Origin of the sequence: Streptomyces sp. NPDC017520 (genome assembly GCF_044329855.1) — a bacterium.
Classification (GTDB): Bacteria; Actinomycetota; Actinomycetes; order Streptomycetales; family Streptomycetaceae; genus Streptomyces.
Map to the genome: position 1 here is coordinate 522,307 of NZ_JBIRKB010000002.1, position 55,016 is coordinate 577,322.

The 55,016-nt window shown below is 73.0% G+C and carries 50 protein-coding genes and 1 other RNA gene (2 of these 51 only partly in view); 25 read left to right on the forward strand and 26 right to left on the reverse strand.

Translation table 11 applies throughout. The features are described from left to right. Positions 1 to 259, forward strand: the final stretch of a protein-coding gene (gene ddaH, locus ACH4KB_RS06395; RefSeq protein WP_398064662.1) for a dimethylargininase. It extends 656 nt beyond the left edge of the window; the window shows 259 of its 915 coding nt (coding positions 657-915); the start codon falls outside the window, past its left edge; it ends in the stop codon at positions 257 to 259. Here the strand turns inward: ddaH and ACH4KB_RS06400 are convergent. Then, entirely contained in the window at positions 256 to 1,251 is a 996-nt protein-coding gene (locus tag ACH4KB_RS06400; RefSeq protein ID WP_398064143.1) for a small ribosomal subunit Rsm22 family protein, read from the reverse strand. The genes ddaH and ACH4KB_RS06400 overlap by 4 nt on opposite strands. A 231-nt stretch (positions 1,252 to 1,482) precedes the next feature. On the opposite strand from ACH4KB_RS06400, the gene ACH4KB_RS06405 reads away from it, so the two are divergent. Then, positions 1,483 to 2,805 (forward strand): hypothetical protein, encoded by a 1,323-nt coding sequence (locus ACH4KB_RS06405; protein WP_398064146.1) that lies wholly within the window; start codon positions 1,483 to 1,485, stop codon positions 2,803 to 2,805. A 94-nt stretch (positions 2,806 to 2,899) separates the two neighbouring features. Here the strand turns inward: ACH4KB_RS06405 and ACH4KB_RS06410 are convergent, their stop codons facing one another. After that, positions 2,900 to 4,321, reverse strand: coding sequence for a multidrug effflux MFS transporter (locus tag ACH4KB_RS06410; protein ID WP_398064148.1), 1,422 nt, complete (start codon positions 4,319 to 4,321; stop codon positions 2,900 to 2,902). Between the two features lie 89 nt (positions 4,322 to 4,410). Between ACH4KB_RS06410 and ACH4KB_RS06415 the strand changes: the two genes are divergently transcribed. Next, positions 4,411 to 5,406, forward strand: a complete 996-nt coding sequence (locus ACH4KB_RS06415; protein WP_398064151.1) for a Gfo/Idh/MocA family protein — start codon at positions 4,411 to 4,413, stop codon at positions 5,404 to 5,406. Positions 5,407 to 5,430: 24 nt separating this feature from the next. On the opposite strand, the gene ACH4KB_RS06420 is transcribed toward ACH4KB_RS06415, so the two are convergent. Continuing rightward, on the reverse strand, positions 5,431 to 7,098 hold the full coding sequence (locus tag ACH4KB_RS06420) for an alkaline phosphatase D family protein (protein WP_398064153.1): 1,668 nt from the start codon (positions 7,096 to 7,098) through the stop codon (positions 5,431 to 5,433). Between the two features lie 144 nt (positions 7,099 to 7,242). On the opposite strand from ACH4KB_RS06420, the gene ACH4KB_RS06425 reads away from it, so the two are divergent. The 3 genes from ACH4KB_RS06425 to ACH4KB_RS06435 all read left to right on the forward strand — a co-directional run bounded on the left by ACH4KB_RS06425 (position 7,243) and on the right by ACH4KB_RS06435 (position 9,623). Continuing rightward, positions 7,243 to 8,007 carry an SDR family oxidoreductase gene (locus ACH4KB_RS06425; RefSeq protein ID WP_398064155.1) on the forward strand — a complete coding sequence of 255 codons (765 nt, stop codon included), beginning with the start codon at positions 7,243 to 7,245 and terminating at the stop codon, positions 8,005 to 8,007. 144 nt (positions 8,008 to 8,151) lie between these two features. After that, complete coding sequence (locus ACH4KB_RS06430; protein WP_398064156.1) at positions 8,152 to 8,631, forward strand: lamin tail domain-containing protein; 480 nt, start codon at positions 8,152 to 8,154, stop codon at positions 8,629 to 8,631. A gap of 137 nt (positions 8,632 to 8,768) precedes the next feature. Next, positions 8,769 to 9,623, forward strand: a complete 855-nt coding sequence (locus ACH4KB_RS06435) for a PhzF family phenazine biosynthesis protein (RefSeq protein ID WP_398064159.1) — start codon at positions 8,769 to 8,771, stop codon at positions 9,621 to 9,623. Between the two features lie 121 nt (positions 9,624 to 9,744). Here ACH4KB_RS06435 and ACH4KB_RS06440 read toward each other — a convergent pair whose 3' ends face one another. Beyond that, entirely contained in the window at positions 9,745 to 10,767 is a 1,023-nt protein-coding gene (locus tag ACH4KB_RS06440; RefSeq protein ID WP_398064161.1) for a hypothetical protein, read from the reverse strand. Positions 10,768 to 10,835: 68 nt separating this feature from the next. Continuing rightward, positions 10,836 to 11,525, reverse strand: coding sequence for a TetR/AcrR family transcriptional regulator (locus ACH4KB_RS06445; RefSeq protein WP_398064164.1), 690 nt, complete (start codon positions 11,523 to 11,525; stop codon positions 10,836 to 10,838). 194 nt (positions 11,526 to 11,719) lie between these two features. Here ACH4KB_RS06445 and ACH4KB_RS06450 point away from each other — a divergent pair, with 194 nt between their 5' ends. Beyond that, the gene (locus ACH4KB_RS06450; protein WP_398064664.1) at positions 11,720 to 13,111 is read left to right on the forward strand and encodes an MFS transporter; all 1,392 of its coding nucleotides are present in this window, start codon (positions 11,720 to 11,722) and stop codon (positions 13,109 to 13,111) included. Between the two features lie 240 nt (positions 13,112 to 13,351). Then, on the forward strand, positions 13,352 to 14,254 hold the full coding sequence (locus ACH4KB_RS06455) for a glycosyltransferase family 2 protein (RefSeq protein WP_398064167.1): 903 nt from the start codon (positions 13,352 to 13,354) through the stop codon (positions 14,252 to 14,254). Positions 14,255 to 14,341: 87 nt separating this feature from the next. Here ACH4KB_RS06455 and ACH4KB_RS06460 read toward each other — a convergent pair whose 3' ends face one another. The 3 genes from ACH4KB_RS06460 to ACH4KB_RS06470 form a co-directional block, all read right to left on the reverse strand. Continuing rightward, positions 14,342 to 14,854, reverse strand: a complete 513-nt coding sequence (locus tag ACH4KB_RS06460) for a GNAT family N-acetyltransferase (RefSeq protein ID WP_398064169.1) — start codon at positions 14,852 to 14,854, stop codon at positions 14,342 to 14,344. A gap of 170 nt (positions 14,855 to 15,024) precedes the next feature. After that, positions 15,025 to 15,432, reverse strand: an RNA gene (gene rnpB / locus ACH4KB_RS06465) — RNase P RNA component class A. A 57-nt stretch (positions 15,433 to 15,489) separates the two neighbouring features. Continuing rightward, positions 15,490 to 16,059 (reverse strand): Uma2 family endonuclease, encoded by a 570-nt coding sequence (locus ACH4KB_RS06470; protein WP_398064666.1) that lies wholly within the window; start codon positions 16,057 to 16,059, stop codon positions 15,490 to 15,492. Between the two features lie 178 nt (positions 16,060 to 16,237). On the opposite strand from ACH4KB_RS06470, the gene ACH4KB_RS06475 reads away from it, so the two are divergent. Both ACH4KB_RS06475 and ACH4KB_RS06480 read left to right on the forward strand, forming a co-directional pair. Continuing rightward, positions 16,238 to 16,984: a MerR family transcriptional regulator gene (locus tag ACH4KB_RS06475; RefSeq protein WP_398064172.1), complete on the forward strand. Its 747-nt coding sequence runs from the start codon at positions 16,238 to 16,240 to the stop codon at positions 16,982 to 16,984. Positions 16,985 to 17,025: 41 nt separating this feature from the next. Continuing rightward, the gene (locus ACH4KB_RS06480; RefSeq protein ID WP_398064668.1) at positions 17,026 to 17,868 is read left to right on the forward strand and encodes a hypothetical protein; all 843 of its coding nucleotides are present in this window, start codon (positions 17,026 to 17,028) and stop codon (positions 17,866 to 17,868) included. On the opposite strand, the gene ACH4KB_RS06485 is transcribed toward ACH4KB_RS06480, so the two are convergent. Next, positions 17,819 to 19,261 carry an RNB domain-containing ribonuclease gene (locus ACH4KB_RS06485; protein WP_398064175.1) on the reverse strand — a complete coding sequence of 481 codons (1,443 nt, stop codon included), beginning with the start codon at positions 19,259 to 19,261 and terminating at the stop codon, positions 17,819 to 17,821. The two genes, ACH4KB_RS06480 and ACH4KB_RS06485, sit on opposite strands and share 50 nt — an antisense overlap. A gap of 232 nt (positions 19,262 to 19,493) precedes the next feature. Between ACH4KB_RS06485 and yaaA the strand changes: the two genes are divergently transcribed. Next, positions 19,494 to 20,294 (forward strand): peroxide stress protein YaaA, encoded by an 801-nt coding sequence (gene yaaA / locus ACH4KB_RS06490; protein WP_398064177.1) that lies wholly within the window; start codon positions 19,494 to 19,496, stop codon positions 20,292 to 20,294. A gap of 112 nt (positions 20,295 to 20,406) precedes the next feature. Then, positions 20,407 to 21,057 carry a bifunctional 4-hydroxy-2-oxoglutarate aldolase/2-dehydro-3-deoxy-phosphogluconate aldolase gene (gene eda, locus ACH4KB_RS06495; protein ID WP_398064180.1) on the forward strand — a complete coding sequence of 217 codons (651 nt, stop codon included), beginning with the start codon at positions 20,407 to 20,409 and terminating at the stop codon, positions 21,055 to 21,057. Between the two features lie 87 nt (positions 21,058 to 21,144). Here the strand turns inward: eda and ACH4KB_RS06500 are convergent, their stop codons facing one another. The 4 genes from ACH4KB_RS06500 to ACH4KB_RS06515 all read right to left on the reverse strand — a co-directional run bounded on the left by ACH4KB_RS06500 (position 21,145) and on the right by ACH4KB_RS06515 (position 25,281). Then, positions 21,145 to 22,539 (reverse strand): bifunctional RNase H/acid phosphatase, encoded by a 1,395-nt coding sequence (locus ACH4KB_RS06500; protein ID WP_398064182.1) that lies wholly within the window; start codon positions 22,537 to 22,539, stop codon positions 21,145 to 21,147. Then, on the reverse strand, positions 22,539 to 23,282 hold the full coding sequence (locus ACH4KB_RS06505) for a zinc ribbon domain-containing protein (RefSeq protein WP_398064670.1): 744 nt from the start codon (positions 23,280 to 23,282) through the stop codon (positions 22,539 to 22,541). Before ACH4KB_RS06505 ends, ACH4KB_RS06500 begins: the two co-directional genes overlap by 1 nt. Beyond that, positions 23,279 to 24,115 (reverse strand): Nif3-like dinuclear metal center hexameric protein, encoded by an 837-nt coding sequence (locus ACH4KB_RS06510; RefSeq protein WP_398064185.1) that lies wholly within the window; start codon positions 24,113 to 24,115, stop codon positions 23,279 to 23,281. Before ACH4KB_RS06510 ends, ACH4KB_RS06505 begins: the two co-directional genes overlap by 4 nt. Positions 24,116 to 24,243: 128 nt before the next feature. Next, positions 24,244 to 25,281 carry an ABC transporter substrate-binding protein gene (locus tag ACH4KB_RS06515; protein WP_398064188.1) on the reverse strand — a complete coding sequence of 346 codons (1,038 nt, stop codon included), beginning with the start codon at positions 25,279 to 25,281 and terminating at the stop codon, positions 24,244 to 24,246. A 210-nt stretch (positions 25,282 to 25,491) separates the two neighbouring features. Between ACH4KB_RS06515 and ACH4KB_RS06520 the strand changes: the two genes are divergently transcribed. Then, the gene (locus tag ACH4KB_RS06520) at positions 25,492 to 26,883 is read left to right on the forward strand and encodes a hypothetical protein (RefSeq protein ID WP_398064190.1); all 1,392 of its coding nucleotides are present in this window, start codon (positions 25,492 to 25,494) and stop codon (positions 26,881 to 26,883) included. Between the two features lie 427 nt (positions 26,884 to 27,310). On the opposite strand, the gene ACH4KB_RS06525 is transcribed toward ACH4KB_RS06520, so the two are convergent. The 4 genes from ACH4KB_RS06525 to ACH4KB_RS06540 all read right to left on the reverse strand — a co-directional run bounded on the left by ACH4KB_RS06525 (position 27,311) and on the right by ACH4KB_RS06540 (position 32,082). Then, positions 27,311 to 28,258 (reverse strand): 3-oxoacyl-ACP reductase, encoded by a 948-nt coding sequence (locus tag ACH4KB_RS06525; RefSeq protein ID WP_398064193.1) that lies wholly within the window; start codon positions 28,256 to 28,258, stop codon positions 27,311 to 27,313. 34 nt (positions 28,259 to 28,292) lie between these two features. Next, positions 28,293 to 29,369, reverse strand: a complete 1,077-nt coding sequence (locus ACH4KB_RS06530) for a Zn-dependent alcohol dehydrogenase (protein WP_398064195.1) — start codon at positions 29,367 to 29,369, stop codon at positions 28,293 to 28,295. Between the two features lie 152 nt (positions 29,370 to 29,521). Beyond that, positions 29,522 to 30,376 carry a MaoC/PaaZ C-terminal domain-containing protein gene (locus ACH4KB_RS06535; protein ID WP_398064197.1) on the reverse strand — a complete coding sequence of 285 codons (855 nt, stop codon included), beginning with the start codon at positions 30,374 to 30,376 and terminating at the stop codon, positions 29,522 to 29,524. Between the two features lie 230 nt (positions 30,377 to 30,606). Continuing rightward, positions 30,607 to 32,082 (reverse strand): DHA2 family efflux MFS transporter permease subunit, encoded by a 1,476-nt coding sequence (locus tag ACH4KB_RS06540; protein WP_398064199.1) that lies wholly within the window; start codon positions 32,080 to 32,082, stop codon positions 30,607 to 30,609. A 149-nt stretch (positions 32,083 to 32,231) separates the two neighbouring features. Between ACH4KB_RS06540 and ACH4KB_RS06545 the strand changes: the two genes are divergently transcribed. Next, positions 32,232 to 33,968 carry a BCCT family transporter gene (locus ACH4KB_RS06545; protein WP_398064202.1) on the forward strand — a complete coding sequence of 579 codons (1,737 nt, stop codon included), beginning with the start codon at positions 32,232 to 32,234 and terminating at the stop codon, positions 33,966 to 33,968. 27 nt (positions 33,969 to 33,995) lie between these two features. On the opposite strand, the gene ACH4KB_RS06550 is transcribed toward ACH4KB_RS06545, so the two are convergent. Both ACH4KB_RS06550 and ACH4KB_RS06555 read right to left on the reverse strand, forming a co-directional pair. Next, positions 33,996 to 35,189 (reverse strand): lipid-transfer protein, encoded by a 1,194-nt coding sequence (locus tag ACH4KB_RS06550; RefSeq protein WP_398064205.1) that lies wholly within the window; start codon positions 35,187 to 35,189, stop codon positions 33,996 to 33,998. Positions 35,190 to 35,217: 28 nt separating this feature from the next. After that, the gene (locus ACH4KB_RS06555; RefSeq protein WP_398064207.1) at positions 35,218 to 37,566 is read right to left on the reverse strand and encodes an acyl-CoA dehydrogenase; all 2,349 of its coding nucleotides are present in this window, start codon (positions 37,564 to 37,566) and stop codon (positions 35,218 to 35,220) included. A gap of 175 nt (positions 37,567 to 37,741) precedes the next feature. Here ACH4KB_RS06555 and ACH4KB_RS06560 point away from each other — a divergent pair, with 175 nt between their 5' ends. Continuing rightward, positions 37,742 to 39,328: an MFS transporter gene (locus tag ACH4KB_RS06560; protein WP_398064210.1), complete on the forward strand. Its 1,587-nt coding sequence runs from the start codon at positions 37,742 to 37,744 to the stop codon at positions 39,326 to 39,328. Here the strand turns inward: ACH4KB_RS06560 and pepE are convergent. Further along, positions 39,253 to 39,981, reverse strand: coding sequence for a dipeptidase PepE (gene pepE, locus ACH4KB_RS06565; protein WP_398064212.1), 729 nt, complete (start codon positions 39,979 to 39,981; stop codon positions 39,253 to 39,255). The genes ACH4KB_RS06560 and pepE overlap by 76 nt on opposite strands. Before the next feature lie 107 nt (positions 39,982 to 40,088). Next, positions 40,089 to 40,916: an IclR family transcriptional regulator gene (locus tag ACH4KB_RS06570; protein ID WP_003969470.1), complete on the reverse strand. Its 828-nt coding sequence runs from the start codon at positions 40,914 to 40,916 to the stop codon at positions 40,089 to 40,091. A gap of 148 nt (positions 40,917 to 41,064) precedes the next feature. Between ACH4KB_RS06570 and ACH4KB_RS06575 the strand changes: the two genes are divergently transcribed. The 7 genes from ACH4KB_RS06575 (at position 41,065) to ACH4KB_RS06605 (ending at position 48,748) form a co-directional block, all read left to right on the forward strand. After that, on the forward strand, positions 41,065 to 42,018 hold the full coding sequence (locus tag ACH4KB_RS06575; protein ID WP_398064215.1) for a DUF1177 domain-containing protein: 954 nt from the start codon (positions 41,065 to 41,067) through the stop codon (positions 42,016 to 42,018). Continuing rightward, positions 42,018 to 43,412, forward strand: a complete 1,395-nt coding sequence (locus ACH4KB_RS06580; protein WP_398064218.1) for a cytosine permease — start codon at positions 42,018 to 42,020, stop codon at positions 43,410 to 43,412. The genes ACH4KB_RS06575 and ACH4KB_RS06580 overlap by 1 nt, the downstream gene beginning before the upstream one ends. Further along, positions 43,409 to 44,716, forward strand: coding sequence for a M20/M25/M40 family metallo-hydrolase (locus ACH4KB_RS06585; protein ID WP_398064221.1), 1,308 nt, complete (start codon positions 43,409 to 43,411; stop codon positions 44,714 to 44,716). The genes ACH4KB_RS06580 and ACH4KB_RS06585 overlap by 4 nt, the downstream gene beginning before the upstream one ends. 270 nt (positions 44,717 to 44,986) lie before the next feature. Beyond that, on the forward strand, positions 44,987 to 45,574 hold the full coding sequence (locus ACH4KB_RS06590; RefSeq protein WP_398064672.1) for a class I SAM-dependent methyltransferase: 588 nt from the start codon (positions 44,987 to 44,989) through the stop codon (positions 45,572 to 45,574). An 89-nt stretch (positions 45,575 to 45,663) separates the two neighbouring features. Further along, complete coding sequence (locus tag ACH4KB_RS06595) at positions 45,664 to 46,584, forward strand: N-acetylmuramoyl-L-alanine amidase (protein WP_398064224.1); 921 nt, start codon at positions 45,664 to 45,666, stop codon at positions 46,582 to 46,584. Positions 46,585 to 46,751: 167 nt separating this feature from the next. Continuing rightward, on the forward strand, positions 46,752 to 47,615 hold the full coding sequence (locus ACH4KB_RS06600; RefSeq protein ID WP_398064226.1) for a hypothetical protein: 864 nt from the start codon (positions 46,752 to 46,754) through the stop codon (positions 47,613 to 47,615). A gap of 119 nt (positions 47,616 to 47,734) precedes the next feature. Next, entirely contained in the window at positions 47,735 to 48,748 is a 1,014-nt protein-coding gene (locus tag ACH4KB_RS06605) for an LLM class F420-dependent oxidoreductase (protein ID WP_398064228.1), read from the forward strand. A gap of 22 nt (positions 48,749 to 48,770) precedes the next feature. Here the strand turns inward: ACH4KB_RS06605 and ACH4KB_RS06610 are convergent, their stop codons facing one another. Then, a complete protein-coding gene (locus tag ACH4KB_RS06610) occupies positions 48,771 to 49,550 on the reverse strand; it encodes a maleylpyruvate isomerase family mycothiol-dependent enzyme (protein ID WP_398064230.1) in 780 nt (259 codons plus the stop codon). A gap of 158 nt (positions 49,551 to 49,708) precedes the next feature. On the opposite strand from ACH4KB_RS06610, the gene ACH4KB_RS06615 reads away from it, so the two are divergent. Both ACH4KB_RS06615 and ACH4KB_RS06620 read left to right on the forward strand, forming a co-directional pair. After that, a complete protein-coding gene (locus ACH4KB_RS06615) occupies positions 49,709 to 50,164 on the forward strand; it encodes a hypothetical protein (protein ID WP_398064232.1) in 456 nt (151 codons plus the stop codon). A gap of 227 nt (positions 50,165 to 50,391) precedes the next feature. Next, on the forward strand, positions 50,392 to 50,685 hold the full coding sequence (locus tag ACH4KB_RS06620) for a hypothetical protein (RefSeq protein WP_398064234.1): 294 nt from the start codon (positions 50,392 to 50,394) through the stop codon (positions 50,683 to 50,685). A gap of 43 nt (positions 50,686 to 50,728) precedes the next feature. Here the strand turns inward: ACH4KB_RS06620 and ACH4KB_RS06625 are convergent, their stop codons facing one another. From ACH4KB_RS06625 to ACH4KB_RS06635, 3 genes are all read right to left on the reverse strand, one after another. Continuing rightward, the gene (locus ACH4KB_RS06625) at positions 50,729 to 51,802 is read right to left on the reverse strand and encodes a prenyltransferase (RefSeq protein ID WP_398064236.1); all 1,074 of its coding nucleotides are present in this window, start codon (positions 51,800 to 51,802) and stop codon (positions 50,729 to 50,731) included. Further along, entirely contained in the window at positions 51,799 to 52,530 is a 732-nt protein-coding gene (locus tag ACH4KB_RS06630; protein WP_398064238.1) for a class I SAM-dependent methyltransferase, read from the reverse strand. The genes ACH4KB_RS06625 and ACH4KB_RS06630 overlap by 4 nt, the downstream gene beginning before the upstream one ends. 70 nt (positions 52,531 to 52,600) lie before the next feature. Beyond that, positions 52,601 to 53,914, reverse strand: a complete 1,314-nt coding sequence (locus ACH4KB_RS06635) for a glycosyltransferase family 4 protein (RefSeq protein ID WP_398064240.1) — start codon at positions 53,912 to 53,914, stop codon at positions 52,601 to 52,603. Positions 53,915 to 54,181: 267 nt separating this feature from the next. Between ACH4KB_RS06635 and ACH4KB_RS06640 the strand changes: the two genes are divergently transcribed. After that, the gene (locus tag ACH4KB_RS06640; RefSeq protein ID WP_398064674.1) at positions 54,182 to 54,793 is read left to right on the forward strand and encodes a TetR family transcriptional regulator; all 612 of its coding nucleotides are present in this window, start codon (positions 54,182 to 54,184) and stop codon (positions 54,791 to 54,793) included. Here ACH4KB_RS06640 and ACH4KB_RS06645 read toward each other — a convergent pair. Beyond that, on the reverse strand, positions 54,759 to 55,016 hold the final stretch of the coding sequence (locus ACH4KB_RS06645) for a 4'-phosphopantetheinyl transferase family protein (RefSeq protein ID WP_398064242.1). Its footprint extends 519 nt past the window's final position; the window shows 258 of its 777 coding nt (coding positions 520-777); its start codon lies off the right edge, out of view — the gene reads right to left on this strand; it ends in the stop codon at positions 54,759 to 54,761. The genes ACH4KB_RS06640 and ACH4KB_RS06645 overlap by 35 nt on opposite strands.

Genomic DNA, 55,016 nt, shown 5'->3' on the forward strand with positions numbered 1-55,016 from the left:
CCCGGACGCCTTCTCGTCCGGCAGCCGGGCGGTGCTGCGCCGGCTGTTCCCGGACGCGCTGCTCGCCCGGGAGGCGGACGCGGCGGCGTTTGGCCTCAACTCGGTCAGCGACGGGCGCCACGTCCTGCTGCCGCAGGGGGCGACAGGGCTCCTGGACCCGCTGCGGGACCGGGGCTTCGAGCCGGTCCCGATGGACCTGGGCGAGCTGCTCAAGGGCGGTGGCAGCGTGAAGTGCTGCACCCAGGAGCTGCGCGGCTAGGGCGTGTCCGCGGGCGGCCAGGGATCGCCCCAGGCGACGTCCCTGGCCGCCCGGTACAGGTCGCCGTGGCGCTTGGTGACCGTGGACCGGGCCAGACCGTCGTCGCGGGTGCACAGCTCCAGCAGTACCTGGCCCTTGCGGATCTGCGGCCTGCGGGTGATCCGGGCGGGCGCCGGGCCGGTGGGGAAGCGGGTGGCGACCACGTAACTGAACTTCTCGTCCTCGTGGCTCAGCGAGCCGCCCTTGACCTGCCGGTGGAGCGATGAGCGGCTGACCCGGGCCGAGAAGTGGCACCAGTCGGCCCCGGGGGTGATCGGGCAGGCGTCGCTGTGCGGGCAGGGGGCCGCGACGCCCATCCCAGCGGCGATCAGCCGGTCCCGGGCCTCGATGATCCGGGCGTAGCCGTCGGGGGTGCCGGGCTCCACGATCACCACCGCCTGTCCGGCCGCCGCCGCCGCGTCGACCAGTTCGGTCCTGGCCCCGGCGGTCAGCTCCTTGAGCACATAGCTGACGGTGACCAGGTCCACCGGGGCCAGCTCCAGCGCCGCTCCGATCCGCGCCTTCTCCCAGCGCGCGTCGCGGAGCCCCGGGACCCCGGACGCCTCGGCGAGTTCGCGGCCGAGTGAGAGGGCCGGTTCGGCCCAGTCCAGCACGGTCGTGGCCGGGCCCGCCCAGACGCCGGCCACCGCCCAGCTCGCCGCGCCCGTGCCGCCCCCGACGTCGGTGTGGGTGGCGGGCGTCCAGTCGGGGGCGGCCCCGGCCAGGGCGTCGAGGGCGGACCGTACGGCTTCGTAGGTGGCGGGCATCCGGTACGCGGCGTACGCGGCGACGTCGGAGCGGTCCCGCAGGATCGGGGCGTCCGTCGGGGTCTCCCCCCGGTAGCTGGCGATCAGCCGGTCGACGGCCTGCGCGGCCTGCTTGGGCGGCAGTCCGTCGAGCAGCCCGGCCAGCGCCGCGCGCAGGGACTGTGCGGTGGGGAGGGTGACGTTCACCGCCGAATTGTAGGCGGAGGCGACCCGGTGGACGCATTCCGCTTCGCCGGGGCCCGGAGGGGTACGGAGAGACGTGTGCGCGGGCGGCGCGGGACCGTGCCGGGTCCGCACCAGGACTTCACGTAACCGGTACGGAACGGGAATCCGGCGAACTCCACACCGCCCTGGGCCTGTTGCTACGCTGGCCCGCGCGTGGACGGCACCAGGGCAAGATGGTCCAGCAGGGGAGCCATGAGGCAGAAGATCGTGCGGTTGACGCTCGTCGGCGGGGTGCTCTTTCTCGCCCTGCTCCTGCTGCTGGCCACCTGTGGCGGCAGCCCCGACGAGGACGACCGGAAGAACGGCGCGGCCACCGGGGCGGCGAAACCGGTGCTGCCGAGCGCCGGGCCGGTGACCCGGCTGACCGTTCCGCCGCAGTACACGACGGACCGGGGCTGGGAGATCATCGGCTCCTCCCCCGACGTGGCCGTCTCCCACGCGACGGGCCTGCTGGCCTATCTGGAGCGGTCGAAGGACAACCGCTACCGGCTGCGCACCGTCGACACGGCCACCGGCGAGCTGGGCTGGCGCGGCAAGGCCTGGCGGCAGCCGGACCCGCTGCACTATCCGAGGCTCGCCACGGTCGCCAAGGGCGACCGGCAGTTCTTCGTGACCTGGTCCTACGGGAAGGTCGGCGACGGGCTGTCGCCGTCGAGCACCTTCCTCGCGCTCGATCTGTACGACGTGACGAACGGAAACCGGCAGCGCGTCGAGGTGCCGTGGTCCGGCGCCCCGGATGTCGACACGACCGGGCCGTCCATCGTGATCAGCGACGCCAAGGCGAACAGCACCCTGGTGGACCCGGTCACGGGTGAGGTGTCCGAGCTGGGCGCGGACAAGTTGAAGTACCCCAAGGGCTGCCCGGCCTGCAAACAGCTCACCGAGGTGCACGGGCAGACCGCCGAGGGCCTGCTGCTGGGCGGAGCACGGGAGTTCTGGGTGCGCGGCGGCTGGTTCAGCCGGAACGTCGCGCCCAAGGGCGCCGACAGGGGCAGCGGAGTGGTGACGTCGACGACCCCGGACCAGGTGCTGGCGAAGTGGGCGCCCGCGAAGAAGACCAAGCGGGCGGCGACCCACGAGCTGTGGGCGGTGCACGACGCGGCGACCGGCGAGGTCCTCACCTCGGTGGAGTGCCACAGGCCCGCCATAAAGCCGGGGCGTTTCCCGCAGGCGGTCCTCTCCCCCTCGGGCGACTACCTGATCGCCGGGAACCTGGCCTTCGATCTGGAGGCGAAGCAGGGCCGCTGCTTCGAGGACGAGGGCGGCGCCGCCCATCTGACGCTGGCCACGGTGACGGACGACGGCATCGCGTACGGGGCCGAGAACGCGCGCGACGCCTCGGAGGCGCTGTCCGGCGGCGGGCTCCCGGTCGCGATGGACTTCGCCACCTGGAGCACCGAGCGGCTGTCGCGCAACGCGCGGCTGCCGGGGACGGAGACGACCGGGGTCGGGGTGTTCCGCTGGACCGACCGGCAGGACCGTACGCATCTGATCGGCTACCCGCGCACCGGCTGAGCCCGCGCCGGACCTCGGGGCCGGGGCGGACCCAAGGGCCGGGGCGGGCAGCGGGGCCGGGGCGGACCCAAGGGCCTGGGCGGGCGGCGATGGCTCAGAGGCCGCCGGCCTCGCGGCCCGCCCGCTGCCAGGGGCGGCACAGGAGCAGGAAGCAGGCCACCGCCGCCACCGCGCACACGACCTGGACCACGGCCATCGGGACGGCCGTGTCCTCGCCGGCGATGCCGACCAGCGGGGAGGCGACCGCGCCGATGAGGAACGAGGACGTGCCGAGCAGCGCGGAGGCGGAGCCCGCCGCGTGCTTGGTGCGCATCAGGGCCTGGGCGTTGGTGTTCGGCATCGCGAGACCCATCGCCGACATCAGGACGAAGAGCCCGGCCGCGACCGGTACGAGGCCGACCTCGCCGAAGACGCCGGACGTCATCAGCAGCAGCGCGACGGCGGCCAGCACGATCACCGCGAGGCCGAAGCCGAGCACCTTGTCGAGGCTGACCCGGCCCACGAGCAGTTTGCCGTTGATCTGCCCGACGGTGATCAGACCGATCGAGTTGATCCCGAAGAGCAGGCTGAAGGTCTGGGGCGAGGCCCCGTAGATCTCCTGCACGACGAACGGGGAGGCGGCGATGTACGCGAACAGGACGGCGAAGGCGAGCCCGCCCGCGACCATGTAGCCGGTGAAGACGCGGTCGGCGAGGAGCCCGCGCATGGTGCGCAGGGCGTCGGCGACCCCGCCGGTGTGGCGGTCGGCGGGCGGCAGCGTCTCGTGCAGCCACTTCCAGACGACCAGGGTGAGGACGATGCCGACGGCGGTCAGCACGACGAAGATGCCCCGCCAGTCGGTGATCCGCAGGACCTGCCCGCCGATCACGGGGGCGATGACCGGGGCGACGCCGGAGATCAGCATCAGGGTGGAGAAGAACCGGGCCATCTCCACGCCGTCGTAGAGGTCGCGCACCACGGCCCGGGCGATGACGATGCCGGCCGCGCCCGCGAGCCCCTGGAGGAGGCGGAAGCCGATGAGGAGTTCGACGGTGGGGGCCAGGGCGCAGATGGCGGTGGCGAGGACGTAGACGACCATGCCGAGGAGCAGCGGTTTCCGGCGGCCCCAGCGGTCGCTCATGGGGCCGACGACGAGCTGGCCGAGCGCCATTCCGGCCAGGCACGCGGTCAGGGTGAGCTGGACGGTGGCGGCGGGGGCGCTCAGGGAGTCGGTGACGGCGGGGAGCGCGGGGAGGTACATGTCCATGGACAGCGGCGGCAGTGCGGTGAGTCCGCCGAGGACCATGGTGACCAGGAGGCCGGTGCGCCGGGCGGCCCTCGCCGCCGGGCCGGGCAGGCCGTGGGCTCCCGGCAGGCCGGGGGTTCCCGGCAGGCCGGCGGGGGCGGTGACCTGCGGGGCGGCGGGGTCGACGGAGAGGGCGCCCGCGTCGCCGTGCCGGATCGGCCGGTCGTCGGCCCCGGTCCCGGTGGTGGGTATGTGTGCTCGCTGGGCCCGGCTGCCGCCGCTGTCCGGCATTCTCTTCTCCACATCGTTGAATACGCATCTATGCTCTCAGCTCGGCCGGAGTGGTCGATACGTTTTTCGGGCGGGCTGGGGTGGCGTGCATGGGTGGGACAGTGCGTTGGGGTGTTCTGGCGACGGGCGGCATAGCCGCGAGGTTCACGGGGGACGTCCAGGGGCTCCCGGACGCCGAGGTGGTGGCGGTGGCCTCGCGCACGGAGGCCTCGGCGCGGGAGTTCGCCGAGCGGCACGCGATCGGGCGGGCCTACGGCAGCTGGGCGGAGCTGGTCGCCGACGACGAGGTCGACGTGGTGTACGTGGCGACGCCGCACTCGGCGCACCACGCGGCGGCCTCGCTCGCGCTGCGGGCCGGAAAGCACGTGCTGTGCGAGAAGGCGTTCACGCTCAACAGCCGGGAGGCCGAGGAGCTGGTGGCGCTGGCCCGGGAGCGAGGCCTCTTCCTGATGGAGGCCATGTGGACCTATCTCAACCCGGTGGTCCGCCGCCTCACCGAGCTGGTCCGGGACGGGGCGATCGGCGAGATCCGTACCGTACAGGCCGATTTCGGCTTCGCGGGCGACGTCGCTCCCGGGCACCGGCTGCGCGATCCGGACCTGGGCGGCGGGGCGCTGCTGGACCTCGGGGTCTACCCGGTGTCGTTCGCCCAGCTGCTGCTGGGCGAGCCCGACCGGATCCAGGCCGACGCACTGCTCTCCCCCGAGGGCGTCGACCTGAACACGGGGATGCTGCTCGGCTGGGACTCCGGTGCGACCGCGCTGCTGTCCTGCTCGATCGTCGGCCACCATCCGACGGCGGCCACCGTCATCGGCACGGCCGGGCGGATCGACCTCCCGCGCGACTTCTTCCACCCGGACCACTTCGTCCTGCGGCGGGCGGGCGCGGAACCGGAGACCATCACCTCGGGTCCGGGACCCCAGGGGCTCTCGGGCATGCAGTACGAGGCCGTCGAGGTGGGGCGGGCGGTGCGGGCGGGCGAGAGCGAGTCCCCACTCGTCCCGCTGGAGGGTTCGCTGGCGGTGATGCGGACGCTCGACGCGGTACGGGACCGTATCGGCGTCCGCTACCCGGCGGACCGCTGAGCCCGGTCGCCCGGGCGGGCGGCGTTACGCGGGGGTGAGCCCCGGGTTCCCGGCCTCGGTGACGAAGGAGGCCGCCGTGGCGAGGGGCGCGCCGGGGGTCGTGACGGCCGCCACCGTACGGAAGTCGGCGCGGGCCTCCTTCGTTCCGAGGGTGACGAGCGCGTAGCCGCGCCGCCCGTTGTAGTGCTTGAGGTGCGGGTTGGCGCGGGTCTGGTTCTCCCAGTTGGCGGGCCGGTCCGCGCCGTTCTTGCCGCTGCTGATGGACGTGGTGACGATCTCCGTGCCGACGGTCCGCGATGCGGGGTCGTCGAAGTCCTTCTTCAGATCGAAGGCGTAGGAGACGTGGACGTCGCCGGTGAGGACCATGAGGTTCTCCACCCCGGCGGCCTCGGCCCCGGCCAGCACTCGCTGCCGGGAGGCGGGATAGCCGTCCCAGGAGTCCATGGAGAGCTTGAAGGCGTCGGTGGGCACATCGCGCCGCCGCGCGAAGGTGACCTGCTGCGGGACGACGTTCCAGGTGGCCTTCGAGGCCCGCCAGCCGTCGGTCAGCCAGCGTTCCTGGGCGGCCCCGGTCATGGTGCGCGCGGGGTCCTCCGACTCGGGCCCCGGGGTCCGCCAGCCGTCGCCGTACGCCTGGTCGCTGCGGTACTGGCGGGTGTCGAGGATGTCGAACTGGGCGAGCCGCCCGAACTTCAGGCGGCGGTAGAGCCGCATGTCGGGTCCGGTGGGGCGCTGCGGGGTGCGCAGCGGCTGGTTCTCCCAGTACGCGCGGTACGCGGCGGCCCGGCGCAGCAGGAACTCCTCGGGAGGCACGTCGTTCTCGGGGGTGCCGCCCGCGTAGTTGTTCTCGGTCTCGTGGTCGTCCCAGGTGACGACGAAGGGGTGGGCGGCGTGGGCGGCGCGCAGGTCCGGGTCGGACTTGTAGAGGGCGTAGCGCAGCCGGTAGTCCTCCAGGGTGACCGTCTCGCGGTTGTAGTGCGCGGGGAGTCTGCGGTCGGTGTAGGCCCGGGCTCCGCCGGTGGCGGTGACGGCGTACTCGTAGAGGTAGTCGCCGAGGTGGAAGACGACGTCGACGTCCTCGGCGGCGAGGTGGCGGTAGGCGGTGAAGTAGCCGTCGTGGTACGCCTGGCAGGAGACGGCGGCCAGGGCCAGGGAGCTGTTGCGGGCTCCGGCGGCCGGGGCGGTGCGGGTGCGGCCGACCGGGCTGGTCCAGCTGCCGGTGCGGAAGCGGTAGTAGTAGACCCGTCCGGAGTCGAGGCCCTGGACCTCGGCGCGGACGCTGTGGGCGAACTCGGGGTGGGCGGTGGCCGAGCCGCGCCGCTCGACACGGCGGAAGCTCTCGTCGCGGGCCACCTCCCAGCGCACCTCGACCCGGCCGCGCGGCAGTCCGCCGCCCGGCTCGTAGGGGCGGGGCGCGAGGCGGGTCCAGATGAGGACGGACGCCGGGTGCGGGTCGCCGGAGGCGACGCCGAGGGTGAAGGGGTCCTCGGTGATCCGGCGGGCGTCGACCTCGGCGGCGCTCGCCGTGCCGGCGGCGGGCAGGTTCACGGCGAAGGCGAGCGCGGCGGCGGCTCCGGTGACGGTCAGGAAGCGTCTGCGTCCTACGCCCGGTCCGAGCAGCCGTGCGGCGGCGCGGAGTTCGGTGGCCCGTGTGCTCTGATCGGGCGTCATGATGGTCTCTGCGGCTGTCATATGCCCCTCCTCAGCCCGGATGCTGTCGGGGTTCATGGCAGCCGCACGCGACGACGCACCGTTGTCGCGTGCACAACATCCGCATGGCGGGTCGATGAGCACCGCGTGCGCCGCGCACCGAGCCGTCCCGTACGCTGCCGGGCCATGAACACTGAGCAGACCGGCCGGAAAGTCGCCGTCGTCACGGGTGCGGGGTCAGGGATCGGGCGGGCCGTCGCGCTCGCCCTCGCGAGCGCGGGCTGGTCGCTCGCGCTCGCCGGCCGGCGGGCCGAGCCGCTGGCGGAGACGGCGGCCGCCGCCGGGGACACCGAGGCGCTGTGCGTCACCACGGACGTGACCGACGCCGACGAGGTCGGCGCACTCTTCACCGCCGTACGGGAACGGTTCGGCCGGCTGGACCTCCTGTTCAACAACGCGGGCACCTTCGGCCCCGGCGGCGTACCGCTGGAGGAGCTGGCCGTCGAGGACTGGCGGGCGGTCGTCGAGGTGAACCTGACGGGCGCGTTCCTGTGCGCGCAGGCGGCGTACCGGCAGATGAAGGAGCAGGACCCGCAGGGTGGCCGGATCATCAACAACGGTTCGGTCTCCGCCCACGCGCCGCGCCCGCACTCGATCGCGTACACCGCGACGAAGCACGCGATGACCGGGCTGACGAAGTCGCTGTCTCTGGACGGCCGCCCCTACCGGATCGCCTGCGGGCAGATCGACATCGGCAACGCGGCGACGGAGATGACCGAGCGGATGTCGACCGGGATCCTCCAGGCCAACGGGGAGACGGCGGTGGAGCCGGTGATGGCCGCGTCCGACGTGGCGCGGACGGTGGTGCACATGGCTGAGCTGCCACTGGAGGCGAACGTTCAGTTCGCCACGGTCCTGGCGACGAACATGCCGTACATCGGTCGCGGTTGAGCCCGCAGGCGATCAGGCCCGTTCGAACTAGCCATTAAGTGGCCGGATTTGGGGACTTCTCCGCTCTGGACCGAGCAAGCGCGTGCTGTCCGTATGATCGCATCTCGTTACGCCTTCACCAGAACAACACAGAAGGAACACCGCATGCGCATACGTACCGCTGCGCCGATCGCCCTGGCCGCCGCCACCGCACTGGCCGGCTCGCTCCTCGCCACGGCGGGGCCGGCCTCGGCCGCCGCCCACCAGGGCGGGCTGCACTTCGGGACCGTGCAGTACGACGGTCCCGGCAAGGACAACCGGACCACGAAGTCGCTGAACGCCGAGTGGGTGAACATCCACAACAACGGCAAGAAGAAGGTCCAGCTCAAGGGCTTCAAGGTGAAGGACAACACCGGCTACACCTACACCTTCGGCAGCTACACGATCGGCGCGGGCAAGACGGTCAAGCTCCGCACCGGCAAGGGCAAAAACGTTTCGGGCACCGTGCACTGGAACCGGGGCTCGTACGTCTGGAACAACACCGGGGACAAGGCGCGGCTGATCAAGCCGAACGGGAAACTCCAGGACTCCTGCTCCTGGAAGAAGTCCACCAAGGCGAACAAGGGCGTCAAGAACTGCCACTGACCCGCCCCAGGAGGGCCGGTCGCGGAACGGGGGGCCGCGACCGGCCCTCCTGCACGCCGTACCGCCGCACCGCCGCACCGTCGCACCGTCGCACCGGGCGGGGAATGCCGGGAGCGGCGGCACGGTTGGACCCCTGCATGACACCTGATCCCCTGCCCGAGGTCCTGCGCTACACCGCCTTCTCCGCCGACCCCGCGGGCGGCAATCCCGCCGGCGTCGTCCTGGACGCCTCCGGGATGGACGAGGAGGCGATGCTCGCCGTCGCGGCGGAGCTGGGCTACAGCGAGTCGGCGTTCCTGACGGAGCGGACCGGCGAGGGCGCGTACACGATCCGCTACTTCAGCCCCAAGGCCGAGGTGCCCTTCTGCGGTCACGCCACGGTCGCCACGGCGCTCGCCCTGGCCGAACGGGACGGGCCGGGCGAGCTGGAGTTCGCCACGGCCGCGGGTCCGGTGCCGGTGACCGTGGTACGGGAGGGCGGCGAACTCCGCGCCACCCTCACCAGCGTGGCCCCCCGCGTCGAGGAGACCTCGGCGGCCGACCTGACGGAGGCGCTGGCGGCCCTGGACTGGGCGGCCGCCGACCTCGACCCGGCCCTGCCGCCCCGGATCGCCTACGCGGGAGCCCGGCACCTGGTGCTGGCCGCCGCCACCCGGGAGCGGCTGGCCGACCTGGAGTACGACTTCGCGCGCCTCGAAGCGCTGATGCGCCGGCTCGACCTGACCACGCTGCAACTGGTGTGGCGCGAGGGGCCCGGGGTCTTCCACGTCCGGGACCCGTTCCCGGTGGGCGGGGTCGTCGAGGATCCGGCGACGGGCGCGGCGGCGGCGGCCTTCGGCGCGTACGCACGGGAGCTGGGGCTCGTACCGGACGCGGCCGTGCTGACGCTGCACCAGGGGGCTGACATGGGCCGGCCCGGCACACTCACCGTCGAACTGCGCGCGGGAGACGCCAGGATCCGGGTGAGCGGAACGGGCGCCCGGATCGGCTGACCCGCGTCCCGGGGGGGGCGGCGATTCAGCCGGTGGCCCCTCCAGACGGCGGTCCAGACTGCGGTTCAGCCGAGGCCTCCTCCAGACGGCCGTCCAGCCGGTGCCTCCTCCAGACGGCGGTTCAGCCGGTGGCGTCCTTGGCCGGGGAGACCTGGGCGTACCACCGTTCCGTCTCCTCCGGGTCCAACGCGCGCTCCAGCAGGGCGTCGCCGCGCATGCCGGGGAAGAAGCGGCCCGCGGGCCAGGCCCGCCGGTAGGACGGCTCGTCCAGGACCAGCAGCCGGACGCCGTCGACGACGGGGATGTCGGCGGGGGCCCCCTCGTTCCAGATGAGTTCACCGCCCGGGGCCACCAGGTCGAAGGAGCCCACGGTGTCCACCTGGCCGGGGGTCTCCCGGCAGACGGCCGCCTCCTGCGCCGACGGCGCGTGGCCCTCCACATGGCCGCCGCCTATGAGCGCGTCGGCGAGCAGGGTGTGCAGCTGGAAGTTGTCCCCGATGCCGGAGACCCGCAGGAGGTAGCCGGTGCCGCTCGACCGGTGGAGGGCGACGAGCGGTTCGTCGTCCAGCACGAGGAGCGCGTAGGCGAGGGACTTCAGCTCCGTGCCGGAGGCCCGCTCCACCGCACCGAGCAGCCGCAGCGCCTCGCCCCGGAAGTCGGCCGCCCGTCGCACACCGGGGTGGTTCAGCAGCGCGACGGCGGCCATCTCCCACTGGCGAAGGGTCCACCAGCCGGCGGCCGCGTCGGCACCGGCGCGCTCCACCGCCTCCGGGCCCGGTTCGCCGCCGTCCGGAACGGGGAACGCGCCGCCCCCGGTCCCGATCCAGGCTTCGCAGAACACCAGAGCCTGCTCCAGCGCCCACCGCAGCCCGGCCAGCACTCCCGGCGCGCAGCGCTCGGCGTCCGCACCGCGCTCGACGCAGGCCCCGACGAGCACGGCGACGACGGCACGGGGGCCGGGTGGGACCTGCTCCAGCACGGCGGCGAGCCGCGGCCCGCCGTCCAGCAGCTCCGCCTCCCTGGCCTGCCCGAAGGTCTCCTGCAACCGGACGAACGCCTTGCCGGAGCGCTTGGCGTCCTGCGCGGTCACCGCCGCCTCGAAGTCGGCGACGGCTCCCCCGAACCCGGCTTTACCGAATATCATTCCAGCACTTTATCGACGTGCCGCCGGGCACCACGAAGCCGGTCGCCGTCAAGGACTTCCCACACCCCTCACCGCACGTAGACCCCTTCCCGCGCGGCGGCGACCGCGGCGGCGGCGGCCCGGTCGCCGGCCGCCTCGTCCAGCGGGGCGCCGCTGGCCAGCAGCCGGTAGTACAGGGGCGCCGACACCGCGGCGATCACCTCGCCCGGGTCCGTACCGGCGGGCAGTTCGCCGCGATCGACCGCCGCCTCGACACAGCCGGACCACTCCCCGATCCGCACCGCGTAGAAGCGGTGCAGTGCCTCGGCGGCCCGCGGATCGCAGGTGGCGGCGGCGATGACGGCCGCGAAGAGAGCGCCCTGCCGGGAATCGGTCAGCGTCCGGACCACGAGCCGGGCGTTGGCCCGGAGGTCCTCGGCCAGGGACCCGGTGTCGGCACGCGGCAGCGACTGCTCCGCCATGTCCGAGAGCAGATCGGCCACCAGCCCGGCGGGCGCGGCCCAGCGCCGGTAGACGGTCGTCTTGCCGACCCCGGCCCGCCGGGCGACATCGGCCAGGTCCAGCCCGTCGAAGCCGTGCTCGACCAGCGCGTCCCCGGCGGCACGCAGCACCGCGTCCCGGACCCGGGCGGTGCGACCGCCGCGACGCACGGTGCCCGGCTCGCCGCCGTCGACGTCGACACATCCGGAGCCTCCGGGACCACCGGAGCTTCCGGGACCACCGGAGCTTCCGGAGCCTTCAGCACTTTCAGAAGTCATAACGGGTCTCCAGTTCCATTAACAACACTCCCCCTGTTACGGTGACATCCACCTTAACGGAACCACAGAACCGTTAAGCGATTCGCCGCCCAGGAAGGCGCCCTGCCATGTCCCGTACCGCACCCACACCCGCACCCACACCCGCACCCGCACCCACCGGACCGACGACCGCCCCCCGCGCCGCCGGCCCCCGCATGACGAGACGCCAGAAGCTCGTGCTGGCTCTGCTGCTCGGATCCCAGTTCATGATCGCGGTGGACTTCTCGATCCTGAACGTGGCACTGCCCGTCGTCGGAGAGGGGCTCGGCTTCTCCCTCGCCCACCTCCAGTGGATCGCCACGTCGTTCGCGCTCGCCGCCGCCGGATTCACCCTGCTCTTCGGACGCGTCGCCGACCTCGTCGGCCGCAAGAACCTGTTCATCGGCGGCATGGTCGTCCTCGGCCTCTCCTCCGCGCTCGGCGGCCTCGCCACCTCGCCCGAGGTCCTCCTCACCGCCCGCGTGCTCCAGGGCCTGGCCACCGCGGCCGTCACCCCCGCCGGACTCGCGCTGCTGACCACCGCGTTCAAGGAGGGGCCGCTGCGCGAACGGGCGCTGGGACTCAACGGCGCCCTGATGTCCGCCGGGTTCACCGCCGGAGCGATCCTCGGCGGCCTCCTGACCGACCTGCTCTCCTGGCGCTGGGCCTTCTTCATCAACGTACCGGTGGCGGCCCTGGTCGTGATCCTGGCACCCTCCGTGATCACCGACTCCCGGCCGGAGCGGCGGCCCCGGCTGGACGTGCCCGGCGCGGTCACCGTCACCGGCGGGCTGCTGCTGCTCGTCCTCGGGCTCACCCAGGCCGGCGAGACCGGCTGGACCACCCCCACCACGCTGGCCTCCCTGGCCGCCGGCATCGCCCTCCTGATCGCGTTCGTCCGCATCGAGCGGCGGGCCGCCGCACCGCTCGTCCCGATGCACATCCTGAAGCGGCGGAGCGTCGTCTGGGGCAACGCCGCCGGGCTGATCGCCTTCGTCACCGAGACCTCGCTGGTGTTCCTGCTCACCCTCTACCTCCAGGAGGTCCTCGGCTACTCCGCGCTGGCCACCGGCCTCGCGTTCGGCGTGCTGGGCGTCGGCACGGTCGTCGGCGGGATGCTCGGCGGACGGGCGGTGGGCCGGTTCGGCAACCGGCGCGCCATCGTGCTGGGCGGAGTCGTCCAGGCCGCCGCCACGCTCTCCCTCGTCGCGCTCGGCACGTCCGGCTCCTGGATCTGGCTCCTGCTGGCGGCCACCTTCGTCGGCGGTGTGGGCAACATGCTGATGATCGTCGGCTTCATGGTCACGGCCACCTCCGGTCTGCCCGACGAGGAGCAGGGGCGGGCCACCGGACTGGCGACGATGACCCAGCAGGTGGGCATCACCCTCGGCATCCCGGTGATGAGCGCGATCGTCACCGCCCGGACGGGGGCCGCGACGGGGCCGGAGGCCGTACTGTCCGGCGTCTCCATCGCCATCCTCGTGAACTCCGCACTGGTCCTGGCCGGCGCCCTGCTCGCCGGGTATTTCCTGACCGGGAGGGACCGGGCGGCAGCGGCGGAGGGGTGAGCGGAGCGGGACCGCCCCGGGGGCCGCACCGGCCCCCGGGACGGAGCACGATCGACAGCGGAAGGACGCGGACATGCCCGAGTCCGAGCCGCTGACCGTGTACGCCCTGCTGAACCGCCGAACACCGACGGGCCCGTGGATGGCCGGGCGGTAACCGCACACTGAACACCGAGGCGTTACGATCGCGGGCACCGCAGCCGACCAGCAGCCGCACGGCAGCCGAGCCCAGGAGTACCGAACTTGTCCGCACCACGCATCGGCGTATCCATCGTGACCATGGGGGACCGCCCGCAAGCGGTCGAGGCGCTGCTGGCGTCGGTCGCCATGCAGGACGTCCGGCCCACCCGGCTCGTGATCATCGGCAACGGGACGGCGCTCCCGGACTTCACCGCGTTCCCCGGCCTGGCGGACCTCGACGGCGGGGTGACCGCCATCGAGCTGCCGGAGAACCTCGGCTGCCCGGGCGGCCGGAACGAAGGGCTGCGCAGGCTCGCCGAGATCGGCGACGTGGACGTGGTGATCGAGCTGGACGACGACGGGCTGCTGGTCGAGAAGGACGTCTTCCGCCGGGTACGGGACCACTTCGCGGCCGACGACCGGCTCGGCATCGTCGGCTTCCGGATCGCCGACGAGCACGGCGAGACCCAGCGGCGCCACGTGCCCCGGCTGCGGGCGGGCGACCCGATGCGCGGCGGCCCGGTCACGGCCTTCCTCGGCGGCGGCCACGCGTTCTCCATGAAGATGCTGGCCGAGACCGGCCTGTGGCCGGCGGAGTTCTTCTTCACCCACGAGGAGACCGACCTCGCCTGGCGCGCGCTCGACGCGGGCTGGAAGGTGCTGTACGAGCCCGAGCTGCTGCTCCAGCACCCCAAGACGTCCCCTGCCCGGCACGCGGTCTACTACCGGATGACGGCCCGCAACCGCGTCTGGCTGGCCCGCCGCAACCTGCCCCTCCCCCTGGTCCCCGCCTACCTCGGCACCTGGACCCTGCTCACCCTCGCCCGCACCCGCGACCCGAAGGGTCTGCGCGCCTGGGCGGGCGGCTTCGCCGAGGGCGTCCGCACCCCGTGCGGGGAGCGGCGCCCGATGCGCTGGTCCACGGTGTGGCAGATGACACGGCTGGGCCGGCCGCCGGTCATCTGACCTGCCGCCCGGGGGCCCGGCGGTCCCCGGGGCCCGGCGGTCCCCGCGAGCTCAGCGGTCTCCGGGGACACAGCGGTCCCCGCGAGCTCAGCGGCCCCCGGGGGCCCAGCGGTAGAGCACGTCCGGCTCGTTCTCCTCGTTGCGGGCACCGTCGTCGAACGCGACGGCGGTGAACCCGTGCCGCTCGTAGAAGGCGCGGGCGGCGGCGTTGCGCTGGAACACGTACAGCTCCAGGCCCCCCTGCGCCGCGCCGCGCACCTCCGCCAGCAGCCGGCTCCCGATCCCCCGCCGCAGCGCGTCGGGCCGCAGGTAGAGATGATCGAGCTCGTCGGCCCCGGCGAGCACGGCGAACCCGAGCAGTTCCCCGCCCTCCCCCTCCTCCTCGGCCACCCACACCGCGGTGCTGGTGGGCAGCACGACATGGGTGATCCACGCGAGGGTGTCCTCGTCGCTGTGGACCCGGGGCAGATACGGCATGGCGGCGGCGCGGGAGGCGAGGAAGACCCGGGTGACGGCCTCCGCGTCGTTCGGCGCGGCCGGGCGCAGCCGTATGCCCTGATGGCCCGGCCGCCCGGCTCCGGTGTTTTCCGCGACGCTCATCGCCCTGTCTCCCCGCATCCGTCGGCTCGGCGCCCGCCGGTTCCGGCCCGCGCCCGGGGGTGATCAGACCACGCCGGCAGCCTTCCGCGCAGGTGGAAATAGGACGCGGGCGAACAACGCGCCGCCGTGAGCGTGCTGGGGCACGCGGCGGCCAGGGACGGGTGAGACGGCAGACGAGTCGTGCTGTACGCCGGGTTCTGTCTCCCGGTCGCCTCGCGGCGGCCGGGGAGACGGCCATCCATCTAGGGCCGGCATTGCTGCCGGCCTCGTGCGGTCTACCCGTGAACTCGGGCGAGCCGCCCTCGAACGTTCACGCAGGGCCGTCCCATTTCTGGGGCGGCCCCTCTTGACCTTGCTCCGGGTGGGGTTTACCTAGCCGCCTGAGTCACCTCAGGCGCTGGTGGTCTCTTACACCACCGTTTCACCCTTACCCGGGACCGAGGTCCCGGGCGGTCTGTTTTCTGTGGCACTGTCCCGCGGGTCACCCCGGGTGGCCGTTAGCCACCACCCTGCCCTGTGGAGCCCGGACGTTCCTCGGGAGGATCCGAGGATCCTCACGCGGCCGTCCGCACGACTCGTCTGCCGTGATCGCCATCCTACCGGGCCGTACCGACGGACGGCCCTGTCGGTGTCCCTCAGCCGAAGTCGCCGGTCTCCAGATCGAAGGCGAAGGGCTCGGGCAGCGGCAGCGGTTTCCCGTACGGGATCGTGAGGAGCTGACGGTAGTCGTCGTTCTCCGGGTCGCTGAACAGCGTCACCGAGCTGTCGTCCCGGTCGATGAGCAGGTAGAGCGGGATGCCCCCGCGCGCGTAGCAGCGGCGCTTGGCCTCGCGGTCGGCCTGCGGCTTGGTGGAGGTCACCTCGACCACCAGAGCGACGCCTTCGGGGGCCATCCAGGATTCGGCGCCGCGGAAGAGGCGGAGTCCCGTCGGGGCGAACGTGCCGTCGGGAATCGCGTGGTTCTTCGGGCAGGCGCCGCCGCTTCTCAGCTTCAGGCCCTTGTTCCCGGAGTAGTCCATGTCGGTGCGGGACTTCCTCAGCACCTGCTTCAGGACCACGTTGATGTAGTCCTCGTGGTCCCCGTCCGGCGGCGGCGTCACGACAATCTCCCCCTCGATCAGTTCCGCCCGGAAGCCTTCCGGCGTGTCCAGGGCCAGGAAGCCCTCCAGAAGGACTTCTGCCTGCGTGAGCGGCTCGTGCGCCATGGCAGTCATGTCACGCTCCTTCCTCGGTCGCTCGCCAGACTGGGGCATCGGGGGACCAGCCGTCCGTGAGATCGGAGTTCTTCCCCCGATCGTGGCACAGGCCGGCACGGCGCGGACGGAAGCGGGAGAAGGAAACGGTGCTTGACCTTGTCGCGGCGTCAACGTTTCTACTGGCCGCATGCGTATCGGAGAGATCGCCGCACTCGTGGGAGTCACTTCCCGGGCCGTCCGGCACTACCACCACATCGGCCTCCTGCCCGAGCCCGCCCGGCAGGCCAACGGCTATCGGGCCTACACCGTCCGCGATGCCGTGCTGCTGGCCAGGATCAGGCGGCTGACGGAGATCGGGCTCTCCCTGGACGAGGTGCGGGACGTGCTCGCCGACGACGCGGGGCGGGAGCTGGCCGAGGTGCTCGGGGAACTCGACGCCGATCTGGCGCGGCAGGAACGGGAGATCCACGAGCGGCGGGAGGTGCTGGCCGAGCTCCTTCGGGCGCCGCTCACCTCGGACGGGCCGCTCTCCCCCGCCCTCGCCGCGCTGTTGGACCAGGCGCCCGCCACCACGTCCCCGGCCGCCGCGAAGGACCGCGAGCATCTGTCGTTGCTGGACGCGGCGGGCGACGGCGCCGGGGCCGAGGTGTTCGCCGCGCTGCGCCCGCTGGCCGAGGACCCGGGCGTTCTCGCGCTGTACGAGCGGCTCGACGAACTGGCCGGGGCCGGGGTGGACGACCCGCGCGTCGCGCCGCTGGCGGCCGAGCTGGTCGCCGCCGTACCGGACGAGGTCCTGACGGTGATTCCCGAGGGCGAGCCGTCGGCGACGGGGCTCGGGCGGGTGCTGCTCGACGACTACCCGCCCGCGCAGCGCGCGGTCGTGCGCCGGGTGATGGAGGGGCTGGCCGAGCGGGTGCGGGGGAGGAACGCGTGAGTACCGGGAGGACGAGGGGCCTGCGGGCGGCTCGGGCCGCGATGTGGGCGGTGCTGCCCGGGGAGGTCGCGCTGGCGGTCTGCCTGGTGGCCGGGGTCCGGATACCCGGGGCCGTTCTGCTGGGAGCCGAGGCGCTGGTCGTGGGGGTGCTCGCGCTGGAGGCGGCCGTGATGTGGCCGCTGTACGCGGCGCGGCGGCGGGCCGGGGGCACGCGGCGGGAGGCCGGACTGGCCACGGTGCGGGCCGTGGTGCCGGTGGCCGTGCGGCGGCTGGTCGTGCACGAGTTCCGGGCGCTGCACAGTCTCGGGCTGTGGGCCCTGCGCCGCCGCCACCGGATCCCGGAGGGGGCCCGGCCGTTCTCGTACACCGAACCGCAGACCGGGATCATGTACGCGTTTCTCTTCGTCTCCGTCGTGGAGACGGTGGTGCTGGCGCTGGTGATCCCCTGGCCGCTGGTCCACGCGGTCCTGCTCGTGGTGGACGTGTACGGGATCGTCATCATCCTCGCCCTGCACGCGGCCTGCGTGACCCGGCCGCATCTCGTGGCGGCGGACGGTTCGCTGCGGCTGCGCTACGGCGCCCTGTTCGATCTGCGGGTGCCCGCCGCCGTGATCGCGACCGCCCGGGTGGAGCGGCGCTATCCGGACGGGGCCCTGGTCCGGACCGACGAGGACGGGACGCTCGATCTGGTGGTGGGGAGCCATACGACGGTGACGGTGGAGCTGACGGAGCCGGTGGAGTTCGTGCGGCCCCTGGGGCGGCGCGGGAGTGCCCGGACGCTCCGCTTCCACGCCGACGACCCGCGGGCGGTGGTCGCCGCGCTGACGTCTCCCCTCACGCCGGAGCGAACAGCACCGTCCTCGACGCCGGACCCGCCTGCGTGAGCCGGACCCGCAGCCGCTCCCCCAGCGGAAGCGGGGCCGTGCCGCCCTCGATCCGGCCGACGATCGCCGGATCCCGGAGGTGGACCGTGCCGGCGGCGGGGTCGCGGTCCTGGACGTCGACGACGTACGCGTCGAAGAGCTCGCCCACGTGCCCCTCCAGCAACGCCGCCTCGACGAGGTCGACGCAGGCCCGTTCCACGGTGCCCGCGCGGCGTGTCCCCTCGGCCATCTCCTTCGGGAGGGCGGGGAGTGCCTCCCGTACCCAGGCCGGAGGCTCCTTCCCCGCGGTCGCGGCGAGGCAGAGTTCGGACGCGTACCGGTCGACGAGGCGGCGCAGCGGTGCGGTGCAGTGCGTGTAGAGGTCGGCGACCGCCGCGTGGACGGCGGGGTCGGGGAGTTCGCCGTCGTCGAAGGCGGTGTAACCCGCGCCGCGGAGCAGGGTGGTGCACTCCTGGAGGAACGCCGCGTGGTTGCTCCTCGTCGGGTCGAGGGAGCGGACGACATCGGCGTACGGGACGTGGGGCGGCCAGTCGACGCGCAGGGCGTGGGCGGAGCGCCGCAGCCGGGCGACGGCTCCGTCCGGGGCGATCGGCAGGGTGCGCAGGACGCCGGTGCCCGTGTCGGCCATGAGGCGAGCGGCGGCCATGCCGGTGAGCAGGGAGATCTGGGCGTTCCAGGCCTCGGCGGGGAGCGTGGCGCGGTAGACGAGACCGTAGGAGTCGTCCCGTTGGACGATCTCCTGTTCGGGGACGTCGAGCGAGATGCCGCCCCGGGCCCGTTCCTGTTCCGCGCGCAGCCGCCCGATGTCCCGGAGCAGGGCGAGGGGCTCTTCGGCGGTGCCCGCGTCGATCTGCCGTTGGACGCCCGCGTAGTCGAGCTTCGCGCGGCTGCGGACCAGGGCCCGGGTCACGTCGGCGGCGACGGCCCGCCCGTCGCCGTCCAGGTCGATCCGCCACAGCGCGGCCGGGCGGGTCTCGCCGGGGAGGAGGCTGGCGGCGCCCTCGGAGAGGACCGGTGGGTGGAGGGGGATCCGGTCGTCGGGGAAGTAGAGGGTGCTGACCCGGCGGTGGGCCTCGGCGTCGAGCGCGCCGCCCGGCCGGACATACGCGGCGACGTCCGCGATGGCGTAGTGCACCCGGAAGCCGTGGCTGCGGCGCTCCAGGTGCATCGCCTGGTCGAGGTCCGTGGAGGTGGGCGGGTCGATGGTGAGGAACGGCAGGTCCGTGGCATCCTCGTGGGCCGACAGATCCGGGCCCCGCGCCGCCTCCGCCGCTTCCGCGAGCACCTCGGGCGGGAAGGCGGCGGGCAGGTCGAGTTCGGTGCGCAGCGCCCGCAGGGCGGCGCCGAGCGAGCAGTCGGCTGCACCGGTCATACGCAGGTGGCGGCGGGGCATGGCCCGAGCGTAGGCCGGGCGGGGACGGGCGGCATCCTGGGCGTGCCCGGTCCCGCGCGGACGCGTCCGCAGGCCCCCGCGCGGACGCGTCCGCAGGCCCCCGCGCGTACAAGGGGGCGCGACTCTCGCCGTACGGGGCCGGTGCCCCGTCCCCGTACCCTTGCCGAGGACCCGGAGAGCCCGCACGCCGACCTGGTCCGCGCTTGCGCCGTACGTACGAAGGAGAACCGCCGTGCTCGTGCTGTTGCCGCCCTCCGAAGGAAAGGCCGCCTCGGGGCGCGGGGCTTCACTGAAGCCGGAGTCGTTGTCGCTGCCGGGGCTCGCCCCGGCCCGTGCGGCGGTGCTGGACGAGCTGGTCGAGCTGTGCCGGGCGGACGAGGAGAAGGCCCGTGAGGTGCTGGGGCTGAGCGTGGGGCTGCGGGGCGAGGTCGGCAAGAACGCCGAACTGCGCACCGCCGGGACCCGTCCGGCCGGGGAGCTGTACACCGGCGTGCTGTACGACGCGCTCGACCTGGCCTCGCTGGAGGCGGACGCGCGGCGGCGGGCGGCGAAGTCGCTGCTGGTCTTCTCGGGGCTGTGGGGCGCGGTCCGGATCGGCGACCGGGTTCCGCCGTACCGCTGCTCGATGGGGGTGAGGCTGCCCGGTCTCGGCGCGCTCGGCACGTACTGGCGTACCCCGATGGAGACCGTGCTGCCCGAGGCCGCCGGGAACGGGCTCGTCCTGGACCTGCGGTCGTCGGCGTACGCGGCGGCGTGGAAGCCTGCGGGTGAGGTGGCGTCGCGTACGGCGAGCGTGCGGGTGCTGCACTCCCAGCTGGTGGGCGGGGTGGAGAAGCGGTCCGTGGTGAGCCACTTCAACAAGGCGACCAAGGGCCGGCTGGTGCGCGATCTGCTGGTGGCGGGTGCGCGGCCGAAGGGCCCGGCGCAGCTGGTGGAGGTGTTGCGGGACCTCGGTTACGTGGTGGAGGCCGAGGCCCCCGCGCGGGCCGGGCGGCCGTGGGCTCTGGACGTGGTGGTGACGGAGATCCACTGACCGGCCCGGGAGGGGTGCCTTCGCGCACAGTGCGGCGCCACTCCCCGCAGTCCCGTTGCGCTGTGCGCAACGCTCGTTGCAGATACTGCCTTGGGCGCGGCAGGATGGCCCCATGACCTCCTCTGCCGCGCCCTCCGCCCCGTCCGACGCCTCCGTGCTGGATCTCGCGCCCGTCGTCCCCGTCGTGGTCCTGCACGACGCGGCGGACGCGGTGCCGCTGGCGCGGGCGCTGGTGGCGGGCGGGCTGCCGGCGATCGAGGTGACGCTGCGGACGCCCGCCGCGCTGGAGTCGATCCGGGCCATGGCCGCCGAGGTCCCGGGCGCGGTGGTCGGGGCGGGCACGGTGATCTCGCCGGAGCACGTACGGGACACCGTCGACGCCGGGGCCCGGTTCCTGGTCAGCCCGGGGTGGACGGACGCGCTGCTGGAGGCGATGAAGGCGTCCGGGGTCCCGTTCCTGCCCGGTGTCTCGACCACCTCCGAGGTGGTGGCCCTGCTGGAGCGCGGGGTGCGGGAGATGAAGTTCTTCCCGGCCGAGGCGGCGGGCGGCACGGCCTACCTCAAGGCCCTGTCCGCGCCGCTCCCCCAGGCCCGGTTCTGCCCGACCGGCGGCATCACGCTCACCTCCGCGCCCTCGTACCTCGCGCTGCCCAACGTCGGCTGCGTGGGCGGCAGCTGGATGGTGCCGGGCGACGCGGTGGCGGCGAAGGACTGGGACCGGGTGGCCCGCCTGGCCGCCGAGGCGGCGGCGCTCGCCCGGTAGGGCCCCACGGCGACGCCGAGCAGCCCCGACGGCCGGGTCGTCGGGGCTGGTGGTCCGGCTGGCGCAGGTCGTCGGGCTCGCGCCCCGCTAGCGCAGGTGGGACGTGTCGTTGAGCAGGCGTACGGAGGCGTTGCCGTCCCCGTAGTAGGCGACCGTGGAGATCGAGGCCGCCGACAGCTCCATCCTGAACAGCGCCTCGGGCGGGGCTCCCAGGGCGAGCCGGACGAGCGTCTTGATCGGGGTCACATGCGTGACGAGCAGGACTGTGCGGCCCGCGTACCGGGCGACGATCCGGTCCCGGGCGGCCGCGACCCGCTCGGCGACCTCCGCGAAGCTCTCGCCGCCGCCGGTCGGGGCGGTGTCCGGGGAGGCCAGCCAGGCGGTGAGGTCGTCCCCGTACCGCTCCCGTGCCTCCCCGAAGGTCAGGCCCTCCCACGCGCCGAAGTCCGTCTCGCGCAGGTCTTCGTCGATCCGGACGTCGAGGCCGAGGCGGTCGGCGACGGCCGCGGCGGTCTCGCGGCAGCGGCGCAGCGGGGAGCTGACGATCTCCTGGACGGTGCCCAGGGCGGCGAAGTGCCCGGCGGCCCGCTCGGCCTGGCCCCGGCCGGCGGCGGAGAGTTCGGGGTCGGTGCCGCCGCTGCCGGAGAACCGCTTCTCGGGCGTGAGGGCGGTCTCGCCGTGCCGGAGCAGGACGAGCGTGGCGGGCGCCCCCAGGTCGGGGGCCGGTCCCCAGCCGGTCTGCGGTGCGCCGGCCGGCTGCGGCTGCGAGGCTCCGGGCCCCTCCGGCGCGGTTCCGGCCGGCTGCCCGGGGGCCGGTGCGGAGGCCGACGCGGCGGGGACCGTGGTGTCCGGAACCCCGGGCTCCGGCACCGGGAAGAGGGTGTCGGCCGCGGGTGCTGCCGCTCCGCGTGCGGCGGCGAGGGCCGCACGGGCCCTGGCCGCGCCCGCGACCTGGTCGCCGGGCGGGCCCTGGGCGGGCGGCGGGGTGCTCACGGTGGAGCGTGCCGGGGTGTCGAGGGCGGCCGTCGAGGCGGACGCCTCCCACTGCCTGCCGTCGCGGCCCGCGTCCATCGCCTCGTTGGCGAGCCGGTCCGCGTGCTTGTTCTGCGCGCGCGGGATCCACTCGTACGTCACCGAGGACGGCGGCAGGATCGCGGCGGCGCGGGCCGCCAGCGGCTTCATGTCGGGGTGCTTGATCTTCCAGCGCCCCGACATCTGCTCGACGACCAGCTTGGAGTCCATCCGGACGTGGACCCGCAGCGCGTCCCCCGCGTCCGGGAACAACGCCTTCGCGGCTGTCAGTCCGGCGATCAGGCCCCGGTACTCGGCGACGTTGTTCGTCGCGACGCCGATGTACTCGGCGGCCTCGGCGAGGGGTTCACCGGTGGCGGGGTCGAGGACGACCGCGCCGTAACCGGCGGGCCCCGGGTTGCCCCGGGAGCCGCCGTCGGCCTCGACGACCACCTGGCGCGCGGCGCTCATTACAGGCCCGACTCCGAGGTGCGGACCAGGATGCGGTGGCAGTTCTCGCAGCGCAGGACGGTGTCGGGGGAGGCGGCACGCACGTCGCCCACCTCGGCCATGTTCAGCTCGAGACGGCAGCCCTCGCAGCGGCGCTGGTAGAGCCGGGCGGCGCCGACGCCGCCCTGCTGGGCGCGGAGCTTGTCGTACAGCTTCAGCAGGTCGGCGGGGATGACCTCGGCGACGATCTGGCGGTCCTTGGCCACCGTGGCGGCCTCGGCGTCCAGCTCGGCGGTCGCGGCGTCGCGGCGGGCGGTGGCGTCGTCGACCTTGGCCTGGACGGCGGCGACCCGCTCGGTCAGCTCGGCGACCCGCTCCTGGGCGCCCTCGCGGCGCTCCATGATCTCCAGGACGACGTCCTCCAGGTCTCCCTGGCGCTTGGCGAGCGAGACGAGCTCGCGCTGGAGGCTCTCCAGGTCCTTGGGCGAGGAGACGGCGCCGGAGTCCAGGCGCTGCTGGTCGCGGACGGCGCGCTGGCGCACCTGGTCGACGTCCTGCTCGGCCTTGGTCTGCTCACGGGTGGTGTCGCTCTCCTCGGTGGTGGAGGCGACCAGCAGGTCACGCAGCTGGGCGAGGTCGCTGCCGAGCTGCTCGATCTCGGCGTGCTCCGGCAGCGAGGTCCGCTTGTGGGAGAGCTGCGCGAGTCGGAGGTCGAGGGCCTGGACGTCGAGAAGTCGGATCTGGTCGGCGGGCGCGGCGTTCAGTTGGGGGCTCCAGAGGAATGGTGGGTGGTCCAGGGGTCGGTGACCTGCTTCGAGACATGGACCCGCAGGTCCCATCCGTGGCGGTCGGAAAGCGCGTCGAGCTGGGCGGCCGCCTGCTCGCACCAGGGCCATTCGGTGGCCCAGTGCGCGGCGTCGACGAGGCCGAGCGGCGTGTGCCGCACGGCTTCGGAGGCCGGGTGGTGGCGCAGGTCGGCGGTGAGGAAGGCGTCGACGCCCGCGGCGCGCACGGCGTCGAAGAGGCTGTCGCCGGAGCCTCCGCTGACGGCGACGGTCCGCACGAGCGCCTCCGGGTCGCCGGCCAGCCGGATGCCCTGCGCGGTGGCGGGGAGCCGGGCGGCGGCGCGGGCGGCGAAGGCGGCCAGGGTCTCGGGGTGGTCCAGTGCGCAGATCCGGCCGAGCCCGCGCCGGCCCTCGGGGTCGGTGGGGTCGGGGACCAGGGGCCCGGTGATCCGCAGGTCGAGGGCGCCGGCCAGGGCGTCGGAGACGCCGGGGTCCGCGGTGTCGGCGTTGGTGTGCGCGACATGGAGGGCGATGTCGTGCTTGATGAGGGTGTGGACGATCCGGCCCTTGAAGGTGTCGGCGGCGACCGTCGTCGTCCCGCGCAGATAGAGCGGGTGGTGGGTGACGATCAGCTGGGCGCCGAGCTCCTGGGCCTCGTCGGCGATCTCGCGGACCGGGTCGACGGCGAACAGCACCCGGTCGATCTCCGCGTCCGGATCGCCGCAGACCGTCCCGACCGCGTCCCATCCCTCGGCCCGCTCGGGGGGCCAGAGGGCGTCGAGGGCGGCGATGACTTCAGACAGACGGGGCACGGGGGAAAGGCTACCTGTCCGGGGTGGTCCGTCGCCCCTGGCCGCCGGACCTGTACGCCAGGACCGGCGGCCGGACACGAATCGTTACTTCGCAGGGGCGCCGCGACGCTCCCGTACCGGGGAGCCGGTCACTTCACCAGGTCGGCGCGGAGGTCGTCGAGGACCAGGCCGGCCGAGGTGACGCCGAGGCCCAGGTACCAGGTCTCGTCGGAGACGTCCTTGGCCCGGCCCTCCTTGACGGCCTTCAGGTTCTTCCACAGCGGGTTGGACCGGGCGGTGTCGCGCTGGGTGGCCTTCGGGTCGCCGTAGACGCCGGTGAAGATCCAGTCGGCGTCGGCCTCGTCGATCCTCTCCGGGCTGATCTCGGCGGCGAGGTCGTTGATCTGCTGGTTCTTCGGACGCGGCAGACCGACGTCTTCGAGGATCGTGCCGATGAACGAGGCCTTGGCGTAGAGGCGGAGACGGTCGGGCAGGTAGCGGACCATCGAGACGGTCGGCTTGTCGGGGCCGATGTCCTCGCCGAGCTTCTTCGCCTTGTCCTCGTACGCGGCGAGCGCCGACTCGGCCTGCTCCGTACGGTCCAGGGCCTGGGCGTTGAGGAGGTAGTTCTCCTTCCAGGTGAAGCCCGGGCGGATGGAGAACACGGTGGGGGCGATCTTGGACAGCTCGTCGTACTTGTCCGCGGCGCGGAGCTGGCTGCCGAGGATCAGGTCCGGCTGGAGGCCGGCGATGGCTTCGAGGTTGAGGCTGTTGATCGTGCCGACGCTCTTCGGCTCGCCCGCGCCCTTCTCCAGGTAGGAGGGGATGGCCGCGTCGCCCTCGCTGGGGGCGTAGCCGACCGGCTTCAGACCCAGGGACACGACGTTGTCGAACTCGCCGACGTCCAGCACGACCACGCGCTGGGGCGCGTTCTTGATCTCGGTCCTGCCCATGGCGTGGGTGACCGTACGGGGGAACTCGCCGGCCTCGGCGTCGGTGCCGTACGCCGCGGTCTTCTTCGCCGCGTCCGCGAAGTCCTTGCCGCCGGTGGCGACGGCCGCCTTCTTGCCGCCGTCCGCGTCGGACTTCGCCGCGTCCCCGCCGTCACCGGCCCCGCAGGCCGACAGGGAGAGGGCGGCCGCCACGGCCAGGGCGACTGCGGCGGTGCCGCGGGGTCGAAGGGACATCACTTGCTCCAGATGGTCCGCGTACGTGCGTGGGCACGGGTTCTTGGTTAGGGCCGCCTAACCATAGACGCGACCATCTCCACCAGCACACTCACCCCCTCCACCTCAGGAGAATCCGGGCATCACCACCCTTATGTGTGAAGTCAGGTGGCTCGTGTTGTTCGGCTGGAAGTGCGAAAACTAGCTTTCGTAGCTGGAGGTGACGAGTCCATGACTGCCTGTGCCATCGAGGGTGGACCCGCCGGGGCCGCCGCGACGGCGGAACCCGAAGCGGAATCCGGAACGGAACCCGACCCGAAGGAGTCCGGAGCGGGATCCGGCCTGAAGAAGTACGGAACGGAAGCGGGACCGGAGGGACCCGGCGACCCCGTGAAGTCCACCGGGGCGGACGCTCCCGGCCTGCCCGGACGCGGCGCGGACAAGGCCGGTCCGGAGACGTCGTCCGCCGCGCGCGGCCCGGCGGCGCGGGTCGATGACGCGCCGCTGCCCGGCGGCTTCACGCTCACCGCGGACGGGGCCTACGCCGCCCGGCTCACCGCGGCTCCCGGCCCGCCGGGCGAGCGCGCCTGGTATCCGGAGCGGTGGACGCTGGACGGGCCGGAGCCGTACGCGGTGCCCCTCCCCCTCGGTCAGCCCGAGGAGCCGGACGCCGAGGTGGCGCCGCTCGCCGACGGGCGGGTGCTGATCCGGCGGCGGGTCGCGGAACGGCAGATGTTCTCGCTGCTCTACCCGACAGGGCCCGGGACCGGCGAACTCCTGCTGGGCGCCGTCGAGTGCGCGGAGATGACGCTGTTGCCGCCGTCGCCGGACGGGCGGTGCGTCTACGCCCTGTCGGCCGGCGACCGCTACGCGTCGCTCTGGCTGGTGGCGGGCGGCGCGTTCGGGCCCGAGGAGATCGCGCGGATTCCCGGGCGCTGTTCGGGCGGGGTCTGGCTGGACCGGGCGGGCCGGCTGCTGGCGCTGGACCGGCGGGCGCCGGGCGGCGGACCGGTCAAGGCGGTCGTCGTCGACCTGGGGCGGGGGGCCGAGGTGACGCCGCTGCTCCAGATCGCGCCGGACAGCGACGACCGGCTGCTGCTCGCGGACGCCGACAGCGGGCTGCTGTTGATCCGCTCGGACGCCCCGGGCCACGACCGGCTCGGCTGGGGGGTGCTGGGGAGCTGTCTGCCGGTCAGGTTCCCGGAGTGCCTGCGCCTCGCGGACGCGGCGGTGACGCCGTTCGCGGTGCAGCCGGGCCAGATGCTGATGCCGGAGAGCTGCGCGGTGGCGCTGCGGATCGACGGGGCCGCGGGCAGCTGGCTGGGGGTCTGGCGTCCTGCGGGACGCCGGCTGCACCAGTTCGCCGCCCCGCTGGGCTGGGCGGCGGGGGCCGGGTACTGGAGCCGGGACGGGGTGCTGCGTCTCCCGTACACGAACGGGGCGACGTCCTGCGGCGTGGCGATGCTGGACGCGCCCGGAGACGTGGAAACCTCTTCCGGGACCGGCCGTCCGGGTGACGCGGAAGGCGGAACGCAACCGTCCGCCGCCGTCTCCGCTCCTGCTGTGTGTAAGCCCGTTCCGTTGGGGCAGGCGCCTCTGCACCGAGCCGCTCGTTCTGATTAAGATCGGGATCCTGGGCTACGCGGCCGTATCGGGCGGGTACCGACGGTGACCACGTCGGATGGCGGCGGCGGGTTCTGCGACACACGTAGGTGCGACACAGGTAAGCGATCACAACGGGGTGACTTCCCACATGTCCGAAGCACGGATCGACACGAACCAGCAGCGCCCGACGGGGGCGGACGAGGGGGCCGGGACCGGCGGTTCCGGAAGGCACCGAGGGGGTGCGTCGGCGGAGAACACGTCGGCGCAGCCGCACGGTCGCCACCGTCGGCCCGCCGACGAGGAGTCCAGGGCGGCCTGAGAGCCGCTCGGCAGGCGCGTTTCAGCACGACGGGAGGGCCCGGACCGGCGGACAGCCGACGCTGTTGGGACCAACAGCGTCCGGCGGACAGCCGGCCGGGCCCTTCCGTGTGCCGCGCTCCCCCCGCTACCTCCGCTTCAGGCCGAGGACTTCGGCGGCGGCGAAGGTCTCGTTCGGGGGCCGGTCCGCGTAGTACGGGGTGAGCAGTCCGTCCAGCTCCGCGAAGGTGAAGGTCTCCTTCGCCGCGTCGAACCGGGCAGCCACCCGGGGCCGTTCGACGACGGCGACCATCCCTCCGTGCACGACGAGCAGTTGCCCGTTGACCCCGGCCGCCGCCGGTGAGGCGAGATAGCCGACGAGCGGGGACACGTGCTCGGGCGCCAGGGGGTCGAGGGTTCCGTCCGCCGGTTCCTGGAAGCCCGCGAACACGTCCTCGGTCATCCGGGTGCGGGCGCGCGGGCAGATGGCGTTGGCGGTGACGCCGTACTTGGCGAGGGCGAGCGCGGTGGAGGTGGTGAGGCCGACGATGCCGCCTTTGGCCGCGGCGTAGTTGGGCTGGCCCGCCGAGCCCGCGAGGAACGCCTCCGAGGACGTGTTGACGATCCGCCCGTAGACCGGTCCGCCGGTCTCCTTGGAGCGGGCGCGCCAGTGGGCGGCGGCGAAGTGCGTGGTGTTGAAGTGGCCCTTGAGGTGGACGCGGACGACCGAGTCCCATTCCTCCTCGGTCATCGAGAAGACCATCCGGTCGCGCAGGATGCCCGCGTTGTTGACCAGGATGTCGAGCCTGCCGTAGGTGCTGACCGCCAAGCCGACCAGTGCGCGGGCCTGTTCGTGGTCGGAGACGTCGCCGAGGTGGGCGACGGCCTGCCCGCCGGCGGCGCGGATCTCGGCGGCGACCTCCTCGGCGGGGGCGGCGGACGCCTCGCCGGAGCCGTCGCGGCCCGGCTGCCCGTAGTCGTTGACGACGACGGCCGCGCCGAGGCGGGCCAGTTCCAGGGCTTCGGCCCGGCCGAGGCCGCGGCCCGCGCCGGTGACGATCGCGGACAGTCCGTCCAGCGGAAGGGGAAGTGACATGGGAATCCTCAACATCGTTGTCCGGCCGCCGGGTTCAGAGCTCGATGCAGGTACGCAGCGACTCGCCCGTGCGCATCTGGTCCAAGGCGTCGTTGACCCCGTCCAGCCGGACCCGGTGGGTGATCATCGACTCCAGATCGATGCGGCCCGCCCGCCAGAGCGCGATGGCCCGGTCGAAGGAGCGCAGGACGTCCCCGCCGCCGTACATGGAGGGCAGGATGCGCTTCTCGTCGAAGAACAGCTCGAACATGTTGACCTGGAAGTGGTCGTCCATGGCCCCGGCCCCGACGACGCACAGGGTGCCGCCGCGGCGGGTGTTCTCGTAGGCGGTGCGGGCGGTGGCGGACTTGCCGACGACCTCGAAGACGTAGTCGAAGCCCTCGCCGCCGGTGATCCGCTGCTTGGCGTCGGCCAGCCCGTCGGGGGCGACGGCCTCCGTCGCGCCGAAGCGGAGGGCGGCCTCGCGGCGGGAGGCGACCGGGTCGACGGCGATGATCTGCGCCGCGCCCTGGACTCGCGCGCCCTGGATCGTGGAGACGCCGACGCCGCCGCAGCCGATCACCGCGACCGATGAACCGGCCTCCACCTTCGCCGTGTTGATGGCCGCGCCGAGTCCGGTGGTGACCCCGCAGCCGATCAGGGCGGCGATCTCGAACGGTACGTCGTCGGGGATCGGCACGGCGGAGCTCGCGCCGACGACGACCTCCTCGGTGAAGGTGCCGGTGCCCGCGAAGCCGAAGACGTCGCCGCCGGGGCGCTTGAAGTTCGGGGTGCCCGCGTTCAGGAAACCGGCGAGGCACAGCTGGGTCTGGCCGCGTTTGCAGGACGGGCAGTCCCCGCAGGCGGGCAGCCAGCAGACGAGGACCCGGTCGCCGGCGCTCAGCCCGGTCACCCCGTCGCCGACGTCGATGACCTCGCCCGCGCCCTCGTGGCCGGGGATGAAGGGGGCGGGCTGCGGGAGGACGCCGCTCATCGCGGAGACGTCCGAGTGGCAGAGGCCGGTGGCGCGGATGCGGAGCTTGACCTTTCCCGGGCCAAAGCCCACCGCCTCGACGTCGTCGAGGACTTCGAGCTTCTCCTGGCCTGTCTCGTGCAGTACGGCTGCGCGCATGGGTACGGATCCCCTCACATCGTCATCTACATCAGGGTTCTGCGGTGCTCAGTCGTGTCGCTCAGGCATGTCGCTCAGTCGCGTCGCTCCGGCATGTGGCTCAGGCGGGTCGCTCAGGCGTGTGGCTCAGGCGTGTGGCTCAGGCGTGTGGCTCAGGCGTGTTCGACGACCGTGTCGGCGAGGACCGGCGCGTCGTCCCGCTCGGCGGCGGCGACCGTCACCTGGACGCGGCCGTCCCCGGTCCACATCCGGATCCGGAGGGTCTCGCCGGGGAAGACCACGCCGGCGAATCGGGTGCGGTAGGCGGTGATCCGGGTAACGTCGCCGTCCAGCAGGGTGTCGGTGACGGCCTTCAGCGTCATGCCGTACGTGCACAGCCCGTGCAGGATCGGCCGGTCGAAGCCGGCCAGCTTGGCGAAGGCGGGGTCGGCGTGCAGCGGGTTCCAGTCCCCCGAGAGACGGTAGAGCAGCGCCTGGTCCTCGCGGACAGCCCGCTCCACCATGCGGTCGGGGGCCCGCTCCGGCGGGGCGAGGCGGTCGGAGGGGCCGCGTTCGCCGCCGAAGCCGCCCTCCCCCCGTACGAAGATCTGGGCGTCGTTGGTCCACAGCGGCCCGTCGCCGTCGCTCGCCTCTGTACGCAGCACGATGACGGCGGCCTTGCCCTTGTCGTACACCGCCGCGACCTTCGAGGTCTGCACGGCGCTGCCGGTCACCGGGATCGGGCGGTGGACGCGCAACGACTGTCCGCCGTGCAGGACCGCGGCGAGGTCCACGTCGACCCCCTGCGCCCCCATGCCGCCGAAGGCGGCCGTGCCGGCGCCCGCGACGGTGGCGAAGCTCGGCAGGACCTGGAGCCGGGACTCCAGGGTGTAGCGCAGTTCGTCGGGGTCGGTGGCGGGGCTGCCGGCGCCGAGACCCAGGTGGTAGAGCTGGACGTCCTTGTGGTCCCAGCCGATCTCGGCTCGGCGGGGTTCGGCGGCGAGTGCCGCCCGGGCATCAATGGGCATGACGGAGCAGCTCCTTGATGGTCCTGGTCGGTGGGAAGACCTCGGCACGGCCGTCCGCACCGTCGGCCGCACCGAGGTCGTGCGGTGACCGGCAGGGCACGCTCCTCTAGAACGCGTTCTAGCCGATGGCCCATGTATAACGCAGGCCAGGTAAGTTGGGAAGATGGCTGACGTATCGTCAGATCAACGTGGCGGGGCCCGGGTCACCCGGACCCCATCACGGGTCCGGGTCACCCCGCGGTCGGGGCCTCGACCGGAAGGTCCGCCGGCGGGCGGGTCCTGCGATGGTTCGGCAGCCAGATCAGCATCACGACCACCCCGGCCAGCAGGACCCCGGTCGCGGTGCGGAAGGCCAGCGCGTATCCGGCGGTGACCTCGGCCGCGTCGCCGGACCCCGCGGTGCGCGCGGCGGCGACCGTGGAGAGCACCGAGAGGCCCAGCGCGCCACCCATGGTGCGGGAGGTGTTGATCAGGCCGGAGACGAGTCCGGCGTCCCCCGGGTCCGCCCCGGAGGTGGCGAGAGTGGCGAGCGGGGTGGAGGCGAGTCCGGCCCCGGCCATCATCAGGACGCCGGGCAGACAGATCGCGGTGAGGTAGGAGCCCCCCACGCCCATCGTGGACTGCCAGCCGAAGCCCGCGGCGGTGATCAGGACCCCGGCGACGGCGAGGCTCTTCGCCCCGGCGCGCACCATGAGGCGGGGGGCCAGCTTGGAGCCGATGATGACGGCGGCCGAGGTCGGCATCAGCGCGAGACCGGCCTGCAACGGCGTGTAGCCCAGGACGTTCTGGGCGTACACGGTCATGAAGTACCACATGGAGAACGTGGCCGATCCCATGAGCAGCATCGACACGTTGGCCGAGGACACCGCCCGTACGGAGAACACGCGCAGCGGGATCAGCGGGACGGCGGTCCGCGCCTCGACCAGCACGAAGGCGGCCAGCAGCACGACCCCGGAGAGCAGCGGCACGAGGGTGGCGGCGGCCGCCCAGCCCTCGACCTCGGTCTGGACGATGCCGTACGCGACGGCGGCGAGGCCCGCGGTGACGAGGACCGCGCCCAGGAAGTCGATGCGGCGGCGGTCGCCCGCGCGGCCCTCGGTGATCCGCAGGGCGGCGGCGACCAGGACGATCGCGCCGATGGGCACGTTGATCAGGAGGACCCAGCGCCAGGAGAGGGTGTCGGTGAGGACCCCGCCGATGAGCCCGCCCGCCGCGCCGCCGCCGGCGCCGACCGCCATCCACGTACCGATCGCCTTCGTCCGGGCCGGCCCTTCGGGCACCGCCGCGGTGAGGATGGTGAGGGTGGCGGGAGCCAGGACGGCGGCCCCGAGGCCCTGTGCGGCACGGGCGGCGAGGAGCTGCCAGCCCTCCTGGGCGAGGCCGCCCGCGAGCGAGGCGGCGGTGAAGACGCCGAGCCCGACGAGGAACATCAGCTTGCGCCCGTAGATGTCGGCGGCCCGCCCACCCAGGAGCATGAACCCGGCGAACGCGATCGAGTAGGCGTTGACGACCCACTGGAGGCCCCCGGCGCTCAGCCCCAGGTCGGCCCGCATGGAGGGCAGGGCCACGTTGACGACGGAGACGTCGAGGACGACGAGGAACTGGCCGGTGCAGGCGGCGAGCACGACCGCCCAGGCGCTGGGGCGTATTCGGGAGGTGATCGGCGGGGCGGAGGCGGGCGCGGAGACGTCAGGCATGAACGTCATGGTCGCAGGCGGCAGATGGCCCGTACATCAGGTATCGGGAGCCGCACCCCGGGCCGTCGGCCGCCGGACACCGGTCGTCGGCGTGGGCACACCCCCCACACCCCCCACATCCCCCATATCGCCGCATACGGCCGTCATAGTGGTGGGTTATGAGTACGGAGAACGCTGACGTGTCCCCCGGCCGGCCTCCCTCCGGCCCCGCAGATTCCGGTGCGGGTCCCGGTCCCGGGACGGACTCCTCGCCGGACCGGGTGGTGGTGTCGATCGGAGTGCTGGGCGTCGTCGGGATCGTCCTGTGGGCGGCCCTCGGCAAGGACACCTTCCAGACTGCGTCGGACGCGGCCCTCCCCTGGGTGCTCGACAACTTCGCGTGGCTCTTCGTCATCGCCGCCGACGTCTTCCTGGTGCTGTGCCTCCTCATCGCCTTCAGCCGCTTCGGCCGGATCCGGCTCAGCAGGGACGACTCCCCGCCGGAGTTCTCGAACTTCTCGTGGATCGCGATGATGTTCAGCGCCGGCATGGGCATCGGTTTGATCTTCTACGGTGTCGGGGAGCCCGTCGCGCACTATCTGAGCCCGCCGCCCACCAGCGGGGCCGAGCCGCAGACGGCGGGCGCCGCGAGCGCCGCGATGGAGTACTCCTTCTTCCACTGGACCCTGACTCCATGGGCGATCTACGGCATCGTGGGCCTGGCGCTGGGCTACGCGAGCTTCCGCATGGGCCGGGGCAACCGGTTGAGCGCCGTGTTCGTTCCCCTCATCGGCGAACGCAGGGCGAACGGCGTCCTCGGCAAGGTACTGGACCTGCTCGCCGTCTTCGCCACGGTCTTCGGCACCGCGACGAGCCTGGGACTGGGCGCCCTGCAGATCGCCATCGGACTCGATCTGACGGCGGGCCTCGAACAGAGCACCGGCGTCGAGCTGACGGTCATCGCCGTGCTCGGAGCGGCCTTCGTGGTCTCCGCCTTCACCGGGCTGCACGGTGGGGTGAAATGGCTCAGCTCGATCAACCTCGTCATCGCCGCGGCCCTCATGGTCTTCGTCTTCGTCGTGGGTCCGACCGTCTACCTCCTGGACGTGCTGCCGTCCTCGGTCGGCGGCTATCTGAACCACCTCCTCCCCATGGCATCGCGCACCGGCGCCTTCGGCGGCCACAGCTGGCTGGGCACCTGGACGATCTTCTACTGGGCCTGGTGGCTGTCCTGGGCGCCCTTCGTCGGCACCTTCATCGCGCGCATCTCCAAGGGCCGCACGATCCGCGAGTTCCTCCTCGCCGTACTGCTCGTACCGAGCGGGGCGACCGCCCTGTGGTTCGTGGTGCTCGGCGGGACCGGTATCCGCCTCGCGGAGACGGGTGTCGTCGACATGGCCGAGAAGGCGAAGGAGGGGACGGAGGCGACCCTGTTCGCGATGCTCGACGCCCTGCCGGTCAGCACGGTGACGGCGTGGGCCGCGATGATCCTGATCATGATGTACTTCGTCACCAGCGCGGACTCCGCCTCCCTGGTCATGGGTTCGCTGACCAGCAAGGGAGCCCTGCACCCGCGGCGCTGGCTCGTCGTCACCTGGGGCCTCCTCATGGCGGCGGTCGCGGCGGCCCTGTTGGTCGCCGGCGGCCTGGAGTCCCTCCAGAGCGCGACGATCCTGGTGGCCCTGCCCTTCGTCGTGGTGATGCTCTTCCTGTGCTGGTCCCTGCTGCGGGAGCTGCGCACCGACCCGGCCGGCGGCCCCAAGCGCAGCGAGGGTCTCCACGGTATGCGCGACGCGGTGCGGGTCATGGTCGGCGAGGAGCTGAGCAACCAGCCGCCCGCCCGCCACCGCCATCTGCGTCGCGCGGCCACGGCCCGCCGGGCGACGAACGAGGACGACCGGGACGCGGAGAGCTGACGGTCCGCGTGACGCACGCCCGAAGGCTCAGCCGCGCCGCAGCAGCGTGACCACCGCCGCTCCGCCGAGGCCGATGTTGTGGGCGAGGGCGGTCCGTGCGCCGGGCACCTGGCGGGCGCCGGCCTCGCCGCGCAGGTGCCAGGTCAGCTCGGCGGCCTGGGCGATGCCGGTGGCGCCCAGCGGGTGGCCCTTGGAGATCAGCCCACCGGACGGGTTCACCACCCACCGCCCGCCGTAGGTCGTCGCCCCGGACTCGACGAGCTTGCCGGACTCCCCCTCGCCGCACAGGCCCAGCGCCTCGTAGGTGAGGAGTTCGTTGACGGAGAAGCAGTCGTGCAGCTCGATGACGTCGAGATCGTCCGGGCCGAGGCCGGAGGCCGTGTAGACCCGCTGGGCGGCGGCCCGGGACATCGGGGCTCCGACCGCGTCGATGCAGCTGCCGGAGGCGAAGGAGGCCTCGGTGTCGCTGGTCATGGCCTGGGCGGCGATCTCCACCGCCCGCTCCGCCAGACCGTGCCGTTCGACGAACCGCTCGGACACGACGACGGCGGCCGCCGCTCCGTCGGAGGTGGGCGAGCACTGGAGTCTGGTGAGGGGGCGGTGGACGGTGCGGGCGGCGAGGACCTCCTCGACCGTGTACGGGTCCTGGAACTGGGCGTACGGGTTGTTCACCGAGTGCCGGTGGTTCTTGGCCCCGACCGCGGCGAGCTGCGCGGGCGTCGTCCCGTACCGCTCCATGTGCTCGCGGGCCGCGTTGCCGAAGATCTGGGCGGTGGGCGGGGACGTCCCGAAGCCGTGGGCGGCGGCCATGATCCCGTAGTGCCGGGCGACCGGCGAGGCCGCGAAGTCACCGCCGGCGTCCGCGCCGCCGCCCAGCGAACCGCGGGCCATCTTCTCGAAGCCGACCGCGAGGACGCAGTCGCTGCCGCCGCCCTCGACGAACTGCCGGGCCAGCATCAGGGCGGTGGAGCCGGTGGCGCAGTTGTTGTTGACGTTGTAGACGGGGACGCCGGTCAGGCCCAGTTCGTAGACGGCCCGCTGTCCGGCGGTGGAGGCCTGGAAGCAGTAGCCGACGGGGACCTGTTCGACCTGGTCGTAGCGGACGCCCGCGTCGTCGAGGGCCGCGGTGCCCGCCTCGCGGACCATGTCCCAGTACTGCCAGTCGCGGGTCTCGGGCTTCTCGAACCTCGTCATGCCGACGCCGACGATGTAGGCCTTCATGTCCGACTCCTCTTGTTGTCCTGTGCGGTCAGTCCCGGGGAAGGCCGAGGATCCGTTCGGCGACGACGTTGAGCTGGATCTGGGTGGTGCCGCCCGCGATGGTCAGACAGCGCGACATCAGGAAGCCGCCAAGGGCCCGCTCCCCCGCCGCCGGTTCGTCCACCGCCCCGTCCGGGCCGAGGAGTTCGAGGGTGAGTTCGGCGACCTTCTGCTGGTGGAGAGTCTGGACGAGTTTGCGGACCGAGGCCCCGGCGCCCGGTCCGCGGCCGGAGACCTGCTGGAGCGTGGTGCGCAGTTGGACGCAGGCGAGCGCGTGGGCCTCGGCGGTGAGCGCGCCGATCCGGGTGCGGGTGGCCCCGTCCAGCCCGGCCGAGCGGGCGATCAGGGCTTCGAGTCCGCTGTCGAAGACCATCTGGTCGGCCATGTGGACGCGTTCGTTGCCCAGGGTGTCGCGGGCGACCCGCCAGCCGCCGCCGACCTCGCCGACGACGGCGTCGGCGGGCAGCAGGACGTCGTCGAAGTACACCTCGTTGAAGAGGGCCTCGCCGGTGATCTCCTTGAGCGGACGGATGCCGATGCCTTCGGCGTTCTTCATGTCGACCAGGAAGTAGGTGAGTCCGCGGTGCTTGGGGGCGTCCGGGTCGGTGCGGGCCAGCAGGATGCCGTGGTCGGCGGTGCGGGCGGCACTCGTCCAGACCTTCTGTCCGGTGATCCTCCACCCCTCGTCGGTGCGTACCGCGCGGGTGCGCAGCGCGGCGAGGTCGGACCCGGCTTCGGGCTCCGAGAAGAGCTGGCACCACTGGAGGTCGCCGCGCAGGGTGGCCGGCAGATAGCGCTCCCGCTGTTCCTCGGTTCCGTACGCGATGAGGGACGGCACCACCCAGGTGGCGATGGACAGGTCACTGAGGCGGATGCCCTGTTCCCTCGACTCCTGCTGGATCGCCAGCTGCTGTACGGGGCCGGCGTCCAGGCCGTACGGGGCGGGGAGATGCGGAGCCGCGTAGCCGGTAGCGGCGAGGGCGCGGCGGGCCCCGGCCGGTGTCAGGCCCCGGGCGGCGGCGAGGTGGGGGCGGGCCTCGGCGCGGTGCCCGGCGGCCTCGGCGGGGAGTTCGAGGGCCAGTTCGCGGCGGGCTCCGGCCTCGGCGAGGCGGGCGGCGCGCAGCCGGTGCGGGTCGCCGGCGCCGAGGAGCTGGCGGGCGAGGACGGCCCGGCGCAGCTGGAGGTGGGCGTCGTGCTCCCAGGTGAAGCCGATGCCGCCGAGGATCTGGATGGCGTCCTTGGCGCAGGTGTAAGCGGCCTCGGGTGCGGCGGCGGCGGCGAGCGCGGCGGTGAGCCCGCGCGCCCCGGACCCCGTGCCGTCGGACCGGGCGGGTTCGCCGCCGGAACCCGCCGCCCCGGCCCGGCCGGGGGCTGACCGGCCGGCCTCGTCGGCGGCGCGGGCGGATTCGTCGGCGGCGCGGGCGGCGTCCCAGGTGAGGGCGCGGGCCTGTTCGAGGCGGACGAGCATGTCGGCGCAGAGGTGCTTGACGGCCTGGAACGCCCCGATGGGCCGTCCGAACTGCTCGCGTACGGTGGCGTGCCCGACGGCGGTGTCCAGGCTCCGGGCGGCGCTCCCGCAGGCGTCGGCGGCGAGGAGGACGGCTGCCAGGTCGCGGACGAGCGCGGAGTCCAGGGGCAGCACCCGGTGCGCCGGTACGAGGACGGCGTCGGCGCGCACCTCGGCGGTGGGCCGGGTCGGGTCGACGCTGCGGTGCGGGCGCACGGCGATCCCCTCGGCCCCGGCGCCGACGAGGAACCAGCGCTCGCCGTCGGGCGTGGCGGCGGGCAGCAGGAGCAGGTCGGCCGCCTCGGCGGTCAGGACGGGCGGCGCGGTGCCGTCGAGCCGGTGGCCGCCTTCGGCCGGGGTGGCGGTGAGGGTGCCGGGCCCGAGGGCGAGGGCGGCGGTGCGGTCCCCCGCGGCGAGCTCCCGGAGCGGCCCGCCCAGCTCCTCGGCCCCGGCGGCCACCGCGTGACGCAGCACGGCGGAGGTGAGCGCGGTCGCGAGGCAGGGGCCGGGCAGCGAGGCGTACGCGGCCTCCTCCAGGACGACGGCGAGGTCGAGGAGGCCCCCGCCGCCACCCCCGTACTCCTCGGGCAGATGGATGCCGGTGAGCCCCTGCGCGGCGAGCCCCTCCCAGTGGGCCGGGCGTACACCGGGGGTGGCCGGGCTCCCCGCGTCGAGGATCCTGCGCACCTCGCCAGGTGGTGCGGCGCGGGACAGCCATCCCCGCACGGAGTGCGCCAGCGCGCGGTGCTCCTCGGTGATCCCGATGCCGGTGCCGATGCGTGTGCCCGTGCCCGTGTCTGCGCCTGTGCCTGTGCCTGTGCCGATGCCCATGCGAGTCCTCGCCGGTCGGGGCCGTTGGAACGGCGCAAGAGTAGAACACGTTTCAATCTGACGGAAGGTCAGGAGACCGGTGGATCCGGACCGGAATAAGGCACGGCCGGGAAGTGTTCACCATGCACGCACTTGGGGGGAGCCCGGGTGGTGACCCTGCCCGGAGGCCCCACGTATGCGACGGACGAAACAGATACGGCGCACCCGGGAGCTCTCCGAGCCGCGCGGAGCGCGCTCCGGCCCCATCGTGCCCGTACTCGCCTTCGCGGGCATCACCGTCGCGGTCATGCAGACCCTGCTCGTCCCGGTCATCAAGGACCTGCCGGTCCTGCTGGACACCGACCCGGCCAACGCCACGTGGGTGATGACCGCCACGCTGCTCGCGGGCGCCGTCTCGACCCCGATCATGGGGCGGCTCGGCGACCTCTACGGCAAGCGGCGGATGCTGCTCGCCTCGCTCGCCGTCATGGTGGCCGGCTCGCTGATCTGCGCCTCCACCGACGACCTGGTCGTGATGATCACCGGCCGCGCGCTCCAGGGCTTCGCCATGGGCGCCATCCCGCTCGGCATCGGCATCATGCGCGACGAGCTGCCGCGCGAGAGGCTCGGCTCGGCGATGGCCCTGATGAGCTCCTCGATCGGGGTGGGCGGCGGGCTCGCGCTGCCCGCCGCGGCGCTGGTCGCCCAGCACGCCGACTGGCACGCGCTGTTCCTCGGATCGGCCGGGCTCGGACTGCTCGCGATGGCGCTCACGTACGCGCTCGTCCCCGAGCCGCCGCTGCGCGCGCCCGGCACCTTCGATGGCGTCGGCGCCCTCGGGCTCTCGCTCGGCCTGGTCCTTCTCCTCCTGCCGGTCACCAAGGGCAGCGACTGGGGGTGGACCTCGACCCCGACCCTCGGACTGCTCGCCGCGTCCGTCGCCACGCTGGTGCTGTGGGGCCTGTTCGAACTGCGGACCCCGGCACCGCTCGTCGATCTGCGCACCACCGCCCGCCGCGAGGTGCTCCTCACCAACCTCGCCTCGATCATGGTCGGGGTCGCCTTCTACGCGGTCTCCCTGGTCCTGCCGCAACTGCTCCAGCTGCCCACGTCCACCGGCTACGGCCTCGGCCAGTCCATGGTGGTCGCCGGGCTCTGCGTGGCCCCGCTCGGCGTGACGATGATGTTCGTCGCCCCGCTGTACGCCCGGATCTCGGCCCGCAGAGGCCCCAAGGCCACGCTGATGCTCGGCCTGCTGGTCATCGCGGTCGGTTACGGGGCCGGGCTCGGGCTGCTCGGCGCCGCCTGGCAGACCGTGCTGATCGCGGTGGTGCTCGGCGCCGGGATCGGCCTCGCCTACTCCTCGCTGCCCGCCCTGATCATCGGGGCCGTCGACCCGTCGGAGACCGGCGCGGCCAACGGCCTCAACACGCTGATGCGGTCCATCGGCACCTCGGTGTCGAGCGCCGTCATCGGCATGGTGCTGGCCAACACCTCCGTGACGATGGGCTCGGTCCAGGTGCCGTCCATGGAGGGCTTCCGGATCTCGTTCCTGATCGCCACGGGGGCGGTGCTGATCGGCCTGGTGCTGGCGGCGTTCCTGCCCTCGCAGCGGCCCTCCCCCCACCCGGTGCTCCTGGCGAGCAGCGCGGACGACGCGCGGGCCGCGCAGACCGCGCGAGCCGCCCGGGCCGGGGCCGAGCGCGGTCAGCGCACCGGGGTATCGAACCGCGGCACCGTCGCGAGCAGCCAGGACACGTCGGACCCCGGCAGCAGCTCCTGAGGCTCGGCCGCACGGGAGAACAGCCGGGCGGGACGCGCGCCCTGGACGTGGGCCCGCTCCCCGTCGACGCGGAGCCAGGAGCCCTCGCGCAGCCCGAGCACGGGTACGTCGTTCTCCTCCAGGAACTCGGTGAGCCGCTCCTCGCGGGTCTCGCCCTTGTGGGTGCTGGACGGGTCCGGGTCCAGATAGTGCGGGTTGATCTGGAACGGGACCAGGCCCAGCGCCTCGAAGGACGGCGGTTGCACGATGGGCATGTCGTTGGACGTGCGCAGGGTCGGGGCGGCCATGTTGGTCCCGGCGCTGGCGCCCATGTAGGGCAGCCCGCCCCGCACCGCGTCGCGCACGGCCTCGCGCAGACCGGTGCGGTGGAGAGCGGCGAGCAGCCGGAAGGAGTTCCCGCCGCCGATGAACACGGCGTCGGACGAGGCGAGTTCGGCGACCGGGTCGGGGTTCTCGTGGACGCCGCGCACGGTGATGCCGGACGGCTCCAGCGCCTCGCGGACGCGGGCGGTGTACGCGGCGTGATCGGCGAGCGCGTACGGGACGAAGGCGAGTCGCGCGTTCGCGGGGAGGAACGCGGTGACGGTGTCGAGGGCGTGTTCCAGGTAACCGCAGCCGAACTGGGTGGAGTTGGAGAGCAGAAGCAGATTCACGGGGTTCCTCGGGTACGTCGGGCGGGTCGGACACGTCGGGCACATCGGGTCGATCAGGTGGTGAGCCTCGGGTAGGCGCATCGGGCCGGTCAGGTGGTGCGGGCCGGTCAGGTGGTGCGGGGCCGCCGGGCGCGGGGCTTCGGCCGCTGCGGCGGGTGGGTGAGGCGCTGCTCCAGCAGCTGGGCCGCGTGGCGCAGCGCGTCGAGCCGGTCCTCGGGCGCCCCCCGGAACCGGTCCTCCCCGCCACCGAGACTGAGGCTTCCGTACGGCTCGCGCCCCAGGAACACCGGTACGGCGACGGTGGCGATCCCGGTGTCGTACTCGCCGACCGTCCAGGCGTATCCCTGGGCCCGGATCTTGATGAACTCCCGTTCCAGCAGGTCCGGTTCGGTGACCGTGCGGTCGGTGAAGCGAGCCATCGGGCGGCCCCGGAAGAGCCGGTGGCGCTGCTCGTCGGGCAGATAGGCGTAGTAGGACTTACTGGTCGCCCCCGCGTGCGCCGGGTAGAGCTCACCGACCAGCGGGTAGTAGCGCAGCGGTCCGGTCTCGCCCTCCTCGGCGGCCACGCAGCGCATGTGGAAGCTGTCCGGAAGGCAGAAGAGCACCGTGTCACCGGTGGTACGGCGCAGCTCCTCCAGGACCGGACCGGCCAGCAGCTCCAGCGAGCCCGAGCGCTCCCAGAGCCGGCCGAGCCGCAGTACGGCGGGGCCGATGCGGTAGCGGCGGGTGGCCGGATCGGAGACCAGGAAGCCCCGGCCCGCCAGGGTGGCGAGCAGCCGCTGGGCGGCGGAGGTGTCCCAGCCGAACTCCTCGGCGACCTCGGTGACGCCCCAGTCGGGCCGGGTGCGCTCGAAGGCGAGCAGCACCAGGAGCGCCCGGTCGACGGTCTGCAGCGCCCCGGCGGGCGTACGCCGGTCGAGATCGAATTCGGCCATCGTCATCTCACCATTCAGACCAGAATTGCATATAGCGGGAAACAGTTGCGCTCAACGCTATCCGATCCCGAATGTTGCCTCAGCACCCCGCCCCGCGCTCTCCCCCGTCGAGCGCCGGGCGGGTGTCAGGATCAGGAGAAGAGCCCCCATGTTGAAGTACGTACTGGACATCGTCGAGCTGCTGGACGATCCCCAGGTCACTGCCAAGACGGTCGTCGGGTACCTCGACGCCGCAGCGGGGGCCGAGGGCTCGTCCGCGCAGGTCACCACCGTCATGGGTGACCAGGGCTCGACGGACTTCGTGCTCGTCCGCATCCCCGGCTCCCGCGGCCGGACGGCGGGCGGCAGCGCCCGCACCCTCGGTGTGGTGGGCCGGCTCGGAGGTATCGGCGCCCGGCCCGAGGTGACCGGTCTGGTCTCCGACGCCGACGGCGCGGCCGCGGCCATCGCCACGGCCGCCAAACTGCTCGACATGCGCCGTCGCGGCGATGTGCTGCCCGGCGACGTGGTCGTCGCCACCCACATCTGCCCGAACGCGCCGACCGAGCCGCACGACCCGGTGCCGTTCATGGGCTCGCCCGTGGACATCGCCACGATGAACCGGCACGAGGTGACCGCCGACATGGAGGCCGTGCTCTCCATCGACACCACCAAGGGCAACCGGATCATCAACCACAAGGGCCTGGCCCTGTCACCCACCGTCAAGGAGGGCTGGGTGCTCCGGGTCAGCGAGCAGCTCGGCGAGCTGCTGGCCGTGGTGACCGGTGAGCCGTTGGTCACCTACCCCGTGACCACCCAGGACATCACGCCGTACGGTAACGGTGCACACCACATCAATTCGATCCTCCAGCCCGCCACCGCGACCGCCGCTCCCGTCGTCGGTCTCGCGGTCACCTCGGCCGCCGCGGTACCGGGCTGCCAGACGGGCGCGAGTCACGAGAGCGACATCGCGTCCGCCGCCCGCTACGCCGTGGAGGTCGCCAAGGGCTTCGGCGCCGGGCAGCTGGACTTCCACGACGCCGTGGAGTTCGACAACCTCGTCAACCGCTACGGGTCGCTGGCTCGCCTCCAGACCCTCGGCCGCACCACCCAGGAGTCCTGATGGCATCCGCGCCCCAGGCCGGCGCCACGGCCCCCGAAGCCAAGAGCATCGGCAGCGACGACTACTCGCTCTCGCGGGTCCCGCGCGACAAGCGCTTCGGCTTCTGGTCCATGCTGCTTCAGTGGCTGGCCCAGTCCGGTTCGATCTCCCAGTTCACGCTGGGCGCCACCATCGGCGTCGGCATGACCTTCGGGGACGCCTTCCTCGCCTTCACGCTCGGCGCGGTGATCCTGGAGATCGTGATCTTCGCGATCGGTCTGGCCGGTATGCGTGAGGGTCTGGCGACCCCGATGCTCACCCGCTGGACGGGCTTCGGCCGCAACGGTTCGGCACTGGTCAGCTTCGTCATCGCGGTCAGCCTGGTCGGCTGGTTCGGCGTCCAGAACACGATCTTCGGCAACAGCGTCTCGGCGCTGGTCGGCGGACCGTCCTGGATGTGGTGCGTGATCGCGGGCGTCGCCATCACGGGCCTGGTCATCTTCGGCTTCAGGTACATGGCCCTGTTCGCCAAGATCGTCACCCCACTGTTCTTCGGCATGGTCGCCTGGTCGATCATCACGACCCTCAACGACCACTCGATCAGCGAGCTCATCAGCTCGCCGCCGCCCGGCGAGGCGATCCCGCTGGCCGTCGCCGCCACCGCCATCGCGGGCGGTTACATGACCGGCGCCATCGTCTCCCCGGAGATGACCCGCTACAACAAGAAGGGCTCGCACGTCTTCGTGCAGAGCGCCTCCTCGATGATCCTCTCCGAGTACATCGTCGGCATGGTCGGCGTACTGCTCGGCCACCTGGTGAAGTCGAGCGACGTCTCCCACATCGTGCTCTCCACCTCGGGCGCCTTCGGTGTGATGGTGGTCCTGATGTCCACCGCGAAGATCAACGACTGGAACCTGTACGGCTCCTCGCTCGGCGTCGTCAACTTCTTCCAGGTCGTCTTCCGCAAGCGGCTGCACCGCGGCGTGGTCACCGTCGTCCTCGGCATCGCCGGCACGCTCCTGTCCGCGGTCGGCATCATGACCCACTTCACGGAGTTCCTCTCCCTGCTGGGCGTGATGATCCCGCCGATCGGCGGCATCATCGTCGCCGAGTACTGGGTCGTGAAGCGGATGCGCAAGCCGCTGGACGACACCCGGGAGGCGGAGACCCTGCCGCTCACCTCGCCCACCTGGGTGCCGATGTCCCTGGTCATCTGGGTCGTGGCGTTCTGCGTCGGCAAGTTCTACGACGGCGGCATCCCGGCCCTCAACTCGCTGGCCGTCGCCTTCCTGCTGTACTGCGCCCTCGGCCTGCTGGGCTGGGTCAAGCCGTACGGCACCTCCACCCTGGACGACGAGGACGGCGCCGGCCCCGCCCCCGCCGCCCGCGCGACCACTCCGGCAGGAGCAGCATGAGCCTCACCCCCGCCTCCGAGCAGGCCCAGACCGAGGTCGTCGACCTCTGCGCCGAACTGATCCGGTTCGACACCTCCAACCCGACCAGCGACGAGCGCGCCGCCGCCGACTGGGTGGTGGACCGCCTCGCCGAGGTGGGCATCGCCTCCGAACTGGTCGAGTCCGCCCCGGGCCGGGCCAGCGTCATCGCCAGGGTCGCCGGGAGCGACCCCGCCCGGGGCGCCCTGCTGGTCCACGGCCACCTGGACGTCGTCCCCGCCGACGCCGCCGAGTGGCAGGTGCCGCCGTTCTCGGGCGAGATCCGCGACGGCTACCTCTGGGGCCGGGGCGCGATCGACATGAAGGACACGGTGGCGGTCATGCTCGCCACCGCCCGGCACTTCGCCCGCACCGGCGCACGGCCGGCCCGCGACGTGGTGCTCGCCTTCCTCGCCGACGAGGAGGCGGGCGGCAAGTTCGGCGCCCACTGGCTCGTCGAGCACCGGCCGGACCTCTTCTCCGGGGTCACCGAGGCGATCGGCGAGGGCGGCGGCTTCTCCTTCGCCCTCGACGACACGCGCCGGCTCTACCCGATCGAGAACGCCCAGCGCGGCATGGCCTGGATGGAGCTCACCGCCAACGGCCGGGCCGGCCACGGCTCGTCGCCCAACGACGAGAACGCGGTCACCGACCTCGCCGAGTCCCTCACCCGGATCGGCCGCGAGACCTTCCCGGTCCGGCTGATCGAACCGGTCCGCGCCCTGCTGGAGGAGGCCGCCCGGCTCTACGGCGTGGAGTTCGACGAGAACGACATCGAGGCGAGCCTCGCCCGGCTCGGCCCGGTCGCGGACTTCATGCAGGTGGTGCTCCGCAACTCGGCCAACCCCACCATGTTCACCGCCGGCTACCAGACCAACGTCATCCCCGGAAAGGCCACCGCCCGCGTCGACGGCCGGTTCCTCCCCGGTCACGAGCAGGAACTGATCGACACGATCGACCGGCTCCTGCTCCCCTCCGTCAGCCGCGAGTGGGTCAACCACGACATCGCGATGGAGACGACGTTCGACGGCCCGCTGGTCGACGCGATGTGCGACGCCGTCCGCGCCGAGGACCCGGACGGCCACCCCGTCCCGTACTGCAACCCGGGCGGCACCGACGCCAAGGCCTTCACCCACCTGGGCATCCGCTGCTTCGGCTTCAAGGGCCTGAAGCTCCCGCACGACCTCGACTACGGCCGCCTCTTCCACGGTGTGGACGAGCGCGTCCCGCTGGAGGGCCTGCGCTTCGGCGTCCGCGTCATGACCCGGCTCTGGCAGAGCTGCTGACCTCACGGGCCATGGCTTCGCCGGGACCCGCCCGGACCCGGGCTCACCCCTCGTACGCCCCCGCCGATCCCTTCGGCGGGGGCGTACGGCACGATGGGGCGCCGTTCCGCACTCACCCGCCCCACCTGGAGGAACCCCGTGACCGACGAGTCCGCCGCCGCGTCCGCCGGACCCGCCGCACCCGCCGGACCCGCCGGGCTGGCCGCACCCGCCGGGCCGGCCGGGCCGACGCCGGAGATCCTCGCCGCGTTCGAGGCCGCCAAGGGCTTCATGCCGGTCCACGAGGGTCTCTCCCTGTACGCCGCCGCCACCGAGGCCGGTGCGCTCGGGCTGCCGCTGCTGGAGGTGGGCACGTACTGCGGGCGGTCCGCCATCCTGCTCGCTGACGCGGCACGGGGAGCCGGGGTGAGCGCGCTCACCGTCGACCACCACCGGGGCAGCGAGGAGCAGCAGCCCGGCTGGGAGTACCACGACCCGAGCGTGGTGGACCCGGAGGTCGGGCTGATGGACACCCTGCCGACGTTCCGCCGCACGCTGCGCCGGGCCGGCCTGGAGGACCACGTGGTGGCGCTCGTCGGCCGCTCCCCGCAGGTCGCCGCCGTGTGGGCCGGACCGCTCGGGCTCGTCTTCATCGACGGCGGGCACACCGACGAGCACGCGAACGCCGACTACGAGGGCTGGGCCCCGCATGTCGCCGTCGGCGGGCTGCTGGTGATCCACGACGTGTTCCCCGACCCGGCCGACGGCGGGCAGGCCCCCTACCGGATCTACCTGCGGGCGCTGGCCTCCGGGGCGTTCACCGAGGTGTCGGTGACGGACTCGCTGCGCGTGCTGCGCCGCACGGCCGCCGGGGTCTGAGCCGTACGGGAGCGGTATCCGGGTCACACAGGCGGTCGCACAGGCCTCGGTCCGAGCCCTCGGGACAGGCGGGTGGGTAGCATCGCCGCGTGCCGTACGACGACAGCCCTCCCCCCACCCGCCGCGCCCGGCCCCTCTCCGTGGCCGCCGCGCTGGCCGCCGTATGCCTGACCGCCGCCGGATGCGGCGGCGGCCCGGAAGCCGACGGGGCCGGTGCGGCCTCGCCCCGGCCCGGTGCGGACGCCGCCTCCCCGACGGCCCCCGCACCGGCCGGGAAGCAGCCGGAGCCGGCCGGAACCGCTTCTCCCTCCGACTCCGCGAAGCCGCTGCCGCGGGGACCGCTGACCGGCCGGACCGTGGTGATCGACCCGGGACACAATCCGCGCAACCGGGATCACACCCGGGAGATCAACGAGAAGGTCGACATCGGCACCGGCCGCAAGGAGTGCGACACGACCGGTACGTCCACCGATGACGGCTACGCGGAGGCCCGGTTCACCCTCGACGTGTCCCACCGGCTGCGCACCCTGCTGGAGGCCGAGGGCGCCCGGGTCCGGCTGACCCACGACGGCGACCGGCCGTTCGGGCCGTGCATCGACGAGCGGGCCCGGATCGGGAACGAGGCGAAGGCCGACGCGGTGGTCTCGGTGCACGCCGACGGGTCGGCCGTGGGCAACCGGGGCTTCCACGTGATCCTGCCCGCCGAGGTGAAGGGCGGCGGGGCCGACACCTCGAAGATCGTGAGGAGTTCGGCCGATCTCGGCGCGAGGATCGCCGGACACTTCGTCCGCACGACCGGAAGCGAGCCTTCCAATTACATCGGCGGAAAAACCGGACTGGACACGCGTAATGATCTCGGCGGACTGAATCTGTCGACCGTGCCCAAAGTGTTTGTGGAATGCGGCAATATGCGTGACCCGGAGGACGCGGCCCTGCTCACCAGCGCGAGTTGGCGGCAGAAGGCGGCGCAGGGCATGGCCGACGGCATTAGCAGCTACCTGAAGGGGTAGTTCTGCGGCGATATTGGGGGGATGACCGCTCATGATCCGGGCACGGACGCGACCCGCCCGGGCAGACGATAGATTCATCCGTACGATGGGGAGCCGCTCCCGAGCCATGAGCCGCACCGGCGGCAGCGACGACCGCCCCGACGAGACGACCGACTAAGGACCTTCACGTGAATATCCGATCCCTCACTCGAGGCGACGGCGTGGTGATCGGAGCAGCGGTCGTGCTGTTCATCGCCTCTTTCCTCGACTTCTCCAGCTACGACTGCCCGCAGGGCGTCGACTGCTCCCGGTTCGACAGCCCGAACGCCTGGGACTCGCTCGGACTCCTGATGAGCGTCTTCCTCGCCGGAGTCATCGGCGCGGCGCTGCTGATCGTCAGCCGTACGATGCCGGGCCGCAAGGTCGTCGGCCTCGACCTCGGCCAGTTCGGTGCGGCGCTCACCGTCTTCGCGCTGTGGACCGCCTTCTGGACGATCCTCGACGTCAACAGCGCCGGCGCGGGCCTGATCCTCGGCCTGCTGGCCGCCATCGTGCTCGTCGCGGGTGCCGTCGCCGGTCCGATGATCCCCGCGCTCAAGGCCCCGCTCGTCAGCCCGGCCTCCCCCGCGCAGGGCGTAGGGGCCGGACAGGCCCCGTACGGCGCGGGCCCCGGCCAGGGCTACGGCTTCCCGGCCGGCCACCAGCAGCAGCAGCAGCCGTACGGTGCCCAGCCGAGCCAGGGCTACGGCTACCCGGGCGCTCCGCAGCAGGGCCAGTCCGCCCAGGCGGACCCGGCGCAGGCGCAGCAGGCGCAGGCCCAGCAGCCCTCGCAGGGCGGCGCGGCCCCGGCGGGCGACTTCACCCCGTTCTGGTTCGCCGTTCCGGTGGCCCGCCCGCTGTACGGCGAGGACGGTTCGCCGAACCCGATCGCCGAGCTGGCGCCGGGCACCTGGTACCTCGCGGTGGAGCAGCGCGGCCAGAGCCTCATCGCCCAGACGCAGGACGGCCGTCGTGGTGTCCTTCAGGACACCACGGGCATCCAGCGCGGCTGATCCGTACGCCGCGGCACACGTCACGGCCCCTCGCCCTTCCGGGCGGGGGGCCGTTGTCGTACAGTCCAACCCGGTCACCCATGTCTGACGTTACGTCAGTTACGGCTGGAGGGAGCGGAATGCGGCTCGGACTCGCGCTCGGATACTGGGGCCGCGGCCCGGACCCCGGTCAACTCGCCCTGGTCCAGGAGGCAGAGCGGATCGGCTACGACTCGGTGTGGACGGCGGAGGCCTGGGGGTCGGACGCCTTCACGCCGCTGACCTGGATCGCCGCCCACACCTCCCGGATCCGGCTGGGCACCGGCATCGTCCAGATGGCGGCCCGCACCCCCACCGCGACGGCCATGCACGCACTGACCCTGGACCATCTCTCCGGCGGCCGGATGCTGCTCGGCCTCGGCCTGTCCGGGCCGCAGGTGGTGGAGGGGTGGTACGGGCGGCCGTTCCCCAGGAGCCCGCTGACCGCGACCCGCGAGTACGTCGAGGTGATCCGGCAGGTGCTGGCACGGCGGGCTCCGGTGGAGCTGGCGGGCCGCTTCCACTCCCATCCGTACACCGGTCCGGACGCCACCGGGCTCGGCAGGCCGCTGAAGCCGATCACGCATCCGCTGCGGGCGTCGCTCCCCGTCCTGCTGGGCGCGGAGGGGCCGAACAACATCGCGCAGACGGTGGAGATCGCGGACGGCTGGCTGCCGCTGTACTGGTCGCCGCTGCGCACGGACGTCCACGGGGCCTCGCTCGCCGGACTCCGTGACGGCTTCATGGTCGCGCCGATGGCCCGCGCGCACGTCTGCGACGACGTGGCCGAGGGGCTGTGGCCGGTGAAGGCGATGCTCGGCTTCTACATCGGCGGGATGGGGCACGCGGCCCGCAACTTCCACGCCGACCTGATGGCCCGCATGGGGTTCGAGGAGGAGGCCCGGCGGGTCCAGGAGCTGTTCCTCCAGGGCCGCAAGGAGGAGGCGGTGCGGGCGGTGCCCGACGCGTTCGCCGACGAGATCTCCCTGATCGGGCCGCGCGCCCGCATCGCGGAGCGGCTGGAGCTGTGGCGTACGGGCCCGGTGACGGATCTGCTGGTCACCGCCCCGGACCCGCACACGCTGCGGGTCCTGGCGGAGCTGAACGGCCAGTAGGGCGTCACCGGAGCGCTCCCGCTCAGCCGAACGACGACCGGTCCAGCCAGAAGTCCAGCAGCGCGGCGTCGCCGAGCACCTCGACCCGGGGGCTCGTCGGCTCCAGTCGGCGGTTGAAGACGAGCATCAGGTCGGTGAGCGGTCCGCGCAGCGCGACCGTGGCCCTGTCGTGCGCGTGCCGCCAGGTGAAGCGGTCGTCGCCGAACTCGATCAGCCACTCGGCGCCGGGCACGTCGGTGGCGTGCAGATGCAACGATCGGCCGCCTCCGACCAGTTCGGCCGCCTCCGGGTCGCCGCCCTGCTGCGAGAAGGAGACGATGCGCAGCCATTCCTCGATGGTATCGGCGGCCACGTCGGCGTCCACCGTGTACGGGGCACGGGCGGCGAGCGCCGCGTCCGCCCGGTGCACGACGGTCTCGTGCGTCATGCGCCGCGCCCAGAAGGCCGCACGCCGCTCCCAGCCCCAGGTCCACACCTCGGCATCCGGCCCCGCCTCCCGCAGCGCGGCGACGGTGGCCTCGGCCCCCTCGGCGAGCCAGGAGTCCAGCGCGGCCGGGTCGTCGCCGCCCGGGCCTTCGCTGCCGGGCACCTTGTCCTCGGCTATGGCCTCGGTGGCGCGGGTGCGGACGATCTCGCCGACCCAGCGGTGCGCGCCGCCGACGTGCACGGCCAGCTCCCGCAGGGTCCAGTCGGGACAGGTGGGGACGGTCGCGGTAAGGTCGGCGCCGGTCAGCACCGCGCGCAGGGCGTCGTTCTGGGCCAGGATCTCGTCGCAGTAGCGGTCGTGGGAGAGAAGCGTCATGCGGCGCACCCTAACCGGTGGGGCCCGGGCCGATCATCCGGATTCCGCAGGACGACCGGGGGTCGGAGGGCCCCGTCGACGGCGAGAGAATGAAGGCAAGGACTGCTCCCACGCCAACGTGTCGGAGCCATCGCGAAGAACGGATACGTGACCCACTGATGAGGTTCTCCCCCGACGACGTGGTCTGCCGCGTCTCTCTGAACCTGCGGCGGGTGCACACCGCCGAGGAAGCGCTGCGCGCCTGGCTGCCGCTGGTCGCCGAGCTCCGGCCGGTGTCGATGGCGTTCGAGGCGGCCGATCCCGACGGAGTGCGCCGGGGCTTCCTCGCCGATCTCCTCGTGGTCCTCCGGCCTCCGGAGGGCGGGGCACGGGCGGACGGGACCGCGCGCGACCGGCTGCTCGCCTCGGTCGACGAGTTCGCGCGACGGCTCGGCCTGGACCCGGCGGGGTTCGAACCCGACGAGGACGGCGTCGGCGGAACGCTGAACGTGCGGGACGAGCTGGACGGCTCGTCCTACGGCGCCTGTCTGGTCCTCGCCCTGACCGGCGCGGACCCCCTGTGCCCCGAGGGCGAGGAGAGGGACTACGACGGCACGGGTGACGATCTGCTCTGACCCCGGCGGGACCCGCGGAGGCCGCCGCCCCTCTCGGAGGAGGGGTCTCCTGACCGACCGGGCGGGCCGGACCCGCCGGACCGGCTGAACCGGGCGGAACCGTCCGGGAATGTCACAGTGAGTGACGAAGATCGGCACTCCCGCTCAGCCTCGCCCGTGCCCCACCGGCCGCCACCCGGTGCGGGCCGTGCGGGTTTCACCCAGCGTAAAGCGGCAACCAGAGTCCCATGTCTCCCAGAACCCGTTCAGGAAGCAGTTCAGCGGCTCGTGTCATCGCCGTCGTGGCCGACATCCTGGCCTTCGTCATCATCCTCTGGATCCTGATGTACCTGCTGGACGCCAACCGCGGCAACGACTTCGTGCAGTGGGTGCACGACGCGGCCCGCTGGCTGGCGGGCTGGTCGTACGACCTGTTCACGTTCGACAAGGCGTGGGCGCGCGTCGTCGCCGGCTACGGCCTGGCAGCCGTGGTCTACCTCTTCATCGGACACGCGGTGGCGGGCCGGCTGCGCCGCGGCTGAACAGGGCCCGCCCCAGGGCGTGTTCAGCGGCGGGCCGGCTCGTTCAGCGGCAGCAGTCCGGCTCCAGGCCGACCGGCAGCCGCTCGCCCCCGAAGACCGCGGTGGTCGCCTCGTCCCCCCCGAGCGCGGCCACCGCGAGCAGCAGGGAGCCGGCCGTCCAGGTGGTGAGCTCCTCGGGCCAGAAGGCCCGGTCGCCCTCGAAGACGTATCCCGTCCAGTACAGCCCGCCCTCGGCGCGCAGGTGCTGGACGGACTGGAGGATCTCCAGGGCCCGGTCCGACTCCCCCGTCATCCAGAGGGTCAGGGCGAGTTCGCAGCTCTCGCCGCCGGTCACCCAGGGGTTGGGCAGCACGCAGCGCACCCCGAGGCCGGGGACGACGAAGCGGTCCCAGCCCTCCTGGATGCGGGCGGTGGCCTCGGCCCCGGTGACCGCGCCGCCGAGGACCGGGTAGTACCAGTCCATCGAGTAGCGCCCCTTGTCGAGGAAGCGCTCGGGGTGGCTGCGGATCGCGTGGGCCAGCGCTCCGGTCGCCAACTCCCAGTCGGGCTGCGGCTCCTCGCGGCGCTCGGCGAGGGCCAGCGCACAGCGCAGCGCCTGGTGGATCGAGGACGAGCCGGTCAGCAGCGCGTCGCCCACGGGCGTTCCGTCGGGCTCCCGCTTCCAGCCGATCTGCCCGCCGGGCTGCTGGAGCCCGAGGACGAATTCGACGGCCGCGAAGACCGTGGGCCACATCCGGTCGACGAACGCGTCGTCGCCGGTGGCGAGGTAGTGGTGCCAGACGCCGACGGCCACGTACGCGCAGAAGTTGCTCTCCCGACCCAGGTCGGTCGGCTGCCGCGGATCGCCGTCGTGGTAGGCGGCGTACCAGGAGCCGTCGGCGTTCTGGTTGCGCGCGAGCCAGTCGTAGGCGCGGGCCGCCGCCTGGTGCTCGCCGGCCGCGTCCAGGGCCATCGCGGCCTCGGTGTGGTCCCACGGGTCGAGGTGGTGGCCCCGGAACCAGGGCAGCGCCCCGTCCTCCCGTTGTACGGCGGCGAGCGCGGCGACCGTCTCGGTGGCCTGGGCCGCCGTCAGGACGCCGGGCAGCACCAGGTGTTCGGTCTGTTCGGGAGTGGTCACGCCTCGGCCTTCGGAAGGTGCGGCTTGGTGGCGTAGGCGACGAAGCTCTTGCCCACGACCGGGTTGAGGAGCTGCTCGGCGACCCGGGTGGCGAGCGGCTTCTTCATGATGTCCCAGACCAGCAGCTTGTGGTACGCCCGCACCGGCAGCGCCTTTTCGTTGTCCACGCCGAAGGCGCACTTGAGCCACCAGTACGGCGAGTGCAGGGCATGGGCGTGGTGGGTGCCGTACGGCTTGAGTCCGGCCTCGCGGATCCGGGCGAGGAGCTGGTCGGCCTTGTAGATGCGGATGTGGCCGCCCTCGACCTCGTGGTAGGCGTCGGAGAGGGTCCAGCAGACCTTCTCGGGGCCGTAGCGCGGGACGGTGATCGCTATCCGGCCGCCCGGCCTGAGCACCCGGACCATCTCGGCGAGGACGCCCTTGTCGTCCGGGATGTGCTCCATGACCTCGGAGATGATCACGACGTCGAAGGAGTCGTCGGGGAAGGGCAGGTTGAGGGCGTCGCCCTCCATCGCGGTGGCCGTGGCGCCCTCGGGGGCCTCTCCGGCCTCCTTCATCGCGGCGAACCACTTGGCGACCTCGCGGATCTCCTCGGCGTTCCGGTCGAGCGCGACGACCTGCGCGCCGCGCCGGTAGCACTCGAAGGCATGCCGGCCGGCACCGCAGCCCAGGTCGAGCACTCGGTCGCCGGCGGCGAGCGGGAAGCGGGTGAAGTCGACGGTCAGCACGGGGGCCTGCCTTCGAGGTCGGGGGTACGGGTTGCGACGATCGGGTCCGCGGTCGCCCGGGGGCGCGCGGTCACCTGCGGACTCCGCGGGCGGTGATCGCCTGACGGTACAGCTCGGCCGTTCCGGCCGCCGCCCGGGCCCAGGTGAAGTTGGCCAGCACCCGCTCGCGGCCGGCCGCGCCGAGCCGGGCGCGCAGCTCCGGGCTGTCCAGCAGTCGGGCCAGTGCTCCGGCCAGCGCGTCCGCGTCGCCGGGCTCCACCGCGAGGCAGGTCTCCCCGTCGCGGCCGGAGACCTCGGGGATCGCGCCGCCGGTGGTCGCGACGAGCGGGGTGCCGGTGGCCATGGCCTCGGCGGCGGGCAGCGAGAACCCCTCGTACAGCGAGGGCACGCAGGAGACCTGGGCGCCGCGCACGAGGTCGACCAGCTCGGCGTCGCTGATGCCCTTGACGAACTGGACGGCGTCCGCGAGCCCGTGCCGCTCGATCGCGCGGGCGACCGGGCCGTTCTCGGCGCGCTTGCCGACGACGACGAGGTGGGCGGCGGGGTTCTCGGTGCGGAGCTTGGCGAGCGCGTCGACGAGGTGGACGAGGCCTTTGAGCGGGACGTCGGCGCTGGAGGTGGTGACGATGCGGCCGGGCACCTCGGGGACCGAGGGATCGGGGGACCACAGGTCGGTGTCGGCCCCGATGTGGACGACGCTGATCCGGTCGGCGCGCACGCCGAGGTCCTCGACGATCTCGCCACGGGAGGAGCCGGAGACGGTGAGGACGGTGTCCAGCTTGCGGGCGACGCGCTTCTGCATCCGGGTGAAGGCGTACCAGCGGCGTACGGAGGCACGCCGGCGGCGGCTCGTCGCGGCGGCCAGGTCGAGCCTGCGGTCCACGGTGATGGGGTGGTGGATCGTCGTCACGAGCGGGGCCCCGAGGTCGCCGAGGAGCCCGTAGCCGAGGGTCTGGTTGTCGTGGACGACGTCGAACTCGCCACGCCGGGCCAGCAGATGGCGTCGGGCGCGGAGGCTGAAGGTGAGCGGCTCGGGGAAGCCGCCGGTCCACATGGTGGCGACCTCGGCCAGGTCGATCCAGTCGCGGTACTCGCCGCGCTTCGGGGTGCGGAAGGGGTCGGGCTGGCGGTAGAGGTCGAGGCTGGGCAGTTCGGTGAGCGGAACGCCCTCGTCGAGCACCGGGTAGGGCTGCGCGCCGATCACCTCGACGCTGTGGCCGAGGCGGGCGAGCTCCCGGCCGAGGTGGCGGACGTACACGCCCTGGCCGCCGCAGAACGGATTGCCCTTGTAGGTGAGGAGTGCGATGCGCAACGGCCGGTCGCCGGTCCCGGTGGAGCTGCCGTCGCCCGTGCGGGGGCCTGTCTCTATGGCCTCAGCGGTCACACTCGGCCCCCTTCTGACTGCGTGTTCGCCGGAGCGTAACCGGTCGCGCTAATCTAGAACAAGTTTCAGACTTGATAGAACAAGTCGCCTACTTGATCGTTCGCCGTGCATCGAATCTACCGGCAGGTAGCGTCGGTGTGAGCGGCGGATCAGGTGATTCGCGCCACGACGGGCGCCCTGGCATGCTGTGCGCGCCCGCCCGGACCGCGTTCGTCCGTCCGGGTGCGGGATCAAGCCATGGATCACGGATCGTGGATCGGGGACAGCATGACCGCGGACGCCAGACCGGCAGCGCCTCCGCTGACCGAGCGCCAGGAGGCCCGTCGCCGTCGCATCCTGCACGCCAGCGCCCAGCTGGCCGGCCGGGGCGGGTTCGAGGCAGTGCAGATGCGGGAGGTGGCCGAGGCCGCCGGAGTCGCGCTGGGCACCCTCTACCGCTACTTCCCGTCCAAGATCCATCTGCTGGTCGCGACCATGCAGGACCAGCTCCAGCACCTGCACACCACACTCCGCAAACGCCCGCCGGCCGGCGACGACGCGGCACAGCGGGTGGCCGAGACGCTGATGCGCGCCTTCCGCGCGCTGCAACGCGAACCGCACCTCGCGGACGCCATGGTCCGCGCCCTCACCTTCGCGGACCGCAGCGTGAGCCCCGAGGTGGACACCGTCTCCCGGCTGACCACGGCGATCATCCTGGACGCGATGGGCCTGGAGAACCCGACCCCGGAGCAGCTCTCCGCGGTCCGGGTCATCGAGCACACCTGGCACTCGGCACTGATCACCTGGCTGTCGGGCCGGGCCTCGATCGCCCAGGTGAAGATCGACATCGAGACGGTCTGCCGCCTCATCGACCTGACGGCGGAGCCGGGCCGGAGCTGAGAAGCGGCCCGTCGGCGGGGCGGGCCGCCGCCGCCGCGTCGACGCCCGCGAGCGCCACCACGGCCGCACGGCGGTGGTCCGTCCACTCGGCCAGCCGCGCGTCGTCCCGCCCGGCCCCGAACCGCCCGGCCCCGAACCGCCCGGCCTCGAACTGCCGGGCCTCGAACTGCCCGGCCCCGACACCGGCCTTGAACCCGGCCTTGAACAGCGCCTCCCGCCGGAC

What these genes read in the sequence shown, in the direction of transcription:
- ACH4KB_RS06405 (WP_398064146.1), top strand. Translation starts at nt 1,483, where the DNA reads ATGAGGCAGAAGATCGTGCGGTTGACGCTCGTCGGCGGGGTGCTCTTT.
- ACH4KB_RS06410 (WP_398064148.1), bottom strand. Translation starts at nt 4,321, where the DNA reads ATGCCGGACAGCGGCGGCAGCCGGGCCCAGCGAGCACACATACCCACC.
- ACH4KB_RS06415 (WP_398064151.1), top strand. Translation starts at nt 4,411, where the DNA reads ATGGGTGGGACAGTGCGTTGGGGTGTTCTGGCGACGGGCGGCATAGCC.
- ACH4KB_RS06420 (WP_398064153.1), bottom strand. Translation starts at nt 7,098, where the DNA reads ATGACAGCCGCAGAGACCATCATGACGCCCGATCAGAGCACACGGGCC.
- ACH4KB_RS06425 (WP_398064155.1), top strand. Translation starts at nt 7,243, where the DNA reads ATGAACACTGAGCAGACCGGCCGGAAAGTCGCCGTCGTCACGGGTGCG.
- ACH4KB_RS06430 (WP_398064156.1), top strand. Translation starts at nt 8,152, where the DNA reads ATGCGCATACGTACCGCTGCGCCGATCGCCCTGGCCGCCGCCACCGCA.
- ACH4KB_RS06435 (WP_398064159.1), top strand. Translation starts at nt 8,769, where the DNA reads ATGACACCTGATCCCCTGCCCGAGGTCCTGCGCTACACCGCCTTCTCC.
- ACH4KB_RS06440 (WP_398064161.1), bottom strand. Translation starts at nt 10,767, where the DNA reads ATGATATTCGGTAAAGCCGGGTTCGGGGGAGCCGTCGCCGACTTCGAG.
- ACH4KB_RS06445 (WP_398064164.1), bottom strand. Translation starts at nt 11,525, where the DNA reads ATGACTTCTGAAAGTGCTGAAGGCTCCGGAAGCTCCGGTGGTCCCGGA.
- ACH4KB_RS06450 (WP_398064664.1), top strand. Translation starts at nt 11,720, where the DNA reads ATGACGAGACGCCAGAAGCTCGTGCTGGCTCTGCTGCTCGGATCCCAG.
- ACH4KB_RS06460 (WP_398064169.1), bottom strand. Translation starts at nt 14,854, where the DNA reads ATGAGCGTCGCGGAAAACACCGGAGCCGGGCGGCCGGGCCATCAGGGC.
- ACH4KB_RS06470 (WP_398064666.1), bottom strand. Translation starts at nt 16,059, where the DNA reads ATGGCGCACGAGCCGCTCACGCAGGCAGAAGTCCTTCTGGAGGGCTTC.
- ACH4KB_RS06475 (WP_398064172.1), top strand. Translation starts at nt 16,238, where the DNA reads ATGCGTATCGGAGAGATCGCCGCACTCGTGGGAGTCACTTCCCGGGCC.
- ACH4KB_RS06480 (WP_398064668.1), top strand. Translation starts at nt 17,026, where the DNA reads ATGTGGGCGGTGCTGCCCGGGGAGGTCGCGCTGGCGGTCTGCCTGGTG.
- ACH4KB_RS06485 (WP_398064175.1), bottom strand. Translation starts at nt 19,261, where the DNA reads ATGCCCCGCCGCCACCTGCGTATGACCGGTGCAGCCGACTGCTCGCTC.
- eda (WP_398064180.1), top strand. Translation starts at nt 20,407, where the DNA reads ATGACCTCCTCTGCCGCGCCCTCCGCCCCGTCCGACGCCTCCGTGCTG.
- ACH4KB_RS06500 (WP_398064182.1), bottom strand. Translation starts at nt 22,539, where the DNA reads ATGAGCGCCGCGCGCCAGGTGGTCGTCGAGGCCGACGGCGGCTCCCGG.
- ACH4KB_RS06515 (WP_398064188.1), bottom strand. Translation starts at nt 25,281, where the DNA reads ATGTCCCTTCGACCCCGCGGCACCGCCGCAGTCGCCCTGGCCGTGGCG.
- ACH4KB_RS06520 (WP_398064190.1), top strand. Translation starts at nt 25,492, where the DNA reads ATGACTGCCTGTGCCATCGAGGGTGGACCCGCCGGGGCCGCCGCGACG.
- ACH4KB_RS06525 (WP_398064193.1), bottom strand. Translation starts at nt 28,258, where the DNA reads ATGTCACTTCCCCTTCCGCTGGACGGACTGTCCGCGATCGTCACCGGC.
- ACH4KB_RS06530 (WP_398064195.1), bottom strand. Translation starts at nt 29,369, where the DNA reads ATGCGCGCAGCCGTACTGCACGAGACAGGCCAGGAGAAGCTCGAAGTC.
- ACH4KB_RS06535 (WP_398064197.1), bottom strand. Translation starts at nt 30,376, where the DNA reads ATGCCCATTGATGCCCGGGCGGCACTCGCCGCCGAACCCCGCCGAGCC.
- ACH4KB_RS06540 (WP_398064199.1), bottom strand. Translation starts at nt 32,082, where the DNA reads ATGACGTTCATGCCTGACGTCTCCGCGCCCGCCTCCGCCCCGCCGATC.
- ACH4KB_RS06545 (WP_398064202.1), top strand. Translation starts at nt 32,232, where the DNA reads ATGAGTACGGAGAACGCTGACGTGTCCCCCGGCCGGCCTCCCTCCGGC.
- ACH4KB_RS06550 (WP_398064205.1), bottom strand. Translation starts at nt 35,189, where the DNA reads ATGAAGGCCTACATCGTCGGCGTCGGCATGACGAGGTTCGAGAAGCCC.
- ACH4KB_RS06555 (WP_398064207.1), bottom strand. Translation starts at nt 37,566, where the DNA reads ATGGGCATCGGCACAGGCACAGGCACAGGCGCAGACACGGGCACGGGC.
- ACH4KB_RS06560 (WP_398064210.1), top strand. Translation starts at nt 37,742, where the DNA reads ATGCGACGGACGAAACAGATACGGCGCACCCGGGAGCTCTCCGAGCCG.
- ACH4KB_RS06570 (WP_003969470.1), bottom strand. Translation starts at nt 40,916, where the DNA reads ATGGCCGAATTCGATCTCGACCGGCGTACGCCCGCCGGGGCGCTGCAG.
- ACH4KB_RS06575 (WP_398064215.1), top strand. Translation starts at nt 41,065, where the DNA reads ATGTTGAAGTACGTACTGGACATCGTCGAGCTGCTGGACGATCCCCAG.
- ACH4KB_RS06580 (WP_398064218.1), top strand. Translation starts at nt 42,018, where the DNA reads ATGGCATCCGCGCCCCAGGCCGGCGCCACGGCCCCCGAAGCCAAGAGC.
- ACH4KB_RS06585 (WP_398064221.1), top strand. Translation starts at nt 43,409, where the DNA reads ATGAGCCTCACCCCCGCCTCCGAGCAGGCCCAGACCGAGGTCGTCGAC.
- ACH4KB_RS06590 (WP_398064672.1), top strand. Translation starts at nt 44,987, where the DNA reads ATGCCGGTCCACGAGGGTCTCTCCCTGTACGCCGCCGCCACCGAGGCC.
- ACH4KB_RS06605 (WP_398064228.1), top strand. Translation starts at nt 47,735, where the DNA reads ATGCGGCTCGGACTCGCGCTCGGATACTGGGGCCGCGGCCCGGACCCC.
- ACH4KB_RS06610 (WP_398064230.1), bottom strand. Translation starts at nt 49,550, where the DNA reads ATGACGCTTCTCTCCCACGACCGCTACTGCGACGAGATCCTGGCCCAG.
- ACH4KB_RS06615 (WP_398064232.1), top strand. Translation starts at nt 49,709, where the DNA reads ATGAGGTTCTCCCCCGACGACGTGGTCTGCCGCGTCTCTCTGAACCTG.
- ACH4KB_RS06620 (WP_398064234.1), top strand. Translation starts at nt 50,392, where the DNA reads ATGTCTCCCAGAACCCGTTCAGGAAGCAGTTCAGCGGCTCGTGTCATC.
- ACH4KB_RS06640 (WP_398064674.1), top strand. Translation starts at nt 54,182, where the DNA reads ATGACCGCGGACGCCAGACCGGCAGCGCCTCCGCTGACCGAGCGCCAG.